Source organism: Candidatus Tisiphia endosymbiont of Temnostethus pusillus, from assembly GCF_964264675.1.
Taxonomy (GTDB): Bacteria; Pseudomonadota; Alphaproteobacteria; order Rickettsiales; family Rickettsiaceae; genus Tisiphia.
Genome location: NZ_OZ183472.1, coordinates 1556237 through 1613907, shown reverse-complemented (window position 1 = coordinate 1613907; position 57671 = coordinate 1556237). Strand labels below are relative to the sequence as shown.

General features: G+C 33.5%; 41 protein-coding genes, 2 tRNA genes and 1 pseudogene (2 of these 44 running past the window's edge). 20 read left to right on the top strand and 24 right to left on the bottom strand.

Annotated features, from left to right (window positions below; genetic code table 11):
- The 5 genes from rplA to rpoC form a co-directional block, all read left to right on the top strand.
- Positions 1-415, top strand: partial view of a 50S ribosomal protein L1 gene (gene rplA, locus ACFEL2_RS07330; RefSeq protein WP_341751672.1) — the 3' portion only. 293 nt of this gene lie to the left of the window's left edge; the window shows 415 of its 708 coding nt (coding positions 294-708); its start codon lies off the left edge, out of view; its stop codon occupies positions 413-415.
- Positions 416-436: 21 nt separating this feature from the next.
- Entirely contained in the window at positions 437-946 is a 510-nt protein-coding gene (rplJ, locus tag ACFEL2_RS07325) for a 50S ribosomal protein L10 (protein ID WP_341751673.1), read from the top strand.
- Positions 947-978: 32 nt separating this feature from the next.
- A complete protein-coding gene (rplL, locus tag ACFEL2_RS07320; RefSeq protein ID WP_341747236.1) occupies positions 979-1347 on the top strand; it encodes a 50S ribosomal protein L7/L12 in 369 nt (122 codons plus the stop codon).
- A 2016-nt stretch (positions 1348-3363) separates the two neighbouring features.
- Positions 3364-7470 (top strand): DNA-directed RNA polymerase subunit beta, encoded by a 4107-nt coding sequence (rpoB, locus tag ACFEL2_RS07315; RefSeq protein ID WP_375331904.1) that lies wholly within the window; start codon positions 3364-3366, stop codon positions 7468-7470.
- A gap of 83 nt (positions 7471-7553) precedes the next feature.
- Positions 7554-11699 (top strand): DNA-directed RNA polymerase subunit beta', encoded by a 4146-nt coding sequence (rpoC, locus tag ACFEL2_RS07310; RefSeq protein WP_375331903.1) that lies wholly within the window; start codon positions 7554-7556, stop codon positions 11697-11699.
- Positions 11700-12562: 863 nt separating this feature from the next.
- Here the strand turns inward: rpoC and ACFEL2_RS07305 are convergent.
- Positions 12563-14119, bottom strand: a pseudogene (locus ACFEL2_RS07305) (methyltransferase regulatory domain-containing protein); the annotation flags it as partial.
- Positions 14120-14264: 145 nt separating this feature from the next.
- The gene (locus ACFEL2_RS07300) at positions 14265-14996 is read right to left on the bottom strand and encodes an outer membrane protein (protein WP_375331902.1); all 732 of its coding nucleotides are present in this window, start codon (positions 14994-14996) and stop codon (positions 14265-14267) included.
- 191 nt (positions 14997-15187) lie between these two features.
- Here ACFEL2_RS07300 and ACFEL2_RS07295 point away from each other — a divergent pair, with 191 nt between their 5' ends.
- Positions 15188-15895: an HD domain-containing protein gene (locus tag ACFEL2_RS07295; RefSeq protein ID WP_375331901.1), complete on the top strand. Its 708-nt coding sequence runs from the start codon at positions 15188-15190 to the stop codon at positions 15893-15895.
- On the opposite strand, the gene ACFEL2_RS07290 is transcribed toward ACFEL2_RS07295, so the two are convergent.
- From ACFEL2_RS07290 to ACFEL2_RS07265, 6 genes are all read right to left on the bottom strand, one after another.
- Positions 15798-17177: an MFS transporter gene (locus ACFEL2_RS07290; RefSeq protein ID WP_375331900.1), complete on the bottom strand. Its 1380-nt coding sequence runs from the start codon at positions 17175-17177 to the stop codon at positions 15798-15800. The two genes, ACFEL2_RS07295 and ACFEL2_RS07290, sit on opposite strands and share 98 nt — an antisense overlap.
- 6 nt (positions 17178-17183) lie before the next feature.
- Positions 17184-18449 (bottom strand): histidine--tRNA ligase, encoded by a 1266-nt coding sequence (gene hisS, locus ACFEL2_RS07285; RefSeq protein ID WP_341751679.1) that lies wholly within the window; start codon positions 18447-18449, stop codon positions 17184-17186.
- Positions 18450-18454: 5 nt separating this feature from the next.
- Positions 18455-19849: an amino acid permease gene (locus ACFEL2_RS07280; RefSeq protein ID WP_341751680.1), complete on the bottom strand. Its 1395-nt coding sequence runs from the start codon at positions 19847-19849 to the stop codon at positions 18455-18457.
- 288 nt (positions 19850-20137) lie between these two features.
- Complete coding sequence (gene mnmA / locus ACFEL2_RS07275; protein ID WP_341751681.1) at positions 20138-21235, bottom strand: tRNA 2-thiouridine(34) synthase MnmA; 1098 nt, start codon at positions 21233-21235, stop codon at positions 20138-20140.
- A 350-nt stretch (positions 21236-21585) separates the two neighbouring features.
- A complete protein-coding gene (locus tag ACFEL2_RS07270) occupies positions 21586-23316 on the bottom strand; it encodes an ABC transporter permease (protein WP_375331899.1) in 1731 nt (576 codons plus the stop codon).
- Positions 23317-23441: 125 nt separating this feature from the next.
- Entirely contained in the window at positions 23442-24716 is a 1275-nt protein-coding gene (locus ACFEL2_RS07265; protein ID WP_341751683.1) for a penicillin-binding protein activator, read from the bottom strand.
- Between the two features lie 24 nt (positions 24717-24740).
- On the opposite strand from ACFEL2_RS07265, the gene rsmI reads away from it, so the two are divergent.
- Positions 24741-25592, top strand: a complete 852-nt coding sequence (gene rsmI, locus ACFEL2_RS07260) for a 16S rRNA (cytidine(1402)-2'-O)-methyltransferase (protein ID WP_341748393.1) — start codon at positions 24741-24743, stop codon at positions 25590-25592.
- A 311-nt stretch (positions 25593-25903) separates the two neighbouring features.
- Here the strand turns inward: rsmI and ACFEL2_RS07255 are convergent, their stop codons facing one another.
- The 3 genes from ACFEL2_RS07255 to ACFEL2_RS07245 all read right to left on the bottom strand — a co-directional run bounded on the left by ACFEL2_RS07255 (position 25904) and on the right by ACFEL2_RS07245 (position 27377).
- Positions 25904-26377, bottom strand: a complete 474-nt coding sequence (locus ACFEL2_RS07255) for an NfeD family protein (protein ID WP_341751684.1) — start codon at positions 26375-26377, stop codon at positions 25904-25906.
- A 343-nt stretch (positions 26378-26720) separates the two neighbouring features.
- Positions 26721-27248: a c-type cytochrome gene (locus ACFEL2_RS07250; protein WP_341751685.1), complete on the bottom strand. Its 528-nt coding sequence runs from the start codon at positions 27246-27248 to the stop codon at positions 26721-26723.
- A gap of 54 nt (positions 27249-27302) precedes the next feature.
- Positions 27303-27377: transfer RNA gene (locus ACFEL2_RS07245), tRNA-Gly, on the bottom strand.
- A gap of 199 nt (positions 27378-27576) precedes the next feature.
- Between ACFEL2_RS07245 and ACFEL2_RS07240 the strand changes: the two genes are divergently transcribed.
- The 6 genes from ACFEL2_RS07240 (at position 27577) to ACFEL2_RS07215 (ending at position 34613) form a co-directional block, all read left to right on the top strand.
- Positions 27577-29199: a methyltransferase regulatory domain-containing protein gene (locus ACFEL2_RS07240; protein ID WP_375331898.1), complete on the top strand. Its 1623-nt coding sequence runs from the start codon at positions 27577-27579 to the stop codon at positions 29197-29199.
- A gap of 4 nt (positions 29200-29203) precedes the next feature.
- Complete coding sequence (ppa, locus tag ACFEL2_RS07235; protein WP_341748398.1) at positions 29204-29743, top strand: inorganic diphosphatase; 540 nt, start codon at positions 29204-29206, stop codon at positions 29741-29743.
- 217 nt (positions 29744-29960) lie between these two features.
- Entirely contained in the window at positions 29961-31484 is a 1524-nt protein-coding gene (gene murJ / locus ACFEL2_RS07230; RefSeq protein ID WP_375331897.1) for a murein biosynthesis integral membrane protein MurJ, read from the top strand.
- A 148-nt stretch (positions 31485-31632) separates the two neighbouring features.
- On the top strand, positions 31633-32331 hold the full coding sequence (locus ACFEL2_RS07225) for a TraX family protein (protein ID WP_341751688.1): 699 nt from the start codon (positions 31633-31635) through the stop codon (positions 32329-32331).
- 246 nt (positions 32332-32577) lie between these two features.
- The gene (locus tag ACFEL2_RS07220; protein WP_341751689.1) at positions 32578-32787 is read left to right on the top strand and encodes a cold-shock protein; all 210 of its coding nucleotides are present in this window, start codon (positions 32578-32580) and stop codon (positions 32785-32787) included.
- 611 nt (positions 32788-33398) lie between these two features.
- On the top strand, positions 33399-34613 hold the full coding sequence (locus tag ACFEL2_RS07215; RefSeq protein ID WP_341751690.1) for a DEAD/DEAH box helicase: 1215 nt from the start codon (positions 33399-33401) through the stop codon (positions 34611-34613).
- A gap of 520 nt (positions 34614-35133) precedes the next feature.
- Here ACFEL2_RS07215 and ACFEL2_RS07205 read toward each other — a convergent pair.
- The 7 genes from ACFEL2_RS07205 to ACFEL2_RS07175 all read right to left on the bottom strand — a co-directional run bounded on the left by ACFEL2_RS07205 (position 35134) and on the right by ACFEL2_RS07175 (position 40525).
- Positions 35134-35532 carry a DUF2660 domain-containing protein gene (locus tag ACFEL2_RS07205; protein ID WP_341747206.1) on the bottom strand — a complete coding sequence of 133 codons (399 nt, stop codon included), beginning with the start codon at positions 35530-35532 and terminating at the stop codon, positions 35134-35136.
- Positions 35533-35578: 46 nt separating this feature from the next.
- Positions 35579-36910, bottom strand: a complete 1332-nt coding sequence (gene tig / locus ACFEL2_RS07200; RefSeq protein ID WP_375331896.1) for a trigger factor — start codon at positions 36908-36910, stop codon at positions 35579-35581.
- 93 nt (positions 36911-37003) lie between these two features.
- Positions 37004-37088 (bottom strand) — tRNA-Leu (locus ACFEL2_RS07195).
- 46 nt (positions 37089-37134) lie between these two features.
- Entirely contained in the window at positions 37135-38289 is a 1155-nt protein-coding gene (gene dapE / locus ACFEL2_RS07190) for a succinyl-diaminopimelate desuccinylase (protein ID WP_375332399.1), read from the bottom strand.
- Between the two features lie 65 nt (positions 38290-38354).
- The gene (locus tag ACFEL2_RS07185; RefSeq protein ID WP_341747208.1) at positions 38355-38783 is read right to left on the bottom strand and encodes a universal stress protein; all 429 of its coding nucleotides are present in this window, start codon (positions 38781-38783) and stop codon (positions 38355-38357) included.
- 30 nt (positions 38784-38813) lie between these two features.
- Positions 38814-39749 (bottom strand): TAXI family TRAP transporter solute-binding subunit, encoded by a 936-nt coding sequence (locus ACFEL2_RS07180; RefSeq protein ID WP_375331895.1) that lies wholly within the window; start codon positions 39747-39749, stop codon positions 38814-38816.
- Between the two features lie 140 nt (positions 39750-39889).
- Complete coding sequence (locus tag ACFEL2_RS07175) at positions 39890-40525, bottom strand: epoxyqueuosine reductase QueH (RefSeq protein ID WP_375331894.1); 636 nt, start codon at positions 40523-40525, stop codon at positions 39890-39892.
- A 364-nt stretch (positions 40526-40889) separates the two neighbouring features.
- Between ACFEL2_RS07175 and ACFEL2_RS07170 the strand changes: the two genes are divergently transcribed.
- Complete coding sequence (locus ACFEL2_RS07170; protein ID WP_341751694.1) at positions 40890-41588, top strand: M15 family metallopeptidase; 699 nt, start codon at positions 40890-40892, stop codon at positions 41586-41588.
- A 61-nt stretch (positions 41589-41649) separates the two neighbouring features.
- Positions 41650-42255, top strand: coding sequence for a hypothetical protein (locus tag ACFEL2_RS07165; protein WP_375331893.1), 606 nt, complete (start codon positions 41650-41652; stop codon positions 42253-42255).
- A 70-nt stretch (positions 42256-42325) separates the two neighbouring features.
- On the opposite strand, the gene ACFEL2_RS07160 is transcribed toward ACFEL2_RS07165, so the two are convergent.
- Positions 42326-43327: a serine/threonine dehydratase gene (locus ACFEL2_RS07160; RefSeq protein ID WP_375331892.1), complete on the bottom strand. Its 1002-nt coding sequence runs from the start codon at positions 43325-43327 to the stop codon at positions 42326-42328.
- An 89-nt stretch (positions 43328-43416) separates the two neighbouring features.
- Between ACFEL2_RS07160 and lon the strand changes: the two genes are divergently transcribed.
- From lon to ACFEL2_RS07145, 3 genes are all read left to right on the top strand, one after another.
- Complete coding sequence (gene lon, locus ACFEL2_RS07155) at positions 43417-45756, top strand: endopeptidase La (protein ID WP_375331891.1); 2340 nt, start codon at positions 43417-43419, stop codon at positions 45754-45756.
- 69 nt (positions 45757-45825) lie between these two features.
- Entirely contained in the window at positions 45826-46377 is a 552-nt protein-coding gene (locus ACFEL2_RS07150; protein ID WP_375331890.1) for a cytochrome b, read from the top strand.
- Between the two features lie 369 nt (positions 46378-46746).
- The gene (locus tag ACFEL2_RS07145) at positions 46747-47715 is read left to right on the top strand and encodes an LD-carboxypeptidase (protein ID WP_375332398.1); all 969 of its coding nucleotides are present in this window, start codon (positions 46747-46749) and stop codon (positions 47713-47715) included.
- 129 nt (positions 47716-47844) lie between these two features.
- On the opposite strand, the gene hemC is transcribed toward ACFEL2_RS07145, so the two are convergent.
- The 3 genes from hemC to secA all read right to left on the bottom strand — a co-directional run bounded on the left by hemC (position 47845) and on the right by secA (position 52567).
- Positions 47845-48747 carry a hydroxymethylbilane synthase gene (hemC, locus tag ACFEL2_RS07140; RefSeq protein WP_375331889.1) on the bottom strand — a complete coding sequence of 301 codons (903 nt, stop codon included), beginning with the start codon at positions 48745-48747 and terminating at the stop codon, positions 47845-47847.
- Between the two features lie 198 nt (positions 48748-48945).
- Complete coding sequence (locus tag ACFEL2_RS07135; protein WP_375331888.1) at positions 48946-49821, bottom strand: aminoglycoside phosphotransferase family protein; 876 nt, start codon at positions 49819-49821, stop codon at positions 48946-48948.
- A gap of 13 nt (positions 49822-49834) precedes the next feature.
- Positions 49835-52567 carry a preprotein translocase subunit SecA gene (gene secA, locus ACFEL2_RS07130; RefSeq protein WP_375331887.1) on the bottom strand — a complete coding sequence of 911 codons (2733 nt, stop codon included), beginning with the start codon at positions 52565-52567 and terminating at the stop codon, positions 49835-49837.
- Positions 52568-52972: 405 nt separating this feature from the next.
- Here secA and ACFEL2_RS07125 point away from each other — a divergent pair, with 405 nt between their 5' ends.
- Entirely contained in the window at positions 52973-53818 is an 846-nt protein-coding gene (locus ACFEL2_RS07125) for a peptidylprolyl isomerase (protein WP_341751703.1), read from the top strand.
- A 386-nt stretch (positions 53819-54204) separates the two neighbouring features.
- Here ACFEL2_RS07125 and ACFEL2_RS07115 read toward each other — a convergent pair whose 3' ends face one another.
- Positions 54205-54672 carry a hypothetical protein gene (locus ACFEL2_RS07115; protein ID WP_341755944.1) on the bottom strand — a complete coding sequence of 156 codons (468 nt, stop codon included), beginning with the start codon at positions 54670-54672 and terminating at the stop codon, positions 54205-54207.
- Between the two features lie 118 nt (positions 54673-54790).
- A complete protein-coding gene (locus tag ACFEL2_RS07110; protein WP_341751705.1) occupies positions 54791-55369 on the bottom strand; it encodes a disulfide bond formation protein B in 579 nt (192 codons plus the stop codon).
- A gap of 397 nt (positions 55370-55766) precedes the next feature.
- On the opposite strand from ACFEL2_RS07110, the gene ACFEL2_RS07105 reads away from it, so the two are divergent.
- Positions 55767-57671, top strand: partial view of a Sca4 family protein gene (locus tag ACFEL2_RS07105; protein ID WP_375331885.1) — the 5' portion only. Its footprint extends 330 nt past the window's final position; 1905 of the gene's 2235 nt are visible here — the first part of the coding sequence; its start codon is at positions 55767-55769; the stop codon falls past the right edge of the window.

Genomic DNA, 57671 nt, shown 5'->3' with positions numbered 1-57671 from the left:
TATTGCTGGTTCTACAGAAATTATCGATGATATTAAAGCAGGAAAAATTAATTTTGACGTTTGTATTGCAACACCAAATATGATGCCAGCAATAGGTGCAGTGGCAAGAATTTTAGGTCCAAAGGGCTTAATGCCAAATCCAAAACTTGGGACTGTAACTACCGATATCGTAACGGCAATTAAAAATGCCAAAAGTGGTCAAGTAGAGTATAGGGTTGAAAAGGCAGGTATTATTCATGCTGGAATTGGTAAATTATCATTTTCCAAACAAGATTTGCTAGATAATGCATCAACTTTAATATCTGCTGTAGTTAAAGCAAAGCCTTCTGGTGCTAAAGGAAATTATTTAAAAGCAATATATCTATCTTCTACTATGAGTCCATCAGTAAAAATAGATTTAGCAAGTATATCGTAAAATACGACAAGGAGAGTTAAGGTGTTAAGATCAGAGAAACATGAATTTGTCGTAGAACTTGAAGAGGTGTATAAACGGTCAAATTCCGTGATAATTACTCATTATCATGGACTTACTGTTAGTCAAGTAACTCTACTGCGTAGGTCTCTTAAAGCAAAAAATGCGGGGTTCAAAGTAGTTAAAAATACTTTGTCAAAAATAGCAGCAAATAAGGCTGGTATTGGTGATATTGTACATTTGCTTGTTGGTCCGACAGCCTTTGCATATTCTGAAGACCCTGTTGAAGCTGCAAAAGTTGTCGTAGAATTTGCTAAAACTAATGAATGTTTGAAAATAGTTGGTGGTTTAGTAAATAATCAAGTATTAGATGCGAATTCTGTACAGCAACTTGCAAAATTGCCTTCATTAAATGAGCTTAGAGGCAAAATTATTGGTATGGTACAAGCTCCTGCAACTAAAATTGCTGGTGTGGTGCAAGCTCCTGCAGCCAAGCTTGCTAGAGTTTTTCAAGCTTATGCAAATAAAGAATAATTTAATAAAAAAGTTTTAAAAGGAAGAAAATTATGACAGACCTAGTAAAAATCGTAGATCAATTGTCAACACTTACAGTAATTCAAGCAGCAGAGCTTGCAAAAATGCTAGAAGAAAAATGGGGTGTAACAGCTGCAGCTCCTGTAGCACAGGTGGCGGGTCCTGTAGCATCAGAAGCAGTAGCTGAAAAGACAGCGTTTGAAGTTGTTTTAGTCAGTAGTGGTGATAAAAAAATAGAAGTAATTAAGGTAACTAGAGAACTTACTGGTCTTGGCTTAAAAGAGGCTAAAGAGTTAGTAGATGCTGCCCCAAAAACTATTAAATCCGGTGTAAATAAAGAAGATGCTGAAAGTTTTAAAGCAAAATTAGAAGCAGCTGGAGCAAAAATTGAATTAAAGTAATTGAGTATACCATCGGGCGGGAAAACCTAGAGTTTATTTTAGGGGTGTATTAAAAACTTGTTTGTGTAAGTTCATATTAATTAGGCTCTGTGAAGGTTGTTAGGATAACTTTCTAAGTTAATTATAGAGTATAGTGATAAAGAGGGACAAAGGGGTAAAAGATTAAGCGTACATTTGTAAGTATGAGAATCCCCATTTATGGGTATTAACTTAAGCACAGGGTTGTTATTGTTAAGCAGTATTTTAACAAAAAAGATGTCATTCCCGTGTAGGCAGGAATGACATTAACCGTCACAGCGATGATATACTCGAATGATTTGGAGAATTGGATTTGAAAATGAGGGGCGAGTCAATGGAGCGTACATAAGGTACGTGAGTACACGAGTCCCTGATATTTTAAAAAACAATTTTTTAAAGCAGAAGAGTATACTTAGGCTGCTTAAGTTATACCCATGTAGTAGTTTTGTGATAGCCTTTCTTTATAAAGCAAAACAATAATAAATATATGTATACTCGAATGTGACTCCGAATTATTTTTTGAAAATATCAGGGACTCGTGTACTCACGTACCTTATGTACGCTCCATTGACTCGCCCCTCATTTTCAAATTCAATTTAGAGTCACATTCGAGTATACTGCTCGTAAATGAAGAGTTGGTAGACGATAGTATAACTTCAAGAAGAGCTAGGCAGTAGCAAAGTCGAGCAGCGTAGCGTACATGAGTAAAACTAGGCAGCTTCGATCTTTGGTCGCAGGAACGCCAATTCTTGAAGTTCTACCTAAGTATATACCGCAAGATTTAGAATATACATAGATTGGTAGAAACATTTTGGGACTAAATCTAGGTTTGTATTGTTAATAATGGAAATGAACTTGTTGTGTGATATTCTATTTGGTTTACGAGTTATGTTGCTAAATATGTTATCATACCCGTATAAACTATTACATTTTGTACAAAAACTTATAAAACTTTTAAGACAAAGTTCTTTTGCTTTAATAGGTCTTTGTATTTATTTATCCAAAATTCTGAATCAGATGAAGATAAGAAACAGATTTGTACATTTTAGTATATTTTTCTACTTTAAAGAATTGGTGTGGCAAAATTTCGGGTATTTGTGTATTTACGTACTAGATGTACGCCTAGTTCGCTTAGCCCTTGTTTATTGTCCCCATTCTTCAAATCATTTAAGTACACTCCTATTATATTTGAATAATTTAACGAATTGGTTTCGCAAAATTACAGAGTATTCGCATGTTTTTATTCCTAATGTACATATGCTACGCTCCCCTCTTGTTTTATGCTCTAATTCTTTAAATCATTCAAGTAATATTTTTAAATCGAGCTTTTTTAGATTTTTATCTTTATTTGGAGTTTATATAGAATACTAAAAAAGAAATTTAAGGTATACTCTTCTGCTTTGAAGAATTGTTTTCGCAAATACTTGCGGGGATTTCGCGTACGAACAACGGTTTACTAAGTTGCGTTTGCTTACCCTTTGTTTGTTGTCCCCATTCTTCAGATCATTCGAGTATAACAATTTAGTTTATGTTAAGGTAAAGAAATTGGTAATTAAAGTTTAATTTTGAATTAAATAATCTGAATTTGATGTAACAAGTTAGTAGCAAATTTAATGTTATCTTTATTAGGGTTGATGTTATCCGAGGTATGATACACGGATAAGCAAACTCTATATTAGACTTACTGCATAAGTCAATCTAGTTGGTGATTTTGTCGTCGAAACTCGCCTCCGCTCCTCACGTACGTCTGTGTACGCGAAGGTAGCCGGCTTCGTTTCTCCTAAAAATCCCTCAACTATCTTTGATTTATGCAGCAAGTCTATTATCTCAGCGTAGGTAGTGGAATCTAAAAAAGTAGCCTTCTAGGCTTTTTCTAGACCTTGCTACTTTCGTAGGGGGACATTGAGACTATTGTAATATGTGAGATTCCAAGTTTGAAGTAGATTTTTACTTGGTTTCAAAATAAAAAATTATTAAAAGCATTAATCGGGAGATTATATGACAACGCAATCCTTATCAATTGGCAAACGCGTAAGAAAAAATTTTGGTCACATAAATTTGGTAGCGTCTATACCAAATTTGATAGAGGTTCAGAAAAATTCTTATGAAAAAGGTTTTTTACAATTAGGAGTTAAAGATTCTGAGCGAGAAAACAGAGGATTACAATCAGTATTAAGTTCAATTTTTCCGATTCACGACCCCTCTAATATTGCATATTTAGAATTTGCTAAATATGAATTTGATAATCCTAAATATGATGTCGAAGAGTGTACTCAAAGAGGTCTTAGTTATGCTGCTCCTCTTAAAGTTACATTGCGATTAAGTATTTGGGATATTGATGAAGATACTGGAGCAAGAGAAATCAAAGGTATTAAAGAACAAGAAGTTTATATGGGGGATATTCCCCTAATGACAAAGAATGGTACTTTTATTATTAATGGTACAGAAAGAGTGGTGGTATCACAGATGCATAGGTCACCTGGCGTATTTTTCTATCATGATGATGGGAAAATTCATTCTTCAGGGAAGTTTCTATATTCTGCTAGAGTTATACCTTATAGAGGATCATGGCTAGATTTTGAATTTGATGCTAAAGATATTGTTTACTTTAGAATAGATAGGAAAAGAAAGCTTTATGCTACTACTCTTCTTAGAGCCATTGGAATGTCTACCAATGAAATTATAAAATTCTATTATGATACGGTAACATGTTTTACCAAAAATGCAAGCTGGGCAACAAAGTTTATACCTGAGTCTATAACTGCTCATAGGCTAGTTAATGACTTAGTGGATGCGGATACCGGCAATGTCATACTTGCATCTGGTCAGAAGATTACACCTCGTTTGGCTAAAAAATTTGCTAAAGATGGAGTGCAAAATATTTTGGTAGAACGTGAATATTTAGTAGGCAAATATTTAGCACAAGATCTTGTTAATCCGGATAATGGTGAGGTACTAGCCGAAATTGGTGAAATGATCACAATGGATATGCTGGACTCTATTATGACTCTTGAAATTCCGTCTGTCGATGTACTTGCTATAAATCCACAATCAAGTCCTTACATAAGGAACACCTTATTTGCTGATAAAAATCAAAATTATGAATCAGCATTGATAGACATATTTAGGGTATTAAGACCAGGAGAACCAGCTAATATTGAAGCTGCTAAAACATTATTTAACAACTTGTTCTTTGACCATGAAAGATATGATCTTTCAGAAGTTGGTCGTATTAAAATGAATGCAAGATTGGAACTTAATATACCAGAATCTACAGCTATTTTAACTATTGAAGATATTAAAAATATTCTTAAAGTTTTAGTAGAGCTAAAAGATGGGAAAGGTTCGATAGATGATATTGATCACCTTGGTAACAGAAGAGTTAGGTCAGTTGGTGAACTAATTGAGAATCAGTTCAGAATTGGTCTTGTTCGTATAGAGAAATCAGTACTTGAAAGAATGTCGGTGGTTGATCTTGATGCCGTTATGCCTCATGATTTAGTAAATTCAAAAGTTTTGGTTTCTGTAGTAAAAGAATTTTTTAGTACTTCACAACTTTCTCAATTTATGGATCAAACTAATCCATTATCAGAAATAACTCATAAAAGAAGATTATCAGCTTTAGGACCTGGTGGACTTAGCAGGGAGAGAGCAGGGTTTGAAGTGAGGGACGTCCACCCTACTCATTATGGGAGGATTTGTCCAATTGAAACACCAGAAGGACAGAATATAGGTTTGATTAATTCCATGGCTACTTATGCTAGAGTTAATAAGCATGGCTTCATTGAAACACCTTATCGAAAAGTCGTGGATGGTCATGTAACTGACGAAGTTGTTTATTTGTCAGCCATTGAAGAAGGAAAATATAAAATTGCTCAAGCTAATGCAGTTGTCGATCAAAAAGGTTTGTTACAAGAAGAATTAATTAACTGTCGAACTGAAGGTGGTAATTTTGTTATGGTTACCCCTCTAGAAGTCGATTACATTGACGTTACCCCGATGCAGGTTGTTTCCGTTGCTGCATCACTTATTCCATTTTTAGAAAATGACGATGCTAATAGAGCCTTGATGGGGTCAAACATGCAACGTCAGGCTGTCCCGCTTATTAGAAGTGATGCCCCTTTAGTTGGTACTGGTATTGAAGGAATTGTTGCACAAGATTCTGGGGTTTCAGTTGTAGCCTTGCATGATGGAATAGTAGAGCAAGTTGATTCAACTAGAATAGTGGTAAGGACTAAGGAGCAGAAAACAGATGGATCACCTAGTGTGGACATTTATAATTTATTAAAATTTCAAAGATCTAACCATAATACTTGTATTAATCAAAAGCCGTTGATTAACGTTGGTGATTATGTAAAAAAAGGTGAAGTAATTGCTGATGGACCAAGTACAGATAATGGTGAAATAGCTCTTGGTAGAAATGTGCTAGTAGCTTTTTTACCATGGAATGGTTATAATTTTGAAGATTCGATTTTAATATCAGAACGTATTGTAAAAGATGATATTTATACCTCAATTCATATTGAAGAATTTGAAATAATTGCTAGAGATACAAGACTTGGTCCCGAAGAAATTACTCGCGATATTCCAAATGTTAGTGATGAAAGTTTACGCCATCTTGACGAAGTCGGTATAGTATATGTTGGTGCAGAAATAAAACCAGGCGATATCTTGGTGGGTAAGGTTACCCCTAAAAGTGAGTCACCTATGACTCCAGAAGAGAAATTACTCAGAGCTATTTTTGGAGAAAAAGCTTCAGATGTTCGGGATTCATCTTTACGTGTTCCTACTGGGATCACTGGTACAGTGGTAGAAGTACGAGTGTTTTCTCGTAGGGGAATAGAAAAGGATGAGCGTGCTATAGCTATTGAAAAGCAACAAATTGAAAAATTATCAAAAGATAGGGATGATGAACTTCGAATCATAGAGCATTTTGTTTTTATGCGTTTAGAGAAGATTTTAACAGGACAAATAATTGTTAGCGGTCCTAAATCCGTAAAATCCGGTCAATTGATTAGTGATCAAACCCTTAAGTCATTATCAAAAGGACAATTTTGGCAACTGATTGTTGAAGATGCTAATGTAATGAATGAAATTGAACAAATTAAACGTCATTATGATGAAAAGCAAGACAAGCTTAATAAGTGTTTTACTAGCAAAGTAGAGAAATTACAAAGTGGTGATGACTTACCACAAGGTGCTCTTAAAGTTGTAAAAGTATTCATTGCTACTAAACATAAGTTACAACCTGGAGATAAAATGGCAGGAAGACACGGGAATAAGGGTGTTATCTCTCGTATTATGCCAGAAGAAGATATGCCATTTTTAGAAGATGGTACAGTAGTTGATATCGTTCTTAACCCACTTGGCTTACCTTCACGTATGAATATTGGGCAGATTTTAGAGACTCATCTTGGTTGGGCGGCAGTAAATCTTGGTAAAAAAATATCTTCTATGTTGGATCAAGTTCATAACAAAAAAATTGATGTAGAAGAGCTTAAATCTTTTATTTCCGAGGTATATGGACATAACTCAACGACAAAAAATATAAAGAAAATGTCCAATCAAGAGATTATTGAGTTTTGTGATAATATCGATAAGGGGGTATATTTTTCAACCCCAGTTTTTGACGGTGCAAAGGTTGAGAATGTAAAAGAAACGCTAGTCCTTGCAGATCAAGATCCATCAGGTCAAATTAGGTTGATTGATGGTAGAACAGGAGAGTATTTTGATCGTGCCGTTACAGTTGGCTATAAATATTTCCTAAAATTACATCATTTGGCCGATGATAAAATCCATGCTCGTTCTATCGGTCCTTATAGTTTGGTAACTCAGCAACCATTAGGTGGTAAGTCGCATTTTGGAGGTCAAAGATTCGGTGAGATGGAGTGTTGGGCACTGCAGGCTTATGGTGCTGCTTATACGTTACAAGAAATGTTAACTGTAAAATCGGACGATGTGGTTGGTAGAATTAAAATTTATGAATCTATTGTCCGAGGTGATAACAATTTTGAATCGGGTATTCCTGAGTCGTTTAACGTGATGATCAAAGAATTCAGGTCCTTGTGCTTAAATGTAAAGCTTGAGGATACTAGCACAGATTAAAGATATTTTTTGCAATTGCTACAGAAGGTCCAAGAGGCTTTTTACTAAACTATATCTGAAAAATTTTTTAAGGAAGAATCTTTATGACAACAGGGATGACAAATTTTTATGGACAATTAAGCAGTACTCAGCAATTTGATCAAATAAGAATTAATATTGCTAGTCCTGATCAAGTGCGTTCATGGTCTTTTGGTGAGGTAATGAAACCTGAGACAATAAATTACCGTACTTTCAAGCCAGAGAAAGAAGGATTATTTTGTGCTAGAATTTTTGGCCCCGTGAAGGACTATGAGTGTCTTTGTGGTAAATATAAACGTATGAAATATCGTGGTATCACTTGTGAGAAGTGTGGTGTTGAAGTTACTACATCTAGAGTCCGAAGAGAAAGAATGGGGCATATTGAGCTAGCAGCACCAGTTGCCCATATATGGTTCTTGAAATCTTTACCATCAAGGATTAGTACATTGCTAGATATGACTATGAAGGATCTAGAAAAAGTTCTATATTTTGAAAGTTATGTTGTTGTTGATCCTGGGTTATCTGCTCTGCAAAAGGGTGACCTTTTATCAGAAGACAGTTTGCAAAAGGCACAAGATGAGTACGGAGAAGATAGTTTTACTGCTTCTATTGGGGCTGAAGTTATTCAGCAGATGCTTACAGAACTTGACTTACCTGAATTAAAGAAGAGTTTGCAAGAAGATTTATTAAATACATCTTCAGAAGTTAAAAAGAAGAAGATTGTTAAAAGACTTAAGTTAGTTGAAGATTTTCTTGAATCTGAGAATAAGCCAGAATGGATGATTATGACTGTTCTGCCAGTTATCCCACCTGAAATTAGACCATTAGTTATGCTTGATGGAGGAAGGTTTGCAACTTCTGATCTTAACGAACTTTATAGAAGGGTTATTAATAGAAATAATAGATTAAAGAGACTACTTGAACTAAAAGCACCGGATATTATCATCAGAAATGAAAAAAGGATGTTACAAGAATCGGTCGATGCATTATTTGATAATGGTCGTCGTGGTAAAGTAGTGAAAAATACTAATAAACGTCCATTTAAGTCACTTAGTGATATGCTAAAAGGTAAACAAGGTCGTTTTCGTCAGAATTTGCTTGGTAAACGAGTGGATTATTCTGGTCGTTCTGTTATCGTTGTGGGACCAGAGCTTAAGTTACACCAATGTGGTTTACCAAAGACGATGGCGTTGGAATTATTCAAGCCATTTATTTATTCAAAGCTTGAATTATATGGAATTGCTACCACTATAAAAGCCGCTAAGAAAATGGTTGAAGCTGAGAAATCAGAAGTATGGGATATTTTAGAAGAAGTTATACGTGAACATCCAGTGTTGTTGAATAGAGCACCAACTTTGCATCGTTTAGGTATCCAAGCTTTTGAACCTTTACTGATAGAAGGGAAAGCTATCCAGCTACATCCTTTAGTCTGTGCTGCGTTCAATGCTGATTTTGATGGTGATCAGATGGCAGTGCATATCCCTCTTTCAATTGAAGCTCAGCTTGAGGCAAGAGTACTTATGATGTCAACAAACAACATATTGAGTCCGGCAAATGGTCGTCCGATTATCGTCCCTGATAAGGACATAGTACTAGGTCTTTATTATTTAACAATGGTTTTTGACAATGAACCTGGTGAAGGGATGAGTTTTGCTAGCATGTCGGAGATTGAACATGCTTTGTATAATAAGGTAATAACTATTCACTCAAAGATAAAATTTCGTCGCGATGTGCTTAATATTGAAGGGGAGGTTGTATCAACTATAGTGGATACTAGCTTTGGTAGGTTAATTATAGGAGAATTATTACCACGTAATCATAATGTTGGATTTAAGTTTGTAAATAAATCCATGACTAAAAAGGATATATCTGCGGTTATTGATTTGGTATATCGCCACTGTGGACAAAAGGCTACAGTGATCTTTGCTGATCAACTAATGAAACTTGGATTTAAATATGCTTGTTCCTCAGGCATTTCTTTTGGTATGGACGACATGGTTGTACCAAAATCAAAAGATAGCCATATTAATTCAACATTGACTGAGGTAAAAGAATTTGAACAACAATATTCTGATGGTCTAATTACTTACGGTGAAAAATACAATAAAGTGATTGATGCTTGGTCTAAATGTACGGATAAAGTAGCAAATGACATGATGAAAGAAATTGCTATGACACCTGTTAATAATAAGCCTAATCATCAGAAAGTAAATTCGATATATATGATGGCTACTTCGGGAGCAAGGGGATCAGCAGCACAGATTAAGCAATTAGCTGGTATGCGTGGTTTAATGGCTAAACCATCAGGTGAGATTATTGAAACCCCGATTATTTCTAATTTCCGAGAAGGTCTTACTGTCCTTGAATATTTTAATTCTACACATGGTGCACGTAAAGGTCTTGCAGATACAGCGTTGAAAACAGCTAATTCTGGGTATTTAACCCGTAGATTAGTTGATGTTGCTCAAGATTGTATAATTACTGATGAAGATTGTCAAACTACAAAAGGCATAGAAGTCAGAAGTATTATCGATGGTGGTGAAGTTATTGTATCGCTCGCAGAGCAAATTTTAGGCAGAACAGTTGCGATTAACGTATATCACCCAGTTACTAATGCATTATTACTATCAGCCGGTGAATTAATTAATGAAGCAAAATTAGAAGAAATCGAATCTTCTGGTTTGGATGTGGTAATGGTAAGATCTGTTCTAACATGTGAGGTTATTGATGGAATATGTGTAAGATGTTATGGTAGAGATCTAGCCACTGGTTCTTTAGTATCAGTTGGAGAAGCAATAGGAGTGATTGCTGCCCAGTCAATTGGTGAGCCAGGTACTCAGCTGACCATGAGAACTTTCCATATTGGAGGAGCTGCAACGAAAGGTGTTGAAATATCTTCAATAGAAGCCTCTCATGATGCAAAAGTGAAGATTTTAGGTCGTAATGTGGTTGTTGATTCTGAGGGACGTAAGATCGTAATGGGTCGTTCATGTGAGTTATTATTATTGGATGCTAATAATAATGAGAAAGCAAGGCATAAAGTAGCGTATGGTTCAAGATTAATAGCCGATGATTCAGATAAGGTAAAAAAAGGACAAAAATTAGTAGAGAGGGATCCGTACACTATTCCGATTATTACCGAGAAATCTGGAAAGGTTGTATTCAAGGATATGGTAGAAGGAGTGTCAATTCGTGATATCACTGATGAAGCAACTGGTATTTCTAGCAAAGTTATAATTGAATCAAAACAATATTCACGTGGAGCAGAGTTACGTCCTCGTATTCAATTAGTTGATGAGAATGGAGAAACTATTATGCTATCCAATGGTTTGGAGGCTAGATATTACATGCCAGTGAATGCTATTTTAAATGTTGAAGATGGTGCTAAGGTGTCAGTAGGTGATATTTTATCACGTATTCCAAGGGAGTCAACCAAAACAAAAGATATTACTGGTGGTCTTCCACGAGTAGCTGAACTTGTTGAGGCTAGACGTCCAAAAGATCATGCTGTTATTGCAGAAGTAGATGGTAGAGTTGAATTTGGCAAAGACTATAAGTCAAAAAGGCGTATTGTTATTCAGCCAAGTGATAACACTACAGCAATTGAGTATATGGTACCAAAGGGCAAACATGTTGTTGTTAATGAAGGTGATTTTGTAAAAAAAGGCGATATGTTAATTGATGGCAATCCAGTTCTACAGGATATTTTAAAGGTAATGGGAGTGGAAGCTCTTACAAGCTACATGGTGGGAGAAATCCAAGCGGTTTACCGTTTACAGGGCGTAAAAATTGACGATAAGCACATTGAGGTAATAATTCGTCAAATGTTACAAAAAGTAGAAGTAACCCATTCTGGGGATACGACATTAATGGTTGATGAGAAGATAGATTATCGTGAATTTGCCGAAATTAATAAAAAAGCTATAGATAATGGTTTAAGACCGGCTGAAGCCCAACCAATCCTACAAGGTATTACTAAGGCATCGCTGCAAACTAGATCATTTATTTCTGCTGCTTCTTTCCAAGAAACAACAAGAGTTCTAACGGAGTCTGCTATAGCTGGAAAAATTGATAAATTGCGTGGGTTGAAAGAAAATGTCATAGTTGGTAGATTAGTGCCAGCAGGAACAGGCTTTTACATGAATAGGATGCGTAAACTTGCAGCTAAATTGGACCAGGAAGAGGTCGATTATCAGAAAACTTTAGGATAGATTCTCTTTAATAAGGAGTGTACTCTTCTGCTTGGAAGAATTGTTTTTTGAAAATATCAAGGATTCGCGTATTCATGTACCTTATGTATACTGCTATGATTTCAAGGGCTGGGTAGACACGAAGGTCAACTTCAAGAAGAGCTAGGCAGTAGCAAAGTCGAGCAGCAGAGCGTACATGAGTAACGGAGCAGCACATATCTTTGATAACGACGACGCCAATTCTTGAAGTTCACCGAGTATACGCCTAGCGCATGCCTACTTCTCATTTTCAAATCCAATTTTCCAAATCATTTGAGGATGTTGCTATGATTTACACGAATTTGGGATAAGAATTGACAAATTCTTATCCCAAATTCGGTGAAATTATAGATTGCCTAGGGTCTCCTCGCTAATAGACGTTTTATAGACGCATATGTCTATTAGCGAGCGAACGTACGTGAGCGTGGCAATCCATGAAGCTTGTCATATCGAAACAATCAGATTTGAGACGACTCTGCATCTGATTGTTAAATTAATATTTTGCTAAAAATATGATTTCAATCTTTTAAAATCATGTTTTTAGCTTTAGAAAGGTTTAAAATGCATTCGCGTTAGCCGCTTTAAGAATGCATTTTTCCTTATATTAAAGCCAATTCGGGATAAGAATTAACTAATTCTTATCCCGAATGATACAACGCAATTCTTGATTTTCTATTCTAGAGTATACTGCTCGTAAATGAAGAGTTGGTAGACGAAGGTCAACTTCAAGAAGAGCTAGGCAGTAGCAAAGTCGAGCAGCGGAGCGTACATTAGTACGTGAGCAGCGGAGATCTTTAGACACGACAACGCCAATTCTTGAAGTTCACCGAGTATATATCTTATCTTTAAATCAGCAGAGCATTAGTCACGAATCTAGTTAGTGTAGGTTGCAAGAATGTTTCTAATTCTTTACTGACTTCATCAATATTATCTATTTTTTTACCGTCACGGCTTAATGTCATCTCACCAGAATTAACATGCTGCATGACAGATTCAATTATTTGCTTATTATCATGCTTACCGTCCATATATTGCAGAGCAAATTTTTCAAAAAGGTTAATAGCTACCACCTCATGTCTTTGGTTTGTTACCCACATATTGGGTGTATGAGCTACCTGATATGCGATCAGCTTTGATGCTTTAGGTTTATTAAGATCTACTTCTTTTCGAGTTGCCTGTAACGTTATATTAATATATCCTTGCAATACTAATTTCATGGCATTAGCTAAGAACTCAGCCTTTATTTCATTCAATTTTGTTCCATGTAATTTTTTATTGCTACTCACGGCAATTTTATCAAAACTCATTGGGTTATTGATATTCTCAGAGAAAGTATAGAGTATTGCTTTCATATAAGGAGAAGATGTTGATAAACTACTATCCTTATTACCATTATAAAAAAACTTCTCTGTTTCAAGTGAATTAAGATCTATATCAACAAGAGGCTTTTCTGGTACTATATTAAATGTCATATTAAATTTATTAATATCCTCATTATTGATAGATCTACTTAATTTAACACTATTATGGCAAAGTAAGGTTGATCTAAATCGACGATTGGTAATGAAATCCATATATTGTTCGGTTCTAACAATATCATTTATCGCTTGTAATTTTTCCACCACTTTTGCCGGCATATTTCCTAAATACATGCTAGCTATACTACAATCAGACAGATATTGTAGATTGTTTTTTTTAGCCTCATCCATAAATTCATGAAAATAATATTGTACATTATCTTCTTCTAGATGGTCATGACGCAAATAATGGTCATTTTGTTTGGCAAGCAAACTGGCTTCAGATTTTAACACTTGAGCATAAGGAGAGTCGGAAGTTTCCAAGCTATCCTTAACAAATTCAAGTAACAATCTAGATTGAGCAATTTTATCTTGAATATTATTAAATGTATTTGAGTGATAAAGCATCATATCTCTTATGGTACGAACCATATTCCAACCAGGTAGTGTATTATAACTAATATACGCGATTCCATTCTCTGATAAATTTTTACTACTTACTTCAAAAATCTTATCCTGAACAAATTTTGGTACCCAAGAGATTACTCCATGAGTAATTATGTAATCAAATTTACCAAATGATTCATCAATATCTGTAATAGAACAATGTCGGAATTCTATATTTTTAAGAGCTAATCCTTCTTTATGTTTATTAGCCTCATCTATTTGCACTTTAGATAGATCAACTCCAACAAAATGTGCTTTAGGATAATTAACAGCATGAGGTATTAAATTCCCGCCTGCAGCACATCCTAGCTCTAGAATTCGTGCAGTTTCAATTGCTGTTGGTTTCATCCCAAATAAAACAGCAAGTGTCTGTAGGTGATATGGATTGGTTAAGGCGTACGGATAACTTTCGTAAGGCACTTCATCGTATGTATTATGAGGTGCTGAGGTGAGTTCTAAATTAGTGGTCATATATTCTCCATAACGTAAAACAAAACAAGGATAACACCGTATTTTGTTGTCAATTCTTTAAATTTTTACTAGTATACACTAAAAAATTCAATACACTAATAGTCTTCTTGCATTAAATTGGTAACCTATAAGTAAACCCTATACCAAATTCTCCAACCCCTATGGTCTTTTTAATAGGAGGGGCTGGTATAAATTGCTGGGTTTTCATATCCAAAGTAGCATAGTTAATCTTTATTGAATGAGCAGCTTGTAATTTTACTGCTGCATCAATGCTAAAATTGCTAGATAACTCCTTAGAAAATCCAAGACCCACTTGCCAAGCAAAACAATTACTACGAGTTGTTTTAATTCTAAAATACTCTACATTCATTAAATCCCAACGAGAAGAAGCCGAGTTAACTTTTACCCGTGCCATCCCAGCACCTAATATAACAAAAGGAGTTATTTCCTGCACTTTATCGAGATCATATACTAAATTAATCATATATATATTGGAAATTACCTTAGTGATCCCTGGAGTTTGTGGTATAATTAGAGAGGGAGCTAGTTCTTTTTGTGGTAAAACATAATGTAGTCGGTATTTTGGTTGGTGTGTTACCGAAAGCTCAATTGCCATTTGCGGATAGAAGCTGTAACCAATCTTACCGCTATACATCTTAGACCTTTTTAAAGTAAAACCACTACCTGAACTATGACGGAACTTTTTCACTACTGGTTCTACTATACCAGCTTCAGTACCAATATAAAAAAATCTTTGATCAGCTGTAATCTCATCTGCCTGAGCATTCACAAAAACTACGAAACATATATAAGTTGTAAATAATATTTTTTGTAATTTAATCATTATAACTTTATACTTATTGAAAGCGTGGATTATATAATTATCTATAGGCAGGTCAATATAAAAAATTTTTTATTGTTGATTTTGGGAATTGGTATAAATATTTATCTTTTTCAAAAAAAATATAATAAATTCCTAGTAATATTCTAATTTTTAGTTTAACTTGTATAGTGATTTAAAATATTATGGTTCTTATGGAAGAAGATATTAATTATTGGGACAACTCAAAGTATGCACCTTGTCAATATGCTACTAGGTTACTGGACAAATTACGTAAGATGAATGAGGAAGTAAATAGGCCAATAGATATTGATGAGGTTATAAAGGCTATTTATTACGCCAAGAAATATCATGGCAGCCAAATGAGGCAGTCAGGCGAGCCTTATTACTCTCACCCAATAGAGGTAGCTTATATGATCTCTGATTATCTTTTCCGCACTGACATTATTGTTACCAGCATATTACACGACACCATCGAAGACACTACACTTACCGAAAAAATGATTGCCTATATTTTTGGAGAGCAGGTTGCTAGTCAAGTAGAAGCTTTAAGTAGGAACAAACCCCACGGCAAGATTAGCTCAGCGGAAATTATGGAAATCTTATATAGAAAAAAAAAATATGATGTGGCATTGATTAAATTATTTGATAGAAAGCATAATTTACAGACTATAGGAGTTAAATCGCCGGAGAAAATGAAGAAAATCATCAAGGAAACTATGGAAGAATTCATAATTATTGCTATGCATTTAAAAATACCAGCAATACTACAAAATTTAGTTGCATTATGTTATGAAAATTTATCTATACCACAGTTCGTCCAACATAATCTATATCAGATTTGTGTGGATAATTCTCAGCTTCTTTCTCCAATTTTTCAAAATGATATAAACCAACTATAAACCCTATAGTTGTTGGAAGTAATATTATTAATAACCCCCAATGACCAAAATATTCTACCAAATAAATAGCCCCAAAGGAAGTAATAACATACATTAAGGCACGTGATAAAGCAAATATAAGACTAACGGAGGTAAAGCGTTTAAAGACAGGAAAATGCTTATATGTAATCGCTGCGATAGGGGCATACGAAACAAAAAGGACAATAAATGATTGGATTAAAAATAAGTCAAAGGGAGTTCGAATATTATCTAATAAATATGGTAGGAACAATATGAATATAAAAAATACTGATGTTGTTACTTTAAGAATTTTTATAGGATAGATAATATAGCTTAAATATGCTAGTAAGCATATACCTAATAATTGTATTATAGAGACGGTAAAATTTTGATAAATAATTTGTTCAGCACTATAACCAAAAGAATTTTTGAGGATATTACCACAATAAATATAAAGAAAGTAAAAGCAGATTGGCCATATACAATTCATCAGAAACAACAGCAATAATGTTTTTGGGTTAGCTTTTTCGTTATAAATTGGATTACTTTCCACATGTTTTTTATCTATGCTTACCTTATTTGAAACATTATCTAAAATTCTTTTTAAATAACGTTTAGCATCGACAAATTCTGGCGTTTCCCTAAGATTTGTCCTAGCTACAACACCCACTAAAGCAATGCCAGCCCCCACCCAAAAAGCAATACGCCAATTAAAACCATTTCTAGTAACCAAACAGGCAATAGCTAAAGCAACCATTCCCCCTAAACTACTGGAAATTCCAATTAACGAAACAGCTGGATATTGTATAGGAGGTTTTGTTATTTCAGTAACATAGAGTTCTGCTCCTATTACTTCCCCCATAGAAGATATGCCCTGAACGATACGACATATAGTAACTAACCAAGCAGCAGTGACACCAATTTGTGCATAAGTGGGTAAATTAGCCATGGTAATACAAGAAATAGCCATCATAAAAGTTGTTATGATAACAGTGGATTTACGACCTATATTATCGCCTATCCAGCCAAATAACAAAGCTCCAATTGGTCGAGCAACAAATGTAGAACAAAAAGCAATGGCAGAAAGAAGAGAGGCAGTGTGAGGATCATATTTCGGAAAAAAAAGCTCATTAAGAAGTACTGCCATATGAACATAAAGCATCAGGTCAAAATATTCTAAGAACGTGCCAATTGAGAGTAATCCAATAGCTTCTTTCTGTTGTTTAGTTAGGGTGGTCTGAGTATATATAACCCTACCATCTGCTTGTACAAATTTGCTCATGTGTAATTATAATTTGTTTACATTAACTAATAATTCTACAATTTGTTCAAATTGCAATAAATATTCTTGTTCTTTATCAAGGTCTTTTAATTTGAAACTATTGCTCATTTGTTCATCATCGCCAACAAAAATGGCATATTTAGCTTTTTGTAGATTAGCTCGTATTATTCTTTTAGCTATTTTGCCGTTAGTATCTAAGGTAACAGGAATATTTTTTTGACGCAATTGATTTGTTAAAATTAAGCAATATTCTAAATTATTGTCGCTAATGGGAAAGACAAATACTGGTCTTGGTTTAGATATGTGGTACTCTCTCATTAGGCTAAGGCGTTCAATTCCAGCAGCAAAGCCAATGGCTTTTACTTCAGGACCTCCCATAAGTTTGCTCAGCCCATCATAACGACCACCAGCAAGAACTGTCGACTGACTACCAAACTGACTACCAAGGTTGCTAGTAGTAAACTCAAAAGCTGTATGACAATAATAGTCAAGTCCCCTTACTAATCTTGGATTAATGATATATTTTACATTGAGTAAATCTAAGTATTTTAGCAAATCGTCAAAATATTTTGCAGCATCACTACTATAATAGCATGACATTAGCGGACTATTTGCAACTATTTTTTTATCATGCTCATCTTTCGAATCTAATATACGCATTGGATTCTTGATAAGCCGCTTTTGGCTATCTTCTGATAATTCTGACTTATAATCATTGAAATATTCTACCAACTTTTGTTGGTAAACAGCACGAGTTGTAGTACAACCCAGTGAGTTTATTTCTAAAGTTGTATTTTGATCTATTTCTAAAGCTTGAAGGATATCTAATGCAAGCTTAATCGTTTCGGCATCGGTGCTAGGTCCTTCTCCACCAATATACTCAAAATTTATTTGATGGAACTGTCTTTGTCTTCCAGCTTGTGGTCGGTCGTAACGAAACACTGGACCGTTTGAAAAAAATTTAATAGGTAATGTTTGTTGCAGATTATTAGATATAAAAGCCCTGATAATGCCAGCCGTAAACTCCGGTCTAAGAGAGATATGATTACCACTTTTATCAAGAAAACTGTATATTTCCTTACTTATTACATCAGAAGTCTCTCCAAGTGTACGATCAAAGACTTTAGTATATTCAATTATAGGTGTACTTATGGCTTGATAACCATAAAGCCCACCTATATGTTTGGCTGTGTTTATTATGTAATCGTGAATCAGGTAATCCTCAGGTAGTAGGTCTTTCATACCACGTAAAGATTGTAATTTATCACTCATACAAATTAGACCTCTCGTTTTATGAAAAATGACCTAAAAATATATAGGACAAACATTGCCACAAACCAGTATATTAGCACTTTCCCGGCAGTCATTAAATTAAACTCACCATCAACTATTTGTATAACTAGTAAATATAGACAAGCTACTAAAACAAATGGTATCATGATAAATGCAGCAGGACATTTAAACGGTCTTGTTGCACCCGGCATTTTTATTCTAAATAACATAACTATTATAGCAACTGCCGTATAATCTATTAAAGCTCCCATAGATGATAGCTGAACAAGAATTGCAGTTGGACAAAATCCCCCTAATATAGCAGCAAGGGCAGAAAATAGTAAGATAGTAATATATGGACTATCATATTTAGGATGTAGTTTGGCAAAACTTTTAGGTAGTAACCCATCTCGGGCAATTACATAAAAGATACGAGACGTACCATAAATATTCATCATTAATACTGTGGTCATACCAGCGACAGCACCAGTAGCAACAATGGCAGAACCAATATTACTGTTATTTAGGCTCAGTGCATAAGCAAGTGGTTGATCATTATTAAGTTGATCAAAAGATGCTATGCCAGTAGCCAACCCAGCTATTATAACATATACTATTGTTGAAATTACCAGTGACCCAATAATTCCGATCATTAAATCTCGGTTAGGGTTTTTGCATTCTTCAGCTGTAGCGGCTATCGTACCAAAACCTGTCATAGCAATAAATAGGATAGACGCACCAACTAGCATATTATTAAAGCCGAAAGGTAAAAAATTCTGCCAATTTGTAGCATTAAAATGTGGTGTAGCATATATGATAAAAGCAAAGATAGCTGCCATTTTTATAAATACTAATATAGCATTGAGTCTTTTACTATCTTTTGTTCCTAAATATAAAATAAAAGAAATAAATACTACAATAAGAAAAGCTGGTAAATTTATCATGCCACCATTGGCGGGTACAGCAGTTAAAGCCTTAGGTAAATATATTCCGCCTGCTGACAATATTGCCTGAACATATCCAGACCAACCGGCTGCAACAGCACCAGCAGCAAAACCAAGTTCTAGTACAATGACGCTACCAATTAACCAAGCAAATATTTCCCCAAAAGCTACGTAAGCATAGGTATATACACTACCCGAAGTAGGTAACATTGTAGCAAGCTCTGTATATGCAAGGGCAACGAATATACATGTTATCCCGGCAATAGCATATGATAGCATGACGGCAGGACCAGAATATGTGGCAGCGACTATACCAGTCATTACAAATACACCTGTGCCTATTATAGCACCAAGCCCCAGTAGCACTAAGTCAAATGCTCCTAGGGTTTTGCTAAGACCACTAGTCTTACCTAGTTCTTTTATTGATTCAAAACTTTTTTTTGTTAAAAAGCTCATTAATTCCTCCGATTTTAAATAGTAGAAAACCCTAGAAGGGTGTATTACTACAGTTGTAGTATCGTATCACTAGACTATCAGTAGTAAAAACGATGTCACCTCTGCGTAGGTAGGGGGTCTAAAATAACCTGCAAAGGCTATTAAATATTATAGATTCCCGCCTACGCGGGGGAATGGCATACTAGTGATCCACGTGGGCAAAGCCTCGCAGGGACAACATTGTGAGTAACTACAACTGTAGTGCTAAGATTACTTATTTTATAAAAATAGACTTTTTTGAAATTGGATCTATACAATCTCTCTAGTAATCCATCCTCCTCCAAGGACTCGATCATTATCATATATGACACAAGCTTGACCAGGAGTTACAGCTTTCTCTGCAGAGATTAATTTTACTTTAATTTCTGTATTACTCATTTTACTAATCTTGGCAAAGGTAGCAGGACGAGTAGAGCGAATCTTAACTTGTACATCAATTTCCTCTTGTGCGACCATTTCTCTGCCTAGCCAATTAACATCCTTAATAGTAAATTCGGTAGAATCTAATACCGAATCTGGACCAACATATACAATTTTTGTATTAGGGTCAATTCTTACTACATAAAGTGGCTCATGAAAAGCTATTCCAAGCCCACGACGTTGACCTACAGTATAGTTTATTATACCATTATGTGTCCCAAGTTCAAAGCCATCTACATGGATTATTTTACCTTTCTCATTAGCGTTGGTTCGTATCTTGCTGATTACCTTCCTATAATCACCATCTGGCACAAAACAAATATCTTGGCTATCAGGCTTATCTGCGACGCCTAAATTAAATCTAGTAGCAATATTTCTTGTTTGCTCTTTACTTAATTCTCCCAAGGGAAAAGATAGATAATTTAGTTGTTCTAAGGTAGTTGCAAACAAAAAATAGCTTTGATCCTTGGTTATATCAATACCAGTATGTAATTCTGCCCCATCGATACCTTCGATTTTCCGCACGTAATGACCAGTAGCAAGACAGTCTGCCCCTAAATCTTTTGCTACTTTTAATAAGTCTTTAAATTTAACTGACTGATTACATTTTACGCAGGGCAGGGGGGTTTCGCCTCTAATATAACTATCAGCAAAGTCATCAATTACTGATTCTTTAAATTTAGACTCATAGTCTAAGATATAATGCGGAATGTTCAACTTATCTGCTACCATTCTTGCATCGTAAATATCCTGCCCAGCACAACAGGCATTTCTTTTCTTGGTAGCTATACCGTGATCATATAATTGTAAAGTTATACCAATGACTTTATGGCCTTGTTCATGGAGCATAGCAGCTACTACTGAGCTATCAACCCCACCAGACATTGCAACTACTATCGTAGATGGATTGTTTATTCTATTATTCATTGTATTGCTAGCCTAGCTAACCTGAATTCAATGTAACAAGTTACATCGAATTCAGGGATACATATAGAAACAATCAGGTTTGAAGCGGTTCTTCACCTGATTGTTAAATATTAATTTGCTAAAAACATGATTTTGAAAGATTAAAATTATTAGCTTTAGAAAGGCTTAAAATGCATTCGCAAAACCGCTTTAAGAATGCATTTTTCCTTATAACAAGCCAATTCGGGATAAGAATTAACTAATTCTTATCCCGAATTTAGGTTAGCTAAACGAAACATTACATTATAATAACTTTACAGTTAAATGCAATAGGCTTTTTTGAAATTTTTGGATATTCTAGATTCATAGAATTATATCTGAAATCTTTTAATAGAATACTCATTTAACGGTTGCCAAAATAAACGATTAAACAATACCACAAATAGAGCCATAATGCCCATACCTAAAACTATTTTATTAAAATCAGCCTTTATTGTCATTTCAGCTATATAACTTCCAATACCGCTTGCTGCTATTTTCCGATCGCCAAAATTAATAATTTCTGCCACGATACTAGCATTCCATGCCCCACCTGATGCAGTTATTGCTCCTGTTATAAAATATGGGGTAATTGCTGGTAACATTACTTTGAACCACCAATTCCAGCCACTGACTCTGAAAATTTTTGTGGCATCTTTAAGCTCATTGGGAATAGTTGATGCTCCTACTATAACATTAAATAATATATACCATTGAGCTCCCATAATCATCAAAGGACTAAGCCAAATATTAGGGTTTAAATCGTAACGAGTAATAATTATAAAGACAATTGGAAATAATAAGTTTGCTGGAAAAGCTGCAAAAAATTGTGCTAGTGGTTGTACAATAGCTGTTACTCTAGGATTTAGTCCAACATATATACCAATCGGTACCCATATAATTGCCGCAAGAATTATAAGTACTACCACACGTAACATAGTAATTGATGCTAAAACAAATACATTCAATAGCTCAGACCCACCAATATCGTAATGCAAGAAATGATATATGTAATAGGCTGAAAAACATGCTATGCCGCCCAGCATAGTATACCATAAATAATCGCTCCACGAAGGATTATTGGAAAAATTATTTGACGAACTTGAATTTATTTCGCTATAACGATTAAGTATGGGGAGATAAAGTATAAATTTTGCAATATAAGCAATAGGAGAGAATAATTTTTGAATAATCAAACTTCTTTGAAATAAATTTAATGCCCAAGAATATGGTGCATTGTTACCTGCATTCATTTCATAACGAAATCTATCAGACCATGCCACTAGAGGTCTAAGTAGCAATTGATCATATAATATAATCACCAGTGACATTGACATAATTGCTGAGCTAATTGCATAAAGATTTTTCTGCGTAATTGCTAAAGCAATATATGATCCTATTCCAGGCAAGGTTATATGGGTATTGCCAACTGTGATGACCTCTGAAGCTACTACGAAAAACCACCCACTAGATATTGATACTACAATATTCCAAACTAATCCTGGCACTGCATATGGAACGCTGACCTGCCAAAATTGTCTCCATTTTGACATTCTAAAAATATATGCTGCATCATGCAATTCTTGTGGGATATTCTTAAGCGAATAATAAAAACTAAATGTCATGTTCCAAACTTGCGATGTAAAAATGGCAAATATTGCTGCACATTCAGCTCCCATAATACTTGACGGGAAAAGAGCTAAAAAAACTGTAACTGTAAAAGAAATATATCCAAGAATAGGAAGAGATTGAAGAATATCTAGTAACGGAATTAATATTTGTTCACATTTCTTGCTTTTAACAGCTAGGCTGGTATAAATAAAAGTAAAAATTAATGAGACAATTACTGCAATTAGCATCCTCAAAAGCGTTCTAAGAGAATACTGCAAAAGATTACTATACTCTAGAGTTACTGGTTGTTGCTCTAATACAGCTATTGGTGCTGCCATCTGCTTTAAACCCCAAGCAATAAAGATAAGGATGCTAGCGATTATCAAAAATGTTAACAAATTGAAGATAAAATTGGACTGAGTTTTTTTTGAATATTTTATAAAATATCTCATTGAATTTAACCTTAACTTAAGCAGCTTCTACATAATTCCTACTTGCTATACACTGCCATGAATTGTAGCCTTCAGAAAAAAACTTGATTATCGAATTAAACATTTTTGAGTTAATTATATCTAAATCAGAATTTATTATCACTTTTTGCCATGGTACTATACAAGCCATCTTCTTTCTTAATTATGTCATACTCTCTTTGAGCTATTGAATCGATGAAGTAGACATTACCTGATATACCAGTATACGGAGTTTTACCATTAATAGCTGCTAAAAATCGTTCTTCGCTAAAGTTGCTACCTATATATTTTGATGTTATCCTTCCTAGATCATAAGCTACAGCATGCATGAAAGACAAATGATTAATACCTATATTCTTAGCCCTTTCTATTATATTACTATTGACAATATTCAATGAACCAGTGTAGATAATATCTACCGGTTCAGAATGATCGATATCTATTCTGTTATCACCTATTATAACTGCTTTCTTATCCAAATTATGTTTATGAATACTATCAAAAAGCAAATCTAAATTTTTACCATCATCTGACAGATAAATTACAGGCTTAGTTGCCGTATCCTCCATTTCATTTAAATTATCAACACTATTTGAGACAGTTAACACCGCTTTTTCTATTGATTCCGGTATATTAGCATAAAATTCACTCCGCACTAAGGTAGAATTTTTTTGAATTAGTATATTTTGGATAAGTTGGTTTATAGCTTGTGCATGACTGCCTGAAGGTAAAAGTGCAATGAAATTTTTATAATCATTATCGGCAAAGTAATTAATTATTTTTGTGAGCTGCTTTGACGGAGCATGACCAAATACAAAAAGTTTTTTGTCTGCCAATACAGGATTATTAGACATGGTAATGATAATAATATCATGTGCTTTAGCTTTATTGGCAATTATAGAAGTAAGATTTGAATATAATGGTCCGAGAATAATTTTTGTTTTACGTAGTAGTATTTTATCCATTGCAGCAAGTACCTGCTTTTCATTAGAACCATCATAAGAAGTAACATGAACATAAGTTTTTAAGCCATCTTCTAGACCCATTTTAATTAATTGGTTGTATTGCTTACCTAATGTAGAATGTTCTCCTGTTAGGGGCATTAAAATAGCCACTTCTAGAGTTTCCTGAACAACTTCTTTTGGTCTAGAAACAACAACTTCCTTATTAGATTGGCAAGAAAATAAAGAGACAAGACATATGAATGATAAGGTAGCCTTTAAAAATTTTTGTGCATAAGTCAATCTAGTTGGTGATTTTGTCGTCAAAACTCGCCTTCGTTCCTCACGTACGTCTATGTACGCTGCGGTACTCGGCTTCGTTTCTCCTAGAAATCTCAAAAGCTTCTTTGACTTATGCAGGAAGTCTTTTATACTGCTCATAATGCTTACTTATAGGATTAAATTATGATCTTTAAACCAGGGCTATACATTGTCTCAACACCTATTGGTAACCTAGATGATATAACACTCCGGGCTTTAGAAACGTTAAAAAATTCTACAATTATACTGTGTGAGGATACTAGAATATCAAGAAAATTACTAGCAAAACATAATATAAAGACTAAGTTACAAGTATATAATGATCATAGTGATTATCAAGAAAGAGAATTTATCCGCACATTAATTGATAATGGAGCAATAGTTAGCCTAATATCCGATGCTGGAACACCGTTAATTGCTGATCCTGGTTATAAACTAGTAAGAGATTTAAGGAAACTGAATTATCACATAGATGTAGTGCCGGGCGTTTCGGCATTAACTACCTCTATAACCATTTCTGGATTACCATCAGATCGCTTTTTATTTGCTGGATTCTTACCAAAAACTACAGAAGGTAAAAAGAAGATTTTTACAGAATTATCTAATATAAAAGCAACTTTGATTTTTTTTGAAACTGCTAGCAGAATAGAACAATCGCTACATACAGCTTTTACTGTTTTTGGTAATAGGGAGGTATGTGTAGCACGAGAACTTACTAAATTTTATCAAGAAGTAAAGTCTGGGTTAATAGAAGATGTGCTAAATTTCTATAACTCGAATATTATCAAGGGCGAAATAGTACTGCTAATTTCTAGTGCTTCTGAACCTCATAAAGCTCTTCTTGCAGATGACTTAAAAAAATTTATAGATTTATACTTATCTAAAGGATGGAGTGCAAAAAGTGTCACAGATATAGCTAATGAAAATTTTGGAAGAAGCTACAGCAAAAAAGAAATATATTCTATAGTTAATAAAATCAAGAATTCAAGTGATTAATAATACTTAGATAGAACCACTTGGGAATTAGGACAGGAGATAAGAAATATATTAGTATTGTCGGTATCATATAATAAAATTGCTATGCCATTAATATATAAAATAATTCCTTATAAAGGAGCATGTACGGCAGACGATCAAATTGCAGTAATATCGAAATTTATAGAGGAATTTGGTAAGGAAAAGATAGAGGAAATATTAGGAGATAGGGAATTTTATAAAATGTTTATTTATAATATATGCAATGGCAATAAAAATAGGAGCAATTGGAGAGCAAAAGCAAATTTTGACAACAAAATTACCAAAAAAAATCAGTTCGTAACACTCCCATTTCTTGCAGTACATATAAGCACATTACCATCAACTTGCACTATGCGGAGTATATCTCCTTTATGTACTGATTTTATAGTATCTTTGCTGAGTTTAGCATTCATAATAGTTCCTGACCACAATACCTGTCCTGTTTCCCCTACTAGAAGTTCATTGCTGTATACCACTACTTCCTTACCAACCATATCAGAATATTCGTACTTATCATATTTCTTGTAAACATAAAATTTTAGCGGATACCATAAGGTAATCAGCCACATAAAAGAAGCAAAGCCAAAAATTATATACTGGTATTTTAAAAGACCCGGGTAATTGTTTAATATTATTGCAGTAGATACTCCACCTAGACCCAAAAATAAAAAACCAACATTTGGAATGTTAGCAAATTCTATAATTATACAAATAACGCCAGCGATCAGCCACCATTCTACTATTGAAATTTCAGATAGGATCATAGGATACCTTTATAGATAAATGATTTCACCGAATTTGGAATAAGAATTGACAAATTCTTATCCCGAATTCGCGTACATCAAACCTCAATTTTGGATTAAAATTTTTAATTTTAATCCAAAACTGGCTATAATATCAGAAAAATACATTCTTGAAGCACTTCTATAAATACATTTTAATCTATTATCGCTAATAATCTTATTTTTATTGGTATAAAAATAAGATTATTAGCAAATGAAATATTTAACAATCAGGCGTCAAAGTGCTTTAAGCCTGATTGTTTACTTTCTCATTCCAATTTCGGATTAATGAAATTAATCCGAAATTGAGGTATCAAGGGAGAATTTAGTCATGAACAAATGTCTTTAAAAACATTATAACATTAGCTATATCTTGAGGTTTATTTAAACCAGCAAAAGTCATCTTTGTACCAGGTATATATTGACTAGGTTTATGCAAAAAATGGAATAAACTTTCTTCATCCCAAATTCCCCCTTTGCTGGATAAAGCACTTGAATATTTATAATTCTCTGCTTTAGCTTTTTCTGCCCCAACGATATTCCATAGATGTGGTCCAACCTTATTAGCTTTATTCTTATCAAGAGAATGGCACATTAGGCATTTTTTTGCTATCTCCCTTCCTGCTTCAGCATTAGCAGTTTTCATCAATTCTTCTATATTCACTGGTGCTTCTACAGTAGCTTTAGAGTCAAGGTCACTATGAGAATCTTCTGTTACTTCTACACTATAACCTCGAGATTCAGGATGTAAAACAGGCTTATACAAAATATTTGTTATAAACCCTACCATCATTGCAATTAAACTGGCTAACAAAATAGAAGCGGCAATTTTATTTAACTCTATTCCAGACATATTTAGGTCGTCTCCGTAGAGAGAATATGTATTATCTTAGAACCATTTTTATATTGGAGCGGGTGAAGGGATTCGAACCCTCGACTTCGACCTTGGCAAGGTAGCGCTCTACCCCTGAGCTACACCCGCTTTTAAAAGGCTCACTTATATAAAAACAACTCATGAATATAAGGAAATACTGTAAAAAGATCAAGAAGAAATAACATCAAAAGAAATTTAATTTTAATCGTAGATACTTTTAATTAGGTATCCTATAGAAATGTAGAAAATCCTTGCTTAAAATAACTAAATCCACTAGAAATTATTACTTTTATCATGGAGCAAATATATGGGGCAAAAAAATAATCCTAATAACACTTTACTAGAAAAGCAAATAAATAATATTAATTATGATGATTTCCCTTATGAAAGTTTTCCTTTTATTTATACAAGACCGGAACATTTAAGAACTATTGGCCTATTATTTAACATGAAACCTCCTGCTATAGATACTGCTAGGATACTTGATATTGGTTGTGCTGAAGGTGGCAATATGATTGATTTTGCTGAAAGTTACCCAAAATCTTATTCTTTAGGAATTGATTTGTCAAAGGTCCAAATTGTTAATGGCATGGAAATAATTAAGAGTTTAGGTCTTAAAAATATTGAACTAAAACACTTATCTATACTAAATCTTGATGAGTCAGTTGGTAAGTTTGATTATATAATTTGCCATGGAGTAATCTCGTGGGTGTCTACTATAGTTAAGGACAAGATTTTTGAAATTTGCAATAAATTATTAAACCCTAACGGTATTGTCTTTATTAGTTATAATACTCTACCAGGCTGGAATATGCAAAAAACTATCAGAGATATGATGATGTTTCACAGTAGCACCTTTACTGACAACCATAGTAAAATACAACAAGCTAAATTATTATTAGATTTTGTTACTGATTCTTTAGAAGGTTCAGATAATTCTTATTCTAAATTCTTACAACACGAAACTAAACTTCTTAAAACTACAAATGATTCATATTTACTACATGAATATCTTGGAGAAGACAATACAGCTTTTTATTTCAATGAATTTATAAGTACAGCTAGAAAACATAATTTAAATTACCTTGGGGATTCTACACTCTCTGCGATGTTTGTCGGTAATTTACCTGCCAAGGCTGCAGAGCAATTACAAGCGATAAATGATATTGTTAGAACCGAACAATATATGGATTTTATCACTAATCGTAAATTTAGGACTACTTTATTATGCCACAATAATGTCACTATAAATAGGACAATTGAACCAAGTAAGTTAAGTGATTTTTATACTACTTTTAATATTATACCAGTCATGTCTGAAAACGAAGTGGATATGAATAATACAGTAGAAAGTTTGGGATTTCATTATAATAATTCAGAATCCCCTAATATTTCGACGTCCTCTCCTATAATAAAGGCAGTTTTCTATGTTTATGCTGATAATATTGGTAATCCTTTGACTTTGGATCAAATTTGTAAATTGGCTATGAAAAAATTAGAAAAATTACAGCTTGAAGATATTAGAGAAGAATTAGATTCTGTAATTATAAAACTAGTGTTACAAGGGTACGTACAAATATTTGCAACAAGACCTCAGTCAATATATGACATTTCGTCCAAACCAAAAGTAAGCGATTTAGCAAGATATCAAGCCCAAAAATTAGACTCAACTAATTTGTTTGTGACAAATCGAGTTAATGCTGTTGTTCCATTGCAATTACATGAAAAACATATTATTGAACTATTAGATGGACACAACTCTATACAACAGATTGAAGAAAAAATATTTGAAAAATTTGCTGCTGGAGTATTAGTGGCATCTAATGAAAATGGTAAGATAAGCGACGAAAACCTTTTAAAGCCATTTATTAGTCACTATGTAGATATTTGCTTGCAAAAATGCAAAATGAATTATTTATTAATTGGGTAAAGTGATGTTAGTTGAAAAAATTAAGACCAAAGTCGGTCATGAAGAGATAAATGTGATTATCGAGATTCCAATGCAAGATAGTCCTATAAAATATGAGATGGATAAGGAATCAGGAGCAATATTTGTTGATAGGTTTATGCAAACCGCTATGTTTTACCCATGTAATTATGGGTTTATTCCGCACACCTTATCAGAGGATGGAGACCCGGTAGATGTATTGGTTGTATCACATTATCCTGTCATACCTAGCTCTGTGATTAGGTCACGCCCTATTGGTGTTTTAATGATGGAAGATGAATCTGGATTGGATGAAAAAATTATCGCTGTACCTAGCTCTAAGCTAGATATTACTTTTGATTCAATAAAAGATTTAGATGATCTTTGTCCGATGTTGAAACAACGTATAGTACATTTTTTTGAACATTATAAAAATCTAGAAAAAGGTAAGTGGGTGAAGGTAACTGGCTGGGAAAATGCTCAAAAAGCTAAGGAGTTGATTAATGAAGGTATATTAAGGGTATCTACTAAGATAGAAAATCAATAGACTTACTGCATAAGTCAATCTAGTTGGTGATTTTGTCGTCGAAACTCGCCTCCGCTCCTCACGTACGTCTGTGTACGCTGCGGTGCTCGGCTTCGTTTCTCCTAAAAATCCCTCAACTATCTTTGATTTATGCAGCAAGTCTAATAATTAGCATTTGCTTTATGATCGGAAACGATAAGGTACAGAATAGTGCTTACATGATATCGAGGCGACTTAAATGAAAGACAAAGGATATACATTATTTCGTTCTGGAATTATAGTAGCTGTCTTTACTTTAATCTCCCGTATATTTGGTTTGGCTCGCGAATTATTCATTGCTTCATTATTTGGTGCTGGTAATATTGCTGATAGTGTTAATGTTGCTTTTAAATTACCCAACCTATTTAGGCGTATTTTTGGGGAAGGGGCACTTTCAGTCGTTTTTGTACCTATTTTTAATACAAAACTCATAGAATCTCGAGAAGCAGCACGCAATTTCACTGGAATTATCTTTACTATTTTACTTATTACTTTAGTAAGTGTAGTAGTGTTAATGCAGGTTTTCATGCCATCATTAATGTTCATCATTGCTCCTGGTTTTCATGAAGATATAGACAAGTTTAATTTGACAGTTATTTTGTGTCGCATTACCATGCCATATTTAATTTTTATCTCGGTAAGTGCTTTACTAGGGGGAATTTTAAATTCAGTAAAAAGATTTGCAGCTTTTGCTTTTTCTCCGATCATTTTAAGTATTACTGTTATAATTACAACAGTAATATTACAAGAACATATATCTACTCCTATATCGATTAGTTTATCTTTGTTGATTGCTGGGTTATTACAAATTATCTTTATGTTTTTTTGTGTAATTAGGGTTGGTTTATCATTCCCACTAGTTTTTGACCCATGTAATAAAGATATAAAAAAGTTTTTGTTTGGTATGGGTCCAGCGACTATTAGCTCTGGATTTCAGCAACTTAACTTATTTATCTCGCAATCAATAGCTAGCTTCATCGAAGGGACAATTTCAATATTATCCTATGCAGATAGAATATACCAATTTCCTTTATCTATAATAGGGGTAACTTTTGGTACGATATTATTACCAGAATTATCAAAAACATACCAAATGAATGATTTAGAAAAAGCGGCAAGGATTCAAAATAATGCTATTAAAGTTGGATTTTTATTATCTTTGCCAGCTGCGTTCGGTATTATCGCTTTATCAGAATCAATCATTCATGTAATATATGAGCGTGGAGCTTTTACTTATGCTGATACAATTAAAACTGCTGAAGCTATTTCCGGTTTTGCCCTTGGTTTACCAGCTTTTATACTTGCCAAAATTTTGATGCCTATATTTTATGCTAATAGTGATACGAAAACTCCTTTAAAAATAACATTATATTCTCTTACTGTGAATACTATATTAAATATCGTTCTGATGAAACCATTTGGTCATCTTGGTATCGCTCTTGGCTGCTCTATTACCGCTTGGTATAATGTTTGGTTGTTATATATATATACAAAGAAATATGGTCATTCTTTCATTGATTCAAAATTATACTCTTTTTGTGGCAAGATTTTATTCAGCTGCGTAATAATGGTACTAGTAATTTGGGTGATTAAGCACTATTGTTCTGAATATTATTATTCCGAATTATTATTAGTAAAAACTTTTATGCTTGCAGCCACAATTTTAGCTGGTGCGATAACGTTTTTTCTAATGGTTTATTATTTTAAACTTTATCCAAAATAATTTAACCTTAGTTCTATGTAAGACATAGGTTAAATTGCTTCGGTGTCATTCCTACGAAAGCGGGGGGGCTTTGCAAACGTGGATAACTATACAAGAATTATACTCAATCTACTAACTCGTTATATCGATATTTGAGGTTAATTTATTAATGATGAAAACTGAATCTAATTATCAAGATTTTTTGAAAACTATAGCCATAATAACCATGGTGATAGATCATTTAGGGTTATACTTTTTCCCTGAATATGAAATAATGCGGGTTATCGGTCGTATTAGTATGCCGATTTTCTGCTTTTTTGTTGGCTATAATTTTCATAAAAAACCAAAAATTAAAATCCTTGTAGTCGGGGTTCTACTACATATTCTTACTACCATATTATTTAAGCAGTTCACCACAACTAACATACTTATTACTATTTTTCTAGGTCAATGCTATCTTTATTGTTTTCAAAATAGCCTAAATAATTTTTTCTATAAGGGTTATTGTCACGTTGTCTTCCTTGGGGCTCTTTGGTTCTGCACTTGGTTTTTGGTTGATTATGGTACCATAGGTTTAGCTATCATGTTACTTGGCTATATAGCTAAACATGATCTAGGTAATCTTAGGCTTGCCCTTGCAATATCTATGATTTTGACTGTACTGCATACCATTGCTGTTTTTCCCTTGTCGTATATCTATGTACTTATAGTAGTTATATTTGGAGTTTTGCAATATATATTTATGGTTGCAAGAAATTTTGAGCAAAAAATTACTATAAATTTACGGATTATAAGCCATAATGCTTTATATATCTATGCTATACATCTAGCAATTTTACAATTTTTATTTTTCAAATTCTACTTATAGAATTGATAAATCAGTGAATAAATTGTGCTAAAATATCTATGTTTCAAAGAAAAATATAGAATCTACACATAATTGTCTTATCCCTTGTTGACAATTATTAAGAAAAAGAGTAACATGCTTGCTTGAGTTTAATAATTAACTCTTTAATAGCATGAAAACCTTGTATCTGTCAATTTATTTGGTTTAATTTCTACGGAAGAGTTGTGAATTAAGTTCAAATAAGTAACTCTATACTAAAAGGTTTTTATGGCTACTAAAGTAGGTAAGGTTAAATGGTTTAATACAACCAAAGGTTTCGGTTTCATCCAGCCAGACGATGGGGGGAGTGATGTTTTTGTTCACATCTCGGCTGTAGAGCGTGCCGGTATCCGTAATCTTAATGAAGGTCAAAGTGTTGGCTTTGATCTAGAAGATAATAAGGGGAAAATTTCTGCTGTTAATCTACAAATAAAATAATATTTATTTAAAACTACAAGCAACTACTCAAAATTTATGAGTGGTTATTAAACTAGTGAATTTTGGGTAGTATCATCTTTTTATACACTTCATGGATTATTTTTTGTAATTCAGTGTTTCACTGTAAGTTAAAGTTATAATTTTGTTGGGTCATGTGAGTATATTTTGTTACATCATAATATAATAGTTTTTTACTACACAATTAATTGACAACTCACATTATAACGTAAGAACTTAATCATACACTTATTCTTTTAAAGTATAGAATATATGTTTACTCAAATGCTTTGACTAACCTGAATTCGATGTAAGACATTGGTTTAATAGCCTAGGGTGTCTCAATTTTGGATAAGAATTAACTAATTCTTATTAAAAAATCGTCTATTAGCGAAGTGCCGTTAGGCACTGTGGCAATCTTCATAAAGTATAAGGTCTCCTTCACAAGATTGCCACATCGCACGCAAATTCGGGATAAGAATTTGTCAATTCTTATCCCGAATTTGCGTGTCGCTGCTTACAGCGGTTTCTTGCTAATAGACGGTTAAAATCCCGAATTGGGGTAAAGCATTTGAGCATTTTTAATTTAAGATAAATAATATTGGACTTATATAATGAAAAGTTTTAATTTACCAAATGAAGTGATTATATCACTTGAACGCATGAACATAACCTCTCCGACGGAAATTCAAAGAAAGGCCATACCGGTTGCTATGCAAGGTAATGATGTTCTAGCTTCTAGTCAAACTGGTTCGGGTAAGACCCTTGCCTATTTGCTACCAATAATCAATTCTTTTATACAGACTAAATCAATGTCTTTGGTACTTGTTCCAACTCGGGAATTAGCTACTCAAGTGCGTGATACTTTAACTAAGGTAACTACTCAAATAAAACTTCCTAGTGCGGTTTTGATAGGCGGTGAACCAATGCATAAACAATTTACACAACTAAAAGTAAATCCTAAAGTTATAATTGGCACACCAGGTCGTATCATAGATCATTTACTTCGTGGTACTTTAAAATTAAATACTATCCAACTGGTAGTACTTGATGAAATGGACAGAATGCTTGATATGGGTATGAAAGAACAATTAGAAGAGATAAATAAATATATACCTGCAAAACGCCAGGTTTTAATGTTTTCAGCTACTATGCCAAAACATATTATTGCATTATCGCAAAAATACGTGGTTAATCCTCATCGTATTACTGTTGGATCAACTACTAAGGCTGCATCTCAAATAAAACAAGAAACTTTGCGTGTTTCTGATAAAGAGAAATTTCCTGAGCTTATAAAGCAATTAAATGAACGTGATGGTTCTATAATTATTTTTGTAAAAACTAAGCGTGGTGCTGATCAGCTTGCAAAAATGTTGAAATTTGAAGATCACAAAGCTGAAGCTATACATGGTGATTTAACACAAGGTAGACGTGATCGTGTAATTTCATCATTTCGCTCTTCTCGTCATAGGATCATGGTGGCAACAGATGTTGCAGCTCGTGGCTTAGATATACCTCATACACAGCATGTTATCAATTATGACTTACCAATGGCTCCAGAAGATTATTTGCATAGAATAGGTAGAACTGGTAGAGCTGGTCTCTCAGGTTGTGCATTATCATTCATTTCGCCAGAAGATAATATCAGATGGAAAGCTATTGACCGCCTAATAAATCAAGGTGAAACTACTTCAAGAGCAGATATGAGGGAAAGTAAGGATCGCAGGAAACCATTTAATGGTCATAATGGCAAAAAAAGTTATTTTCCTCGTAATAATAATGATAGGAAACCTTATGCTGGTCCTGCTAGAAATAATAAAGCATTCTAATATACTCAGGTAGAACTTCAAGAATTAAGGTCGTCGTGTCTAAAGCACAATTATTGAAAGTTAAAAAACCGTCTATTAGCGAAGTGCTGTTGTAAGGCTTAAACAATAGTACCCTACATTTTTCTATAATCGTCATAGCAAGGCTCTTTAGATGTCGTGGCGATCTAGGTAAACAGCGAAGCTGTTTTTTTAGAGTAACGCTTCGCGTATCCTAGATTGCCGTGTCGCCGCTTCCAGCGACTCCTTACTAATAGACGAACAGCAGCTATTTTAATAGTAGACCTCCTTCGAAACTCTACTTCTGCTGGTGATTTGGACAATGATGCGGTACTCGAATCCGTAACGGAATTAGAGTACGCTGCGGTTCGAGGTGAAGCGTCTCCTTCAAATCCCTCAGCATAAGCGAGTTTCGAAGGAGGTCTAGTGGTTATATAAAAAATGTAGGGTACTATGGCTAATAGCTCTCAACTATCGAAACCAATTTTTTAAATCATTTGAGTATATGAAGATTTGAGTATACTTATTTACCCAAAGTTTTCTGAGATTGGGAATATGCTTGTTGTTCAATGCTTGCAACCCTTGATATAGCCTGTTGTTTGATACCAAGATCTACTACATGCTCATATCTCATTCCATTATCTAGCAGGATATGACCAAGTTTATTTACTAACTCTACATCCTTTTTAGAAAATTTACTAATAATTAATTCTGTAATTTCATATAAAAACTTCCAAGATAGCTCGACTCTATCATTGAGAGAGAGGTTCTTTTTATTATTTTCTTTATTAAATGGTTCTGCATTATTAGGATCATCAACAAGCGTTCTAACCGATGTTTTCTTGCTCTTTTTATAAATAAAGAATGTGACAAACACTAGAAATAAACCTACTACAGCGATTATCAAATTAGTATTTTGCATAAAACCCTCCAAATATATCTTACTGATAATGCCCTGCTACTTGACTCTATACCACACGATCTTCTTCTTGTGCTAAAAATTCTTCAAGCTTTTCTTTCGTATAATTTTTTTCCTCTAAGATCACTTCATTGTCAAAAATATGTTGTACTGTTTTTTCTTCTAATAACGGACCTTTTAAGCGTTCAAGAGCATTAGGATTTTTTTTATAAAAATCAAATATTGCTGTTTCTTGACCTGGAAACTTCTTTGCTTGAGCCATAATAGCACTTATAAGATCTTTCTGCTCGATATGTAAATTCTTAATTTTCATATATTCGGATAACATTAAACCTATTCTAACACGACGTAAGACTATCTTATTATAATACTCACTAATTTCTGCTTCTGATTTATCCTTAAATATCGAATTTGAGTCACTATTGCCCTCCATTTGAGATTTCAGAATACTTATCTCTTGGTCTATTAAAGATTTAGGAACATTAAACATTAATAGCTTTTCTAATTGATCAAATAAGCTCATTTTCATTAAAGTGCGTATAGGCTCACTATATTCATTTTCTATGCTTTTAGAAATATTATCACGTAACTCTTCTAGTGTTTCACAATTAAATTTCTTAGCAAACTCATCATCAATAACTACCTCATCAGCAGAATGTACTGCCTTTACTTGTACAATAAACTTAGCCGGTTGACCTGCGACTTGCTCCATATTATAATCTTCAGGAAATTTAACGTTGACTTCTACCTCGTCCCCAGTCTTAGTTCCAATAAGCTGATCTTCAAACCCCTCAATAAAAGTTCCACTACCAATTACTAGCTTATAATCTGTAACCTTACCACCTTCAAAAGCCTCATTATTGACATAACCAATCGCATCAATAGTAACTTCCTGCCCCTTTTTTACTTTCCCTTTACTTTCTTTATTATAAATTTTTGATATAGATGCAAGCTTATCTATTTGCTTATTAACATCATCTTCTTTAATTACTAACTTTGGATGAGTAATTTTCATTTTTTTAAAATCTGGCAATTCAATATCAGGTAATAATTCAAATTTTAGAGTAAATTCTATATCCTCATTCTCTTCATTACGTAAATTTTCTAACTGTGGATCACCTATTGTTTTTAGTTTATGATCTTTAATAACATGCTGTACTGCATGATTAATTTCATGGTTTACCACATCAGACCTAACAGATTGCTTATATTTTTTATTAACAATGCTGATTGGCACTTTACCAACACGAAATCCATCAAGCTTAACTTTTTTTGCTAAACTAGCTAATTCTTTTTGTACTTCATTGGTAATTTTAGAAGAAGGAAGGACTACTTTAACTTCAAAATCTAGACCTTCATTTTTAAGTTCTGTGACTTGCATACTAAAAAACTCATTAGCAATATTAAAACCTTACGAAAACTTGAAGAGCTACTAAATTAAATCAAGCTCTTCAGTTTTTGTATTATTATTTTGTGGTGCGGATGGAGGGACTTGAACCCCCAAGCCTTGCGGCGCTAGAACCTAAATCTAGTACGTCTCCCAATTTCGTCACACCCGCATAGCTGTATCCCTAACCTTAACATAGATTGTTTTAACAACTTGAATTAAATAGGTTCAGTTAGGAATTTTATCAGAGAATTATAATACACATGATACAGACTTTGTAAATCGTTAATTTCTGTGTATTCATTAATTTTATGAGCTGTATTAGATTGTAAACCAAATTCCACAACAGGACAATAATTTTGGATAAACCTCGCATCAGAAGTACCACCACTAGTAGATAATTTTGTATATACTCCTGTTGTATTAGATACTACCCGAACAAAATCGGCAATTAACCCTACTGGTTCTTGGATAAAACAATTAGCTGAAGTTACACTACTTAATTCATATTTAAAGTTATATTTCGCACAATATTTATTAATTATCTGATCTATCAAATCTGTTATGCTCGATGATGAATGAAGATCATTAAAACGAATATTAAACTTTGTTGTAATTTTTGAAGGAATTACATTAGTAACATCATTACCTACATCAATAGACGTAACTTCTAGATTCGACTGTTGAAAAAATTCACTTCCTTCATCCAGTCGATAATTAACCAACTCATTGAGTATCTGAACTAAAGGAGTAATCGGATTACTGGCTTGTAATGGATATGCCACATGCCCCATTGTACCATATAGAACTAAGTTAAAGTTAATACTTCCTCGCCGACCAATTTTTATGGTATCGCCTATTTGATGCTCATTTGTTGGTTCACCTACAATAGCAAGATCAATCAAATTATTACCACCCTTATGCAAATATTTTAACATTTCCACAGTGCCATATTTGGCGTTTCCTTCCTCATCGCTAGTAATTAGAAAACTAATTGAACCATGCGGAGTTGGATTTAACTTAATAAAATCTAAGCTAGCAGCTAGGAAACATGCTATCGCTCCCTTCATGTCAACAACTCCCCTACCATAAATTTTATCACCTACGGTAGTTGCTATAAAAGGGTCGTTAAGCCATAATGCCTTATCACCTGTTGGCACGACATCAACATGTCCAGCAAAACAAATATTAGGTCTTGCATTACCATAAACAGCATAAAGATTGGTTACTTTATAATTATCCTCTCCAAATATTTTGATTTCAGTCTTAAAACCATTTTCTTCTAATAAATCATTAATATATTCAATACAACCACTACTCTCAGGAGTTACTGATTGAAAACTAATTAAGTCTTCAAGAAATTTTATCAAGATAACCTCCAGTAGTCATCAATTTATAGTTTTTCCTAAAAATTCTTCTTTCATATCTAGCCAATGTTTTATTCTCTGACAACCAAAACAGACACACCCGAGTGCCGCACAATCTTGGAAGCATTAGGACCTAACATATAGTCTCTAAGCTGTGGTCTGACTGCTGAAATAATGATTAAGTCAGCTTTCACTTCATTGGCATATTGTATTATTTCATCATATACTGCCCCTCGACCAATATGCAATTCAACTTCGATCTCCTCCGGCACATATTGTCTAATTAATTCTGTTACTTGTACCCGATATTTTTCTTTTTGATCTTTTGCCCAACTTTTAGGCAAATAATCCTCAACCATTTTCATACCGAAATCTGAAATGATATAAAGAAAATGTAATTTTGCACTAAAGATAGTAGCAAAACTTAAAGCCTTTGGTAATATCACCTTAACTGATTGTTTATCCGACAAATCTATCGGTATTATTATATTTTTAAACACAATTAACACTACTCCGGTGCATTTATATTATTATCTATTTCTTACTACTGAATGTTTTGGCAAAACAAAATTATTAGTATCAGCAAAATGCTCAATATCTATATTATATAACATATAATTAGAATGTTTAAAATGTTTTACGTTTTTGTGAAACATTCCGATAAATTTATCCAATAGTTTAGAATCCATATTACTATTAGTAACTAAAATTGCTGTTACTGCTACTGTATTCTGATCGAGAGTGATCCCAGGATATAATCTTTTATCCAGTAATGCCTTATGAAAAGCTTTATTAGTGGCAATTAATTGTGCAATTTTATTATCTTCAATAGGTACAAAATCAACTTTACAGCTATTAGCAGTAAATCCCATCAAGGCATTAGGATGACCTACCGTCATCATTATCACATCAATTTTACCACTGCAAAATTCTTTTATTGACTCTTCATAATTAATTTCATCAACATCTATTGGTTCTTTAGTAAAATTATATAACTTCCTTATAGCATTATAGGTAATAGTATTACTAGAGAATGGCAAGCCATTTGATATTCTCTTACCCTCAATATCTGAAAAAGTCTTTATCTCATCCTGATTTTTTACAACAACAGTAAAAAACTCATCATATAGATTAAGTACCTGACGCATTTCTTGCATTTTTTCTGTATTAGAGTAATATCCAGTACCTTCAAAAGCCTCAAGTGCTACATTAGATTGAACTAAAGCTAAATCTATCTTACCTTCTTTTAACAAAGCTAAATTTTCAACCCCTCCACTGGTAGGTACTACTTCACAATTCACACTTTTATCAGCTAAAGTAAAGGTTTTACACAAATCCAATCCGATAGAGTAATACCCCTTTAAAATAGAACCAGACCCAATTTTCACGGTTCTTTGCGAAGCAAAAACACAATTACTAGTAAAAAATAGGCAAAAAACTACCAATATAACTCTGAAATTATTCATAAATAACACTATACACTAAAAATAATTGACCACTAATACTTAAAGACTTAAAATTTAATAAATCATTTTCCCTATCCAAAGTACCTTTACTATTATTGATAATCAAGATAATTATTACAATTCATGTGTAAAAAAAATCCTTATGCCTTATAATATTCTTCTCCAATTTCAATTTCACTGCGGTTATTTAACTTACGCCAATTATTGGTGTCCCTAAGTGAGTAGATGCAGCCACAATATTCTTGCTTATAAAAATTTTCACGTTTAGCTATTTCGTACATTCTACTGCTACCTCCATTTTTACGCCAATTATAAGTCCAGTAAGTTATTCCATCGTAATGAGAAGCAGCCTTGATCCCTGATTCATTAATTTGATCCATATCTTTCCAACGGGAAAGACCAAGAGAACTGGTAATAACTTTAAAATCATTCTCATAGGCATAAAGAGCTGTCCGTTCAAAACGCATATCAAAACACATAGAACAGCGTTTACCTCTTTCTGGTTCATATTCCATACCTTTGCTTCTTGCAAACCAATTTTGTACGTCATAATCTGCGTCAATAAAATTAATACCCATTTTTTCAGCAAAACGAATATTTTCATTTTTACGAATTTCATACTCTTTTTTAGGATGAATATTAGGGTTATAGAAAAAAATAGTTAAATTAATACCAGACATTAACATTTTTTCCATCAGCTCTCCTGAACATGGAGCGCAACAGGAGTGTAGTAATACTTTACTTTCACCATTTGGTATTTCTAGAATTTCATTCATAATTATCTGCTAAATTTTTTCTGTAAGTTTCTTTATAAAATCTTAAAATAACATACAATATAGCTAACTCGATTAGTATTTATCCACAGTTGATCTAGGGCAATGTTGTCATCCCCGCGTAGGCGGTGATCTAAAATAGTGTTCAAAAAACCCTGAAATATTATAGATTTCCGCCTTTATGGGAATGACATCCTTTTCGTTGAAACAAATGGATAAATGTTAGTCGGGTTAGCTATATTATCACAAGGACAATTCAATAAATTAAGATATTGTATTGTAGAAAAAAGTATAATAAATTATTATTTTTTATTAACAATAATTTTGTTACTAAATATTGAATATTAGTTTAATTGAGAGATATATTATGTTGAATGAAACAGTCAATGTACCGGAAGGTTTTGTGTATTTGGATCAAATAGATCCTACTATAATTCAACAGATGATGTATTATGATACTAGAAATTTTGTAGGAAAGCAGATCGATGGCTATAAAGCTAATAGAGCTATACTAACTAAAGAAGCGGCTACTGCCTTAAAAAATCTTCAGCAAGATATAAAAAATGATAACTACTCTTTGGTAATTTATGATGCTTATAGACCTAATAAAGCTGTACAACATTTCGTTAGATGGGGAGAAGATGTTGCTGATCAAAAAATGAAAGACTCTTATTATCCATACATTAATAAGGCTGAAATTTTTCAATTAGGTTATGTTGCTAAACGATCACCTCATAGTCGTGGAAGTACTGTAGATTTAACTATTATCGAACTTGGAAAACAATTAAATCCAAACCCTAAAATGATAAAAAGACCTCTAAAAGATGGTCGTCTAATTCCTTATTTTGATGATAATACGGTTGACATGTATAGCTCTGTAGATATTATGGATATAGTATCCTCCCATGATAGTAAACTAATTGATGAACTTTACTTACAAAATCGTAATTATCTACGTAAGAAAATGAAAAAACATAATTTTAAGGAATATTCGGTTGAGTGGTGGCATTATACCTTGCAAGACGAACCTTATAAGGATCAGTATTTTAATTTTGATGTTAAATAGACTTTTTGCATTAAGTATAATAACTTAAAAAAAAGTAATAATTATTTAAGGAGAAATTAAAATGAGTAAAGATAGAATTACGGGACGTAATAAAGAACTATTACAAGATGCAGCTCAGAGATTAGGGATTTCTGAAGATGAAGTTCTCAGTAAAGTTCCAAACGGAATATTATTAATGGCTACATTCAACGACAAAGCCCTTGGAGGTTTTCTAAAGAGAATGCAACCAGATATGTCTCAAGCAGCAGTATTAGAGAAGCAAATAGCCGACGATAAAGTTGGTGGTGGAGTCCTAAAAGTTGGGGCTGGAGTCCTAGATTTTCTTAATAAAACACAAGAAAACTCTTCTCAACAACAGGAGGAAATGTCTAGTGCTGTTAGCTATCAGAATTGGGATAAAATGAATCAAATGCACTTAAAACACGTAGCTACACTATCAGAAAAGTCTGAAAATGAAGTTTTAAAGGAAATTTCACGAGACCTAGGGGAAGCTTTATCTAACCCTGAAGAGCTTGAAAACTATCTAACAGCAGTGCTAGATAGCCACCTAACAATTAATGATTCTCGCACAAACGACAATCCCCCTATTGATGTAGCAGCTGGCTATAATGCCTCTAGCTGTGCTTTAACGGGTGAAAATCCAACCATTAACGAGGACTGCAATTAAGTAAAAATGTCCTAAATTTTACCGAATTCGGGATAAGGATTAACTAATTCTTATCCCGAATAGGGGTAGGTTACATTAATGGGCTTGGTAAATTAGATAGATAATTCCCCTTCCAAAGCTCCTGATAAAGAGCAGGATCAATGTTTCCACCTGATATAAGTACTAAAACTCTCTTAGGTTTTGATTGTCTCTTTAACCAATCAACTACTCCAACCATATTTAAAGCACATGATGGTTCACAAGCAATTTTTAGTAAATGCGTTAACCAAGCGGTCCAGTAATATATAGAATATTCATCAGCAAGAAAGAAATCATCAAGTTTATTTAGATAATTAAATGTACGTGGTGAAACTGCTAAAGTACGCAAGCCATCTGCTATAGTATGTGGTGAATTAGCAAATCTGTATATTGAACCTTGCTGAATAGATAAAAAAGCATCATTCGCATTAACCGGCTCTGAACCTATAAGCAAGCTGGATGGAGACAGTAATTTTTTTGCTAAATATGATCCAGAAAGTAATCCACCTCCTCCACAAGAAGCAAAAATAGCATCTGGGCTAAACCCTAGCTGTTGCAAGGCTTCATAACACATAGTACCAGCCCCAGCTATACTCGAATCGCTATCAGAAGGATGCAAATAGTAGAAACCATTTTCTATATCACCTTTTGCCCTATCTTCTGCCACTTGCCTAGTATCGGTCAGTATAACCTCTGCTCCGTAATATCTTGCTGCTTGTTGCTTAATTGGAGAAGTATCTTTGGGCAAATAAATTCTTGCATTTAGATTAAGAATTTTTGCTACCCAAGCAAGACCAATTCCATGATTACCTGTACTATATGCAACAATTTTATCTAGTAAACGATTTCGTTCTTGTAACTCTAATAAATGGTTTAATACCCCTCTAACCTTGAATGCTCCAGTTTTTTGCAACGATTCTATTTTAAAGAAAATTTTATGTCCCAGCATTTCATTTAAAGTTTCAGACTGGACTATTGGAGTCAAATGAAGATATTGTTTTACCCTATTACTTGCTATTGATATTATATTTGGAGATTGAGGTGATAAATGCATATACAAAATAAATGTAGCTTGAAATCCCAGCACGGCAACATTATATAGTTAACAATCCCTTTAGTATATAAATTTTTCAAGGTTTTAGTATGACAAATAAAGAAAAATTACCCCTACTCGCATTAAAAGACATGGTGATATTTCCCGGCATGGTTGCTCCCATATTTGTCGGTAGGACAAAGTCTCTAAAAGCCTTACTGAATACTAAATCTACAGATACTAATAGATATATATTATTGGTGTTACAAAAACAACAAGATCAAGACACTCCAGATATTCAAGATCTTCATTCTACAGGAGTAATTGCTAAAATTATACAAACAGTAAGATTACAAAATAATGCAAAAATTCTTGTTGAAGCAATGCAGAAGGTTAAACTTCATAACATAACTAATAAAGAAATGTTTGAAGCTGAATATAGCATACTACAAGATGAAGAGGTAATTGATGTGGAAGCTTTAAAAGTTTCTACGTCAATTGTCATTGAGTTATTTATGAAATATACCAAGAATCATAAAAAAATTAATCTAGAAATAATAGAAACAATAGCTGATGAAATAACCAAAGATCCGACAAATTTTAGTTATATTACTAATGTGCTAGCCTCTTATCTGACTGCACCATTACTAATAAAACAAACCTTATTAGAAGAAACAAAACCTCAAACACGAATTAAAACTATAATAGATACATTGACATCTAGTATGGCTCAAATGGAAGCAGAACAAGCTTTACAACTACGAGTAAAAAAACAAATTGAAAAAACTCAGCGTGATTATTACTTGCACGAACAAATGAAAGCTATACAAAAAGAACTCGAGCAGGATAAATCTGACTTTTCTGATATAGAAAAAAAGATTAAGACCTTAAAACTTTCAAAAGAAGCAAAAGAAAAAGCCGAATCAGAACTGAAAAAGTTAAAGCTTATGAATCAAATGTCAGGTGAATCCTCAGTTGTTCGTAACTATCTTGATACAATATTAGCTATGCCATGGGGAAAATTTGATAATAGTAAAACTGATATAAATAAAACTAGAGAAATTTTGGATCGGGATCATTTTGGTCTTGAGAAAGTCAAGGATCGCATCATTGAATATTTAGCAGTATTACAACGCTCTAAAAAAATTAAAGGACCTATACTATGCTTAATTGGTCCTCCAGGAGTGGGGAAAACATCACTGGTCAAGTCAATTGCTGAAGCAATGGGTAGGAAATATACTAAATTCGCTCTTGGCGGCATTAGAGATGAATCGGAAATTAGAGGTCATAGAAAAACATATCTTGGTTCTATGCCAGGAAAAATCATAAACTTAATTAAAAAAGTTAAAACTAATAACCCTGTTATGTTATTAGATGAAATTGATAAAATGGGTTCTGATTTCCGAGGCGATCCAGCATCTGCTTTACTTGAAGTTTTGGATCCTGAACAAAACAGCCATTTCGTTGATCATTATTTAGAAGTAGAATATGATTTATCAGAAGTAATGTTTATTGCAACAGCCAATTCTTATAATTTGCCAAGAGCTTTACTAGATCGTATGGAGATCATTAATGTTTCTGGTTATGTTGAAGAAGAAAAATCACAGATTGCTAAAAACTATTTAATACCAAAGCAATTGAAACTACATCAAATGAAGAAAAATGAGCTAATTATTGATGATGGAGCAATCTTAGAGTTAATCAGATATTATACCAAAGAATCAGGGGTAAGATCGCTTGAAAGAGAAATTAGCTCTGTTACAAGAAAAGTATTGCAAAGGATTCTGAGTAACAAAGAAGTAAAAAGCATATCAATATCATCTGAAAATCTTGAAGAATATTTAGGTGCTAGAAAACATAATTTTGGTTTAGCTGAGAAAGAAGACCAAATAGGCAGTACCACAGGGCTTGCTTATACAGAAGTTGGTGGAGAACTATTAACCATTGAAGCATTGTCATTCCCTGGAAAGGGAGATATTAAAACTACAGGCAAGCTTGGGGATGTAATGAAAGAATCCGCTCAAGCAGCTTATAGTTGTTTCCGCTCTAGAGCTAATAATTTTGGACTGAAGTACGAAGATTACAAAGACCTTGATATCCATTTGCATGTACCGGCTGGTGCAATTCCAAAAGATGGACCATCTGCTGGATGTGCAATATTTACCACTATTGTTTCACTTATGACCAAAATACCAGTCAAAAGAACTGTGGCAATGACTGGAGAAATTACCCTAAGGGGTACAGTGTTACCAATTGGAGGACTAAAAGAAAAATTATTGGCTGCTAGCCGAGGTGGTATACAAACAGTATTAATACCTGAAGAGAATATCAAGGACTTAAAAGATATTCCACCGAATATAAAGAATAGCTTGGAAATTTTATCAGTGTCAAATATAGATCAAGTACTAAAATTAGCTTTAGTGAATAATAATTTTACAGTTGCTAACTAAAAAAATATTAACATTAAGATAGAAACTTGAATATACTTAAAATTATTTAGCTATGTTGTAGGTTTGAATATGACTATTAAAAACACTGAAAATTCCTATGGTTTAGTTACAAAACTTCTACATTGGATAGTTGGAGTTATGATAGTGTCAATGATTATAGTTGGTTTTTCTATGCAAAACATAGAATATCCTGTTATAAAACAGCAAATTTACGCCTATCACAAGGCTACAGGCGTGATGGTATTATTACTAGTATCCATAAGATTGCTATGGCGTTTAATTAATATCAGAGTAATCTTACCAAGTGATTTACCAAGATGGCAAAAAAATGTTGCTACCTTAAATATCAATATACTCTATCTTTTAATGTTTATAATGCCAATCAGTGGTGTATTAATGACCATTCTATCAGGTCGTAACATTGACATATATGGACTGTTTACTATCACTTCATTCATTCAGAATGCATCATTTGCCAAAATATTTTACAAAATGCATGAATTTTCAGCATTTATTCTCTGTATTTTAATTGCTCTGCATACTTTAGCTGCCTTTTATCACCATTTTGTAAGAAAAGATGATGTATTGAAGAGAATGTGGTTCAATAACAGAAATAATTGAAAATGTAAAGAATTAGGCAACTTTTGGAATTGCTGCATATAACTATGTATAGTCCTCTATAATATAAAAGCATTGTGGATAAGTTTGTGAATAAAAAATGAATGATCATTTTGTAAAATCCATGTTCAACTTAATTTTACATCTTATTAACAAGCAAATATATTGCTATAATTGCTTAAAGTATAGATTAAATCTTATTAATATCTTAATTGTAAATAGAAAAAATATTAATGCCATTGACTAATTTTTACTTAGTGCATAACTTTTATCGTGTATAATCAAATTAATTAATCAATGATAAAATTCAGACTATAATAGAAAACCATCCATATCATAAATAGGCTATGCTCGATGAGAAGTAATATTTGTATAATACTCCTACCAGTTGTTTTTATGTTATTATCAGCATTTTCGAATCTAGACTTTAACAAAAATAATAAGGAATTTATTAGTTTATTGAAAGATACAAAAATTACTGTTGTTGCTCCTGCCTCAGGGGTAAGCAGTGAATTATTATCTAATTTAAAAAATATTACTTCATTGAAACTAGATATTTCAAATAGTTGCTTTGGAGGAAAAAGCTTATTCCATTCTACCGACGATAAAACAAGGTTATCGTGTTTAGAAAACGCGTTACTGGATCAATCAAATGACGTAATATGGACACTTCGTGGGGGATATGGTTCAGCAAAATTGATTCCTGACTTACAACGCATGAAAAAACCTATAAAGGAAAAGTTTTTTATAGGGTTTAGTGATATGACTGCTTTACATATTTTCTTTTCTCAAGAATGGGGATGGAAGACAATTCATGGTAACGGAATCATTGAAATATTTAATCCAACAAGAGATCATCAGAATTTTATAAAAATAGCAAAAATAATTTCTGGTAAAGAAACTCTAGCTAAAATTAAAGGGTTATCAGCAATCAACCATGCTGCAAAATCTAGCAAAATTGTTACAGGTAATCTTACTGGCGGTAATCTAACCATTGTACAAACATCTATAGGTACATCATGGCAAATAAAAACAGCAGATAAGATTCTTTTTTTGGAAGATGTTGACATAAAACCATATCAGCTAGATCGCATTTTATATCATTTAAAACAAGCAAGGCTGCTAGATCATGTAAATGCTATAATATTTGGGACTTGTGGAGGTGATGGTAAGAGTATCATTACTGTTCTTACTGATTTTGCAGCAACCTTAAAAATTCCAGTATTTAAGACTAATAGGTTTGGTCACGAGCAAATTAATGATCCAATTATTTACAATACTAGTACAAAAATTATTTCTTCTAATGATAACCAGTTCGAATTAATAATGAAATGCTATTAAGAATAATTCTAAGTGAACCCAAGAAGGTTTTAGCCTATAGTCAATTGAAGAGAATTGAGTAGCAGGAGCGATGGAGCGACACCTATATGTAATAGGCGAAGGATCGAAGACGACGTTACCAAATTTTCCTCAATTCACTATAGCTAACATCAAAGTTTTTGCAGCCTGTATGCCAGAATTTTTGCAATCTTTTGAATTAGAAATGTCACTATGAAAAACTATTTTACTACCGTCAAAATCAGAAAGCATAAACTCTGTATGAATATCATTACCTATATACGTTGAATAAGCAGCTATAGGAGTTTTACAATCTGCATCTAAATGTTCCAAAAATGCCCTTCCAGCTTGCATTAGCTCCCATGTTTCAAGATGGTTAATTTTATTACATATTTCCTGCATTTTATGATCGTTTTTTCTTATCTCTACCGCTATAACTCCCTGACCTACAGGTGGTAACATTTCCTTTGTCTCTATTAAGTGGCAATATTGTGTATTAAATAGTCCTAATCTTTTTAAACCACTATAAGCTAAAATGGTTGCATCAACATCACCTTGCATTAATTTTTTTATTCTTGAATCGACATTTCCTCTAAAAGTAACAATTTTTAAATCAGGTCTTTTTCTTTGTATTAGGATTTTTCTACGAACTGAAGATGTACCTACCTTACTAGCAAAAGGCAGTTCTTCTATTGATTTATAATCTAAGCAGACAAATACATCTCGTGCATCTTCTCTCTCAAGTACAGCACATATCATCAATTCTGACGGTAGTTTGCAAGGTACGTCTTTTAAGGAATGTACAGCTAAGTCAATTTCGCCATTTATAAGAGCATTTTCTATTTCTTTTAAAAATAAAGCTTTGCCACCTATATCATACAGATTTTTATCCTTAATCAAATCACCAGAGGTAGTTATTGGAACTATTTCATAAATTATGTTTGGATAATGAATTTTAATTTGGTCTACTACTAAATTTGTCTGTATTAAAGCCAAAGGACTTCTTCTTGTACCTATTTTTATTACTTTCTTCATAGAACCTAGCTATTTTCTCAAATGCAGATCTTTTTATTACTGTTAATCTACAAAACTCATTATCTCCAAAATCTTGTAATTACATATATTAAATGATAAAGATTATTTTTATCATCATGATCATTTATTGTAGGTTACACAAGAGCTTTAATATAGAAATTACTTCTATGTCCTAATTTTTGCTATTCATAACATTGTTTAGTTATGCCTGTAATCTGTAAGTACTTCATCAATAACACGCCATGATTGTGTGACTTCTGCAGTATTTGTACCCGGGAGGTCTGCTGCGATAATTAAGGCCTTCCATAATGTCCATGCACGACCGCGACTCCAAGTGCCGGCGTCTAATGGAAGCATTGTCCGAAAGATTTCCCGACTTCTTCCTTGAAATAACGTCCAAGTAATCGCCAAATCACAGGCTGGGTCGCCGATCCCTAGCCCTCCAAAATCAATTACAGCACTCAACTTTCCTTCTTGTACTAGCAGGTTGCCGGTGCTGATGTCACCATGAATCCATATTGGCGAAGCTTGCCAAGTAGTAGTCAGAGCTTCTTCCCAAATTTTAGTAGCAGTGCTGATATCGATCTTGTTACTTAATGCAGAGATTGCTTGTCGTGTCTCAGTGTCGTAGATCGTTAGAGGTCCACCACGATAGAAGTTATGTAAGCCTGGTAGAGGTCCGTCCGTGGGATCAATGCTTTGCAGAGCGATAAGAAATTGTGCGAGATTGGTTGCGAAGTCACCTAGGTCGGCTATGTGTGCAGATGTAGCAGTTTCGCCCTCAATCCAGCGGTAAATGGACCATCGCCATGGATAGCCCTCACCAGCTTCTCCCATTGCTACAGGCAGTGGAATTGGAAGTGGCAGCAAAGATGCCAATCTAGGCAACCACTTTTGCTCTTTTTCTACCTGTATTGCATACCTCTCGCTACTAGGCATGCGTACAAGCATGTGCTTACCCAAGCGAAATGTTCTGTTGTCCCAACCACTGAGTTCGACCGGCTGAACAGGCAAATCTCTAAATTGTGGAAACTGGGTGGCTACTAAGCAACTCACAAGTTGACTGTCTATCATTAAATTGCACTGCTTATTCATTACTTCCGTGACAATATTTATATTTCTTGCTAGAACCACAGGGACATAACTCATTTCTAGCCACTTTTCCCCAACTTGATGGGTCTGATTGTACTCTATCCTGTGGATTGACTTGAGTTTTAATGGTTTTAAGTTGAGTTTCAATACTAACACCAGCATTATATTTATTAAAAGCTGGGTCCTCCCTAGTTTCTCGCATTGTCTTTTGAAGTTTTTTATTTTCCAAAGACATTGACTCTTTTTTAATATGGCTAGTATCCATATGGAGATGACAAACTCTTTGGATAAATAATTCCTTCAAATTATCGAGCATTTGTTCAAATAAATTGAAAGCTTCTCTTTTATACTCGTTAAGAGGATCTTTTTGGGCATAAGCCCTTAGTGATATACCTTGTCGTAAATGATCTAAATTATGTAGGTGATCTTTCCATACTTGATCTAAAGTTGTTAGTAAAATATACTTAATTGCGTCATTCATCAAGTTAACGCTATATGCTTCCTCTTTTGCTTGGTACAAATCATTTACCATTTGTACAACGTTAGATACCACCTGTACTTCGGTAACATCAGCTTTTGTTATAGATTCATGCTGTAGTTTTATAGCAAAAATACGCTGCAACTCTCCTGTTAGAGCATTTATATCCCAGTCTTCTCTATAAGAACTAGGTGGAATAAAAGTTAATACCACTTTTCCCACTAGTTCTTTTGTCATGTTAGTTAAAAAATCATGTGCATCTTTTGACTTAATGATGTCACTGCGCTGTTCATAAACTATCTTACGTTGATCATTCATAACATCATCAAAACGTAATAAATTTTTACGTATTTCGTAATTATGTCCTTCAACTTTCTGTTGAGCTTTTTCAAGTGAACGACTAATCATAGGGTGATGGATTGCTTCACCATCTTTTAAACCTAACGTTCTTAAAACTCCGGAGATACGGTCTGAGGCAAAAATACGCATCAGATCATCTTCTAAAGACAAGAAAAATTTTGTATTGCCTGGATCACCTTGTCTACCAGCTCTTCCTCGTAACTGGTTATCTATCCTACGACTCTCATGCCTTTCAGTACCTATAACAAATAATCCTCCAGCCTCTATTACACGCTGCTTCTCTTCAGCTATCTGCTCTTTTATTTTTACTATTTCTAATTCATATTGCTCTTTTGCTAGGTTCTTTAGAGATAGTTGTTCTATTAGCATTTCCGGGTTACCGCCAAGCATAATATCTGTACCACGACCTGCCATATTTGTGGCAATAGTCACAGCCTTAAATCGTCCAGCTTGAGCTATAATAAATGCTTCCTGCTGATGAAATTTTGCATTTAAAACATTATGAGTTATTTTATTTTTGGTAAGTAAGTTAGAAATTTCTTCAGACTTCTCTATACTAACCGTTCCAACCAAAACAGGTTGACCACGATCATGACATTCTTTTATTAATTTTAGGATAGCTTCATATTTATCTTGTTTACTGCCATAAATCTCGTCATCATAATCAACTCTAGTAATTGGATTATGGGTAGGAACAGCAAGAACATCAAGATTGTATATGTCTTTTAGCTCTGCAGCTTCGGTCATTGCTGTACCAGTCATACCTGATAATTTGGGATAATTCCTAAAATAGTTTTGGAAAGTAATAGAAGCTAAGGTTTGATTCTCATTTTGAATTTGTACATGCTCTTTTGCCTCTAGTGACTGGTGTAACCCTTCAGAATACCGTCTACCTTCCATAACGCGTCCAGTAAATTCATCAATAATCATAACTTTTCCATCGCGTACTAAATAATCAACATCACGATTGAAGAGGATATGAGCCCTTAATGATTGATTGATATAATGAACTAAACTTAAATTTTCAAAATCGTAAAGGCTTGAATCTTTTTCAATAAGACTATTAGCTACAAGCATTGATTCTACATGAGTTATACCATTCTCAGTAAGATTAACTGTCCGTAATTTCTCATCTTTTTCGTAATCTTCATCTTTAAACTGACGAACTAATTTATCAATTGTGCTGTATAAATCCGAGCGATCGTCTACTGGACCTGATATAATTAGCGGAGTTCTTGCTTCATCAATTAAAATTGAGTCAACTTCATCAATAATAGCGAATTTAAAAGGTCGAAGTACCTTAGAATCTTCACTATATTTCATGTTATCTCTGAGGAAGTCAAATCCAAGCTCGTTATTAGTTGCATAAGTAATATCTGCTCTATAAGCGTTACGTCTATCATCATCACTGATATTAGCAACTATACAACCAACAGATAACCCTAGGAAATTATGAATTCTTCCCATCCACTCAGAATCACGTTTTACTAAATAATCATTTACCGTAACAACATGCACCCCTTCACCAGTAAGAGCATTCAAATATGCAGGTAATGTGGCAACTAAAGTTTTTCCTTCTCCTGTACGCATTTCAGTAATCATACCACGGTGCAATATCAATCCACCAATTAGCTGAACATCAAAATGCCTCATCCCATAGACTCTTTTTGAAGCTTCCCGTACAACAGCAAAAGCTTCATAAGTTAAGTCATCTAATGACTCACCATCTTTTAATCTTTGCCTAAATTGCTCTGTTTTATTTCTCAAATCATCATCAGAAAGTTTTTGTATTGAAGGCTCGAGCAAATTAATTTTTTCAATTTCTAAAGATAGTTTTTTTATACTTCTATCATTTGCTGTGCCGAATAATTTTTTAAGTAAAGAAAGCATTTATATCCTAGATTTAAATAACGCGAATTTGGGATAAGAATTTGTCAATTCTTATCCCAAATTCGGTGAAATTATCGAAACAATCAGATTTGAGACGGCTCTGCATCTGATTGTTAAATTAATATTTTGCTAAAAACATGATTTTAAAAGATTAAAATCATGTTTTTAGCTTTAGAAAGGTTTAAAATGCATTCGTAGAATCGCTTCAAGAATGCATTTTTCCTTATAACAAGCCAATTCGATATAAGAATTAACAATTCTTATATCGAATTGAGGTTAGTAAATATCCTGTAAAATATGATATTTTATGATATTTATCAAACAAATTGTAAATAGCTGTTGACGTAGAAGGGTTATCCTTATAAAATCCAGCTGTCATAAACAATATATAATAATGGATAACAAATGAAAAGAACAACTATAATTTTTTTAGCTGCTAGTTTACTTGCGAGTAGTGCTTTTGCTGATGAAGATAAAATTGTTGCTACTTATAAAGGTGGTGAAGTAAAAGAATCGCAGGTTATGCAACAATTCCAACCTTCTTTAGATACCCAACCAAGTGCTAAAGGAAAAAAGTTTACTGATTTTGACGCGAATATACAGGAAATGTTAGTAAAGGGCTATATCGATGCAAAATTGCTTGATCAAGAAGCCAAGAATTCTAATATTGAATCTTCAAAAGAATTCCAATCTAAGTTGAATATAGTAAAAAACCAATTGGTTCAGCAAGAATTGATGGAGCGTTATGTAAAATCTCATGTTGATGAGAAAATGATTAATGCTGAATATGATAAATTAGTTGCTAGCCTAAAAGGAAAAGAGGAAGTAAAAGTAAGTCATATTTTAGTTGCAAATGAAAAAGACGCAATAAATGTACAAAATAGACTTAAAAAAGGGGAAAAATTTGCTAAGCTTGCTAAGGATTTCTCAAAAGATGAAGGGTCTAAAGCAAATGGTGGAGAAATAGGCTATATTACTTCTGGACAGCTAGTGCCTGAATTTGAAGATAAAGCATTATCAATGAAAGTAAATGAAATCTCTTCTCCAGTTAAAACCCAATTTGGTTGGCATATAATTACTGTACTTGATAAAAGACCTGCACAAATACCTTCTAAGGAGGAAGCTATTGCTAGTATAACCAATCAACTTAGTAGAGATGTTATATTAAAGTATGTTGCTGATCTTGAAAGTAAAGCTGATATCAAAATAATGTTACCGAAGTCACAAATAACAAATGAGACTAAAAAATAATCTAGTATGACCTAATAACCTGAATTTGATGTAACTTGTTACGTTGAATTCAGGCTACTACAGTTGTAGTTACTACACAGAGCTGTCATTCCCGCGTAAGCGGGAATCTAAAAAAATAAACCAAGATGGTTTGTTAGACTTTTTTAGACCCCGCACTGAAGCAGGGGTGACAGCCCTTCTCTTATTATAGCAAAAATCTTCTTTGGTTATAGTCAATTCAGGAGGATTTGGTGCTAGGAGCGATGGAGCGACGCCTTGTAATAGGCGAGCGACGAGTGACAACGTCACCAACTTCTCATCAATTGACTATAACTATAAAGATAGCTCCGGACACTAATGAACCCACGCAGGGAATCAATATCTGCCTTGGTAATATTATTTTATCCTCAACGTGTTCTTGACCCCTCGAATGTTTTGCTAATCGCTTTACCTAGAGCTTCTGCTGATTTGGTAAAGTTATCATATGCTTTTCCACGTTCTGTTGCAGATTTACCAATAGATCCGATTAAAGCAATAGTAGATTTTAAAAAATCACCGAATTGAGTGATAACTTTTGGGGTTTTCATATCTTTCATAAAATTATCTTTGATATTATTTAAGTCATCAACTATTTCAGCAAGATTTTGTGGATTTGGCTTAACCCCTATTTTTCCTTCTATCTTCCGCAAGATTTTTGCACTTTCTGGGCTTACTTGAGCAACTTTAGAGTTAACTTTTTTTAATCCATCTCGGAGTTTGTCTATTATCTCATCATCATTTGGTACAGCATTAACAAATTGCTCCACTTTTTTCTCTGCCTTATCTGCTAATTTTGCTGCCCCTTTTTTTAATTGTTCTACAAAACTTTTTGGCATTTTATCCTCCATTTATTGGTTATTATTAAAAATTTTCATGATGTTCTGTTATAATAATATAATTAAACTGCTTGAATAGTTATCTTTTTTAAACATAGATCTAATAAGTTAAAATTACTTAACTACTACCAAATAATTGCTGTAAATTTTTCCATTCTAAGTAAGTTGTAGGATCGCTAGGACACATGCCAAAACCACATTCAAAATAAGTTGCAAACACATTAACAAGAGTGATAATTATCAAGCTAATCTCAATTAATGTAGGTACAAAACTAGGATAAAATTGTAGTATACTAAATTTACTTAGAATAAGGCTAATTATAGGAATTATAGACATTAATAGGATTAAAGAAAAAGAAATTATTGCTGACCATGTATAAAAATGTAACCCAAGGAAAGTATTACCATATCCTAAATCATGGGGTAAAATATGCAGCAAAACCTGCCTAAGCCCTACCATCAACGTATAAACACTAGAGATGAATATAATCATATCATATTTCCAAGAAGGATTATATATTATGCTAAGTAGTGCTCCAAGTCCGATAGCAATAAAACCGAATCTTTGTAATAAACATAAAGGGCAGGGTAGTTCATAATAAAAAAATTGGAAAATAAAGGCTACGACATTTGTTACTATGCATAAAATAGCAATAGCAATATATATAATTGTAGGTTGGCTTGAAACTGGGTTCATAACAAATTAAAAAGAGATATTTAAGTGGTCAGTAGCATGTAAGTAAAAATAGATACTAGCTATTAAAAAATTAATATAAAATAATGGTATGATGAAATTATAGCTCTTTTGACTATCTCTATGCCTATTAATTGTAAAAACATAAAACATTAAAATAAATATCAAGATCATAATTACCATTACTGTTGCCTGTTAAAGCTTAGTTTGCCTCTAGGCAAAGAAAATGTCAAGATATAATTGCGTATATGCTTAGTGCTAATATTATTTATGATATAATTAAAATGATGGACTCTACTTTTTAAGGAAGTTGCCTTAAAAATAAAACAAATTAGTTGCTTTAAAGAAGAATATTATCTAGCATCAAATATAGCTAGAATTTAAGAATAGGGTGGTAAAAATGAGTGACGGAGAAAATCCTAGAGAATCTTTTGATTATTATACAGATTTGATGATTGAAATAGATGAAGCTGGAAAGAAAGTAGCCAGTGATGGAGAAGATAGTCTAGTTAAAAATCAGGTCATTAATTCTCTATTTGACTATCTACTTGAAATTCCAAATAGAGTTTTGCTAGATCCTTCGATTCCACAAAAAAGCAACAAGGTTGTTGTAATAAATGATGTATTAGACGGCTTGGCTGCAGCAATCAAGACTAATGTTGATGAATGTGAAAAGATAGGGGAAAATACTGAACAAGATGAGTTCGCATTGAAGAAAGCTATAGTGTTTGAGAAACTAGCTGACAAATTGGCACAATCCATACAGCAAGAGGAAATGCCTGATAATTGGCAAGGATATGAAGATAAGTTGCAGACAATCATTGCTTCTACTAAAATAGCAGAACCTGCTCAAGAAGAACTTGCTCAGGACGTCTTTGTGTTGCAAGATATTGCTGAGGAAAATCTTAGAGCATTAGAAGACTATTCTTTTGACACTATCCGCACCCCTTCTTTTTCTGCTGCTGATCGAGATGTTGACCCTATAACCAAGGCAATTAGAAACCAAATCTTAACCAAGCAGAGGGAGCTAATAGTTGAAGCTCTAGTAAAGAATAATATAGTAGAACTAGAAGAAGTTGGAGATTTAACTAAATTTCGTGCGTACTGTGAAAATGAAGAAAACAAAGAGAAAATCAGTGAAGTTCTTAAAGGATCTGAGTTAAAAAGAGCTTTAGAACAAGTAGAAATTGCCGGTTACAAAAATGTTCATACCCAGTTTACAGATAGATTTAGTCCTATGGAATGGAAGGATGGAGCTGGAGAAAGTGGGAATGGTATTACTACTAAAACGCAGATAGTACGAGATGCAAGTGGTAACGAGATTTCTACATTAACAGAAGCAACACATCAAATAAATCCTCCTCAAACAGTGCAAAAAAGTGATGGTACTACAGTAGAAATTAAAAATTATAGGACGATAGATTTTCCGATAGAACTTAAGGATGGTGGTCCAATGCATTTATCGCTAGCGGTAAAGGATCAGCATGGCAGGAATATTGCTGCAAGTAAGGCTGTATATTTTACGGCTCACTATGATGATGATGGTAAGCTAATCGAGGTCAGCTCGCCACGTCCAGTTAAGTTTAATGGAACTGGTTCTGATGCAGTTGGGTATATAGAACATGGTGGACAAATCTATACCTTGCCAGTAACGCAAGAAAAATATAAAGCAATGATGCAAGAAGTAGCCAAAAACAAGGGACATGGCGTGGATATTTCACAATCTATCGATACACCATCTGTGGATCGTATTATGACTTCTCATCAGAAGACTGAAGAGTTGGGTAGAACAAAAGAAGCTGTGGTTTCCTCTCCTCATGAACTCAAAAGTGAAGAAGTAAAATTAGAGCTTAAAACTCCTGAAGTTGATCTCATGCAATTCCCAACAAACGATAGTATGGTACATACAGCTAGCAAATCAGCTATGCCAGCAGAGCATTCTGAGGAATCTGATCTTGTCCAGGGACACTCTTTTATATCAACAATAAACGATGATATGGTACATACAGCTAGCAAACCAACTATGCCAGCAGAGCATTCTGAGGAATCTGATCTTGTCCAGGGACACTCTTTTATATCAACAACAAACGATGATATGGTACGTACAGCTAGCAAACCAGCTATGCCAAAGCATTTTGAGGACACTTTAGAAAAGACGGTGAGTAGTCTTAGGCAATCTCTATTATTTCCTCCAGTGCGGAAAATCAGTAAGGATATTACGAAACTAGCAGAATCTTTATATGCAAATTTACGTGGAAAAGATCTTGCAGGAAAAAAAGAACATATCAATGGAGAATTAGACAAA

Bases quoted from the DNA above. Each gene is read 5' to 3' on its own strand.
- ACFEL2_RS07265 (WP_341751683.1), bottom strand. From the start codon at position 24,716: ATGAGCAGTATAAAAGACTTCCTGCATAAGTCAAAGAAGCTTTTGAGA.
- lon (WP_375331891.1), top strand. From the start codon at position 43,417: ATGACAAATAAAGAAAAATTACCCCTACTCGCATTAAAAGACATGGTG.
- ACFEL2_RS07110 (WP_341751705.1), bottom strand. From the start codon at position 55,369: ATGAACCCAGTTTCAAGCCAACCTACAATTATATATATTGCTATTGCT.
- ACFEL2_RS07280 (WP_341751680.1), bottom strand. From the start codon at position 19,849: ATGAGCTTTTTAACAAAAAAAAGTTTTGAATCAATAAAAGAACTAGGT.
- ACFEL2_RS07220 (WP_341751689.1), top strand. From the start codon at position 32,578: ATGGCTACTAAAGTAGGTAAGGTTAAATGGTTTAATACAACCAAAGGT.
- ACFEL2_RS07295 (WP_375331901.1), top strand. From the start codon at position 15,188: ATGGAAGAAGATATTAATTATTGGGACAACTCAAAGTATGCACCTTGT.
- ACFEL2_RS07180 (WP_375331895.1), bottom strand. From the start codon at position 39,749: ATGAATAATTTCAGAGTTATATTGGTAGTTTTTTGCCTATTTTTTACT.
- ACFEL2_RS07125 (WP_341751703.1), top strand. From the start codon at position 52,973: ATGAAAAGAACAACTATAATTTTTTTAGCTGCTAGTTTACTTGCGAGT.
- rpoC (WP_375331903.1), top strand. From the start codon at position 7,554: ATGACAACAGGGATGACAAATTTTTATGGACAATTAAGCAGTACTCAG.
- ppa (WP_341748398.1), top strand. From the start codon at position 29,204: ATGTTAGTTGAAAAAATTAAGACCAAAGTCGGTCATGAAGAGATAAAT.
- ACFEL2_RS07270 (WP_375331899.1), bottom strand. From the start codon at position 23,316: ATGAGATATTTTATAAAATATTCAAAAAAAACTCAGTCCAATTTTATC.
- rsmI (WP_341748393.1), top strand. From the start codon at position 24,741: ATGATCTTTAAACCAGGGCTATACATTGTCTCAACACCTATTGGTAAC.
- ACFEL2_RS07135 (WP_375331888.1), bottom strand. From the start codon at position 49,821: ATGATAGACAGTCAACTTGTGAGTTGCTTAGTAGCCACCCAGTTTCCA.
- ACFEL2_RS07240 (WP_375331898.1), top strand. From the start codon at position 27,577: ATGGGGCAAAAAAATAATCCTAATAACACTTTACTAGAAAAGCAAATA.
- ACFEL2_RS07290 (WP_375331900.1), bottom strand. From the start codon at position 17,177: ATGAGCAAATTTGTACAAGCAGATGGTAGGGTTATATATACTCAGACC.
- ACFEL2_RS07255 (WP_341751684.1), bottom strand. From the start codon at position 26,377: ATGATCCTATCTGAAATTTCAATAGTAGAATGGTGGCTGATCGCTGGC.
- hisS (WP_341751679.1), bottom strand. From the start codon at position 18,449: ATGAGTGATAAATTACAATCTTTACGTGGTATGAAAGACCTACTACCT.
- ACFEL2_RS07205 (WP_341747206.1), bottom strand. From the start codon at position 35,532: ATGCAAAATACTAATTTGATAATCGCTGTAGTAGGTTTATTTCTAGTG.
- ACFEL2_RS07225 (WP_341751688.1), top strand. From the start codon at position 31,633: ATGATGAAAACTGAATCTAATTATCAAGATTTTTTGAAAACTATAGCC.
- hemC (WP_375331889.1), bottom strand. From the start codon at position 48,747: ATGAAGAAAGTAATAAAAATAGGTACAAGAAGAAGTCCTTTGGCTTTA.
- mnmA (WP_341751681.1), bottom strand. From the start codon at position 21,235: ATGAATAATAGAATAAACAATCCATCTACGATAGTAGTTGCAATGTCT.
- ACFEL2_RS07165 (WP_375331893.1), top strand. From the start codon at position 41,650: ATGAGTAAAGATAGAATTACGGGACGTAATAAAGAACTATTACAAGAT.
- rplL (WP_341747236.1), top strand. From the start codon at position 979: ATGACAGACCTAGTAAAAATCGTAGATCAATTGTCAACACTTACAGTA.
- ACFEL2_RS07150 (WP_375331890.1), top strand. From the start codon at position 45,826: ATGACTATTAAAAACACTGAAAATTCCTATGGTTTAGTTACAAAACTT.
- ACFEL2_RS07115 (WP_341755944.1), bottom strand. From the start codon at position 54,672: ATGCCAAAAAGTTTTGTAGAACAATTAAAAAAAGGGGCAGCAAAATTA.
- ACFEL2_RS07300 (WP_375331902.1), bottom strand. From the start codon at position 14,996: ATGATTAAATTACAAAAAATATTATTTACAACTTATATATGTTTCGTA.
- rpoB (WP_375331904.1), top strand. From the start codon at position 3,364: ATGACAACGCAATCCTTATCAATTGGCAAACGCGTAAGAAAAAATTTT.
- ACFEL2_RS07170 (WP_341751694.1), top strand. From the start codon at position 40,890: ATGTTGAATGAAACAGTCAATGTACCGGAAGGTTTTGTGTATTTGGAT.
- ACFEL2_RS07215 (WP_341751690.1), top strand. From the start codon at position 33,399: ATGAAAAGTTTTAATTTACCAAATGAAGTGATTATATCACTTGAACGC.
- ACFEL2_RS07175 (WP_375331894.1), bottom strand. From the start codon at position 40,525: ATGAATGAAATTCTAGAAATACCAAATGGTGAAAGTAAAGTATTACTA.
- ACFEL2_RS07160 (WP_375331892.1), bottom strand. From the start codon at position 43,327: ATGCATTTATCACCTCAATCTCCAAATATAATATCAATAGCAAGTAAT.
- ACFEL2_RS07250 (WP_341751685.1), bottom strand. From the start codon at position 27,248: ATGTCTGGAATAGAGTTAAATAAAATTGCCGCTTCTATTTTGTTAGCC.
- murJ (WP_375331897.1), top strand. From the start codon at position 29,961: ATGAAAGACAAAGGATATACATTATTTCGTTCTGGAATTATAGTAGCT.
- tig (WP_375331896.1), bottom strand. From the start codon at position 36,910: ATGCAAGTCACAGAACTTAAAAATGAAGGTCTAGATTTTGAAGTTAAA.
- secA (WP_375331887.1), bottom strand. From the start codon at position 52,567: ATGCTTTCTTTACTTAAAAAATTATTCGGCACAGCAAATGATAGAAGT.